We start from the raw sequence: 56,889 nt of genomic DNA, 5'->3' as shown, positions 1-56,889 counted from the left end.
ACGTGGTCCACGCGCAGGACCGCAGGGCGGGCCTGGTGTGCGCCGGGTTGGGCTGGGGGCCGTCCCGGGCCGCCCGGCCGGGCGCGGTGGTGCACACCTACCACGGTGTTCCCGACGACGTGGCCGAACCGTGGTTCCGGGGAGACGGGGGCAAGGGTCCCTCGCACTACACACGTGCGGTCCTGGCCGCCGACGCCCTGGTCGCCCGATCGGTGTCCCGGACCATCGTCCCCGCCGCGTCGATGGGCCGGTTCCTGCGCGAGCGGCTCCGGGTCCCCGCCGGCCGGATCGTCCACATCGACAACGGGCTGCCGTTGCCTGCGGTCTCCGTGCCGGACCGGCCGGTGCGCCGACTGCTGTTCGTCGGGTTGCTCGTCCGGCGGAAGGGGGTGCACGTCCTCCTCGAGGCGATGGCCCGCGCTGCCCTGCCGGCCGACGTGACACTGCAGGTCGCCGGCGACGGCCCCGAGCGGCCTCGACTCGAGGCAACCGCATCACGGCTCGGGCTGCACGACCGGGTCACCTTCCTGGGCTTCCGCCGGGATGTGCCCCGCCTGCTGGGGGAAGCGGATGCCTTCGTGTTGCCGTCGGCGATGGAGCAGCAGCCGCTGGTCCTCATCGAGGCACTGGGCGCCGGCAAACCGGTCATCGCGACGGACGTCGGAGGGATCGCGGACATGATCGCCGGTGCCGGGATCGTCGTGCCGCCGGGAGATGTCGCGGCGCTGACCCTCGCGTTGCAGGACCTCACGACCGGTGACCAGGCGGCCCGGTGGGGGGCGCGGGGCGCAGCGGTCGCGCGGGAGCGCTTCTCGGTGCAGTCCGCCCGTGATCGGCACCTGGCGCTCTATGAGTCCCTGCTCGGATCGGGACCGGAGGGGTGGGCGTGACCGTCCACGTGGTCCACGTCGCACAGCCGACCACCGAGGGCGTCGCCCGCTGTGTCGTCGGCCTGGTCCACCACCAGGTCTCCGCCGGGCTCGACGTCACCGTCGTCTGCCCCGACGACGGCTGGCTGGCCCGGGAGGCCCTGGCGGGTGGGGCGCGGCACGTGCCGTGGGCGGCGCAGCGCACCCCCGGACCGGTCGTGGCGCGGGAGACGCTGGCCCTGCGGCGGATCCTCCACCGCCTGGGTCCGTCGCTCGTCCACCTGCACAGCGCCAAGGCCGGCCTCGCCGGCCGCCTGGCCCTGCGGGGCGGCGTGCCCACCGTCTACCAGCCGCACGCCTGGTCGTTCCTCGCCGTCCAGGGCGTGCTGCGGCGGGCCACGCTGGCCTGGGAGGTGTGGGCGGTGCGGTGGACCGAACGCGTCGTGTGCGTGAGTGAGGCCGAGTGCCACGACGCGGCTGCGCTCGGTGTTCAGCTGGACGGGGTGGCTCGCGTCGTGCCCAACGGGGTCGACACCTCCCGTTTCGGACCTCGGGACCGCGCCGAGGCCCGCGCCCGGCTCGGACTGGGCGATGGGCCACTGGCGGTGTGCGTCGGGAGGCTCAGCGAGCAGAAGGGGCAGGACGTCCTGCTCGAGGCCTGGCCCGCGGTCCGGGAGTCGGTGCCCGGCGCGCGCCTGGCCCTGGTGGGGGAGGGGCCGTGGCTGGACCGGCTGTCCTCGTCGGCCGGCGAGGGTGTCGTCCTCGCGGGGCACAGCCCGGATCCCCGGGACTGGTACGCCGCTGCTGACGTGTTGGTCGTGCCGTCCCGCTGGGAGGGGATGGCCCTGGTCCCTCTGGAGGCGGGTGCGAGCGGCCGGAGCGTCGTGATGACCGACGTCGCGGGGGCCCGGGAGGTCCTGCTACCCGGCACCGGGGCCGTCGTGCCCACCGAGGACGTCGCTGCGCTGGCGGGGGCGGTCAGTGCCCGCCTGCAGGATCGAGCAGCGGCCGACCGCGAGGGAGCAGCCGCGCGGGGTCACGTGACGGACTCGTACGGGCTCTCGGCGAGCGGCGCCCGGATGCTCGAGGTCTACGCGGAGGTGCTCGACGAGCCCTCGGTGGGCTCCCGGGACGACGAGGCGGATCGGTAGTCGCGGCGATCCACGGAGGTGGCTCCGGAGCAGGAGACGGGGGAGCAGCGTGGGACCGACGCCTGCGGCGGCGACCGCCACCGGGGAGCCGGGGGTGAGCGGTGAGCACGTCGGAAGTCACCCGGACGGAGGATCCAGCACGGGCACGGACCGGTCGACACCTGCTCCTGTGAGCAGGTTCCCGAGGACGCGCAGGGTCTGGCGAGTGGGTGGTGCAGTGCTGTCGGCAGCGCTGGTCGTGGTGCCGAACGCCTCGACGCCGACGGTGTCGTCTCCCGACGTCACGGCATCGGCGGCCTGCCGTCCGTCGACGGGGTCCACGGCGACGGGGGACGCTCTCGCACGGCGTGGCTTCTGGTACGCGATCGGGGACCGGCCGACGGAGCGGGAGATCGACGCAGCGGCCTCCCGGTACGGCGTGGTCGTGCTCAACCCCTGGGAGACCTGGGCCCTGGAGCGGCTCAAGCAGCGTGACCCGTCAGTGGTCGTACTGGTCTACAAGGACCTCTCCAGCACCCGCAGCTACCACACCGGGCCGCTGCCCCCGTCCGGGGTCGGCTACGGCGAGGCCGATCCCTCCTGGTTCGCCGTCGACGACGTCGGGGAGCGGATCGAGTGGGACCCGTACCCGGGCCACTGGCAGATGGCGGTGTGGGACCCGGCGTACCAGGAGCGCTGGGTCGACGACGTCGTCCACGAGGTCGTCACCGCCGGCTGGGACGGCGTCCTCGCCGACAACGACGTGTCGACGCTCAGGTGGTACGACGCCGCGCTCCTCGCGGGGACGTCGTCGGCGGAGGAGACGGATGCGCAGCTCCGGCAGGGCCTCGACGAATTGGTGACGCGGGCGGGTCAGGCACTCCAGGCCCAGGGCAGGGCGCTGGTGCCGAACGTCTCCGACGCCCGGCTGCACGAAGGCCGGTGGGCGTCGCACGCCGTCCACGGCGGGGCGATGGAGGAGAACTTCGCACACTGGGGGACCGACCCCGCCGACGGGTTCCTCTGGGACTGGGGTCCGGCGGGCTGGGTGACGCAGACAGGTCAACTGGCGGGGCCTGGGCTGTCCCTCACCGTGACCCGTGCGGCCGAGGGGGACGCCAGGACCCTGCGGTACGGCTACGCCAGCGCCCTCGTCCGCGGCGACGACCGCGACTTCTGGACCCCCTCGACCACCGCAGCAGGGGACTACACCGAGCCGGAGTGGCTGGCGGAGATGTCCATCCCGGTCGGCCCAGCGACCTCTGAGGCCGTCCGGGAGCCGTCCGGTGTCTGGAGCCGCAGGTTCACCGCGGCGTGGGCAGCGGTCAACCCCACCCAGGTGACGGTCACCGTGGTCCCACCCAGGGGGACGGTGGACAGGGATGGGCGGTCCGTGCGCTCGGTGACCCTTCCTCCGACGTCCGGCGCGGTCTTCCGGGTCGAGTGCCGTTGAGGAGCCCTGATCGACGCCGCCCGCCTCAGCCGAAGAGCATGGTCCCCTCGGGAGGGGGCCGGCCGACCGGCGGTCCGGCCACCCCACGTCCTGACGCCGGCGTGTCTCCGGCGTCCGACGCGCCGCTCCGGAGTCCCGTGCGGCCCAGAGGTGACCGGATAACACTGGGACCCCCGGCCGCGGACGGGGCCGGAGGCGGTGCGGGACGGTGACCGGGCACGGACGCGACGGTGGGAGCCGACGATGACCTCGAGGGATCCCTGGACAGCCCTGGCCGCGGACCTGCCCTTCCTCCCGCTCGAGCAGCGCAACGCGGTGCTGGACGCCCTCTGCTACGACGTGGGCAGCCTGTCGGCCGAGGAGCTGGCGCAACTGTCGCCCCTGACCGACCGCGAGGGCGGCGTCGTCGTCGTGCCGCCCACCGGCAGGGGAGCGGTGCGGCACCACCGGACCGCGCTGGGCTTCCTGAACGCCGAGGGGGAGCGGATCCGGGCCCTCGCCGTGGCCGGTGTCGGCAGCTCCGTCGTCGGCACGGCGGCGCTGGCGCGCAACGTCGCGGACGCGATCGGCTCCGACGTCGCCGGCGTGGTGACCGGCTACGGGCTGACCGACCTGGTCACCGAGGCCCTCGGCGGCTGGTTCTTCTTCGGCGCGGCCGACCGGGCCCGGATGTGGCTCGAGGAGTGGATGGAGACCTCGCGGGTCGCGCTGACCGGGGCGGTCCCGGCGGCGCTGGCCGCGCGCGACATGGAGCCGCTGCGGCACCTGCAACCCGTGCCCGGTCCCGACGTCGCCACGGTCGGCGAGATCCTGCGGGCCGGGCCACCGGAGCTGGTCCTGCTGGTGGGGCACAGCAGGGGCAACCTGCTGCTGGACGTCGTCCTGGAGGAGCTCGTCGACGAGCTGGACGGCGACGAGCACGCGTGGTTCGACCGGCTGCACGTCGTCACGTTCGGCGCGGTCGTCGACCTGCCGGTGGAGTTCCGGCACGTGCAGCAGTACCTGGGCTCGCTGGACCTGCTCGGTCGGCTGAACTCGCGGCGGGGCACGTCGCGGACGACGGTCCCGCGCGCCGGGCACCACCTCAACCGCCGGCTGCCGTACCACCTGGACGCCGTTCGGGCGCTGCAGGACCACCTGGCCGGCGGTGCGGTGACCCGGCTGGGCCGGGAGGAGCAGGAACGGCCGGTCGCGGACGAGGCGCAGCCGCAGGCCTGGTGGTCGTGAGGACGTCGGTCCGAGTGTCCGTTCGCAATGAATCTGGCACTCCATACTGGTCCTAGTGCCAGATTTATTGAGAAGGAGGTGCCCGGAGACGTCTCAGTCGTTCTGACATTTCCGTAAAGAACGCGGTGGGCCGCTGGGCTCCCTCCGGGGGAGCACCGGTGAGGATGCGGTGCAGTCAGGCCGTCGTGAGACTCCCGCGGCCGGGGACAATCCTGGTCCATGCTGCAGGACGAAAATCATCAGACGCGCCTTGCCGTCCTCACCGCGATCTCACAGGTCTCGACCGACTTGCCTCGGCTCGTCGCGCTTCTCGCCGACGCTGACGACGACACCGATGCGCGCGAGAGACTCCAGGAGGCGTACAAGTTCACCCCAGTGCAGGCGCAGGCGGTGCTCGACGCCCAGCTCCAGGGGTTCAACCGCGCGCGTCGTGCCGCGCGGGAGGATCAGCTGAGAGTTCTCCGCGAGGCGTTGTCACAGCCCTGGGACCCGCCGCTCACCCTCGGAGTCGCCATCCAGTCACCGCGGCAGGCCTCCCTCGTCATCGAAGGCGACGAACACCGTGTCGAGGGTCGAGAGTTGGACGACACTGTCGTTCGCATCGTCGACTTGGTCCGCCACAAGCTGGCCCTTCCGCGTCGTCGCCGGGTCTCCGTCACCGTTAGCACCGGCCTCGTCGCAGCGCCGACGACCATCCTGATCGACCCGGTGTCTCACGCAAGTTACTTCTACGGCGACGAGGAGGCGCACTAGGGCCTGTCCTGCGGATCTTGTGCCCCACCGCCCACGTCCGCCGAAGGCGGCCTAGGGGTCACGGGGAGGAGCCTCTGGCGCAGGAGTCATGCCCTTTTTGCCCTGATGGCGACGGACAGCTCGAAGGGCCGCCTAGTTAGCTCACGGATGCGTTGTAGCGCCGTGCTCATCCACTCTTCCCGCTGCTCTGCCCTGCCCGCTACGTCAGCTGACACGACGGGACGCCTTCCTTGATGACCCCTGACAGTAGGTCAGGCCAGCCGCCCGCCCTCCGCGAAGAACTTGTAGACGGTGTTCATCTGCGTGACCCAGAATCGCTCCGCAGCCAAACGCGACGGGTTCTTCTCCAGGATGCCCATCTGCTGGGCGAGCTGGTAGAAGCCGCCCCCGGCATCGTTGGCGCCCAGATAAATCACGATCGATGACAGCATGGCGCCGACGCGCGGGTAGGTGTCTTCCACGATGAGGCCGAGCAGGTGGCCCATACCAGCCCGCTCAACCTGCTGCGAGAAGTCGAACGCCGGGTAGCCGGTCCGCTGGGATAGGACCGTGCTCATCTCGGTGTACGAGGTGTCGCGACGAAGCTTGCCGCGCTCCTGCAGGAACTCCTTGCCTGCAGACACCAGTCCTGGCCATTGGTCATTGGGGCGGCCGTATGCGGGCATGGGTCAACCTCCTGAGGGATAGGCCTGTCAGGGCCGACGGCCGAGCTGCCGATCGGCGACCGGCACCGGCTCCGGCGCCGGTTCCCCCTGGGCAGCGAGCCACCGCGCCAGGCGGTTGAAGTTGGCAGGGTGGTAGTCCGCCGAACGCGGGTTGCTGCTGAAGACCACCTGCAGGCCGGGCTTGTCACCGTCCTCGCCGCGGATGGCCGGGTCACTGGTGGCCATCCGGATGCGGTCCGGCGTGTCCTCATGCCACCACACGAAGAAGCCGTCGATAGGCGGAGCACTCATGGGGCGACGGTAAGCAGGCCGGGGTCGAGCGCTTCCCGACGCGCCCGAGGCACTGCCGGATTCAGTGGCAGACTGCCGCATGCTCCCCTTCACCCTCGGCCGCATCACCATCGGGGCTGCCGGAGCGGACGCCGGGGCCACATACCTGTGTCCCGAACGCGGCCATGGCAGAGATGCCGACCCTCGCCCGCCGCCTCCTCCGATGGACATGGACGACCCGTAGCTGTCCATAGGTGGGCCGCTCAGGGACACCGGCAGCAGTCGCGGCGCCACATGATCCACAGGACGGGCCCTAGCAATCGCTTCAGTGGTGACTCATGCAGCCGTGATCAGCCGTCTAGGCAAGCAGAGTGTCCCTGTAGCCACCTCAGGGGCGCCCGGTTGACATGCTCATCTTGCCGACGTTGTCCGGACTCGAGGGGAGCCGTCATGCCCTCAGTGTGGGAGCCACGTCCATAGAGCAACGTCAAGTACGCGTAGCCGCACCGAGTCGCATTGCACCCGATGCGCGGCCTGCACCTGGTGGGTGAGCTCATCGATCCGATCGACGATGTAGTGGTCCCTCATCAGGTGCGCGAAGACCTGCCAGTCCACCTGGGGGTTGCCCTTGCGGCGTTGCGGCGTGCCGAACAGTCCAAGGCCCTTGCAGACAATGTTGTCTCGCACGGGGAGCAGTCGCGGGCGCTTGCGGGCGCACAATTTGGCTGCGGTCACCCAGGGGTTTGAAGCTGGCACCCAGGGGTCGCGGCAGGCCTCATAGATCTCACTCCACAACGCCTCCATAGCCAGATAGGTCTTGCGGTCCGCGTCCGCCAGGTCGGTGGTCAGGTCCAGGCCGGCCAGAGCGGCATCGATGTCCGCGCGCCTGGCTTGATCAGTGAGAAGTCGACGCGTCGCCAACGGCTTTATCCGCACGCTCAACACGGTCACTGCGTGCAGGTCGGCCACGGTCACCGTCGCCGGCTCGATCGGTTCCAACTCCAGGAAGGTGGTTCCTGCCCCCCGCTTGCTGGGCTGGTAGTAGTTGGCCAGGCGCCTCACGGCGGGCCTCTCGGAGTCGTCGCTCAACGCTCTTCTGGCGACGCGGAGCGCCCGGTCGACCTCGTCGTCGGTCGGGCGGAGCCAGTCGTCTGGCACGTCCAGGGCGGCCGTTGCTGTCATGTGCGGGCACGGTAGCGCCGTCTCTCCGGCGGCTCCGCCAAGGCGCAGGAGCCGTGGCGCTGCGAGGACGGGCGGCCGCTGTCTCCTGGCTGCCGAGGATGGTCCCCGGGGCGGATCGCCAGCCGTGACGTCCCTTCTGTGCTCGCGCGGGATGGCGGAAAGCGCCTCGTCGTTGGGGCCTGCTGAACGCACCCGTGCACGTCGAGAACGATCAGCGGAGCCTCAGTCACCCCGGAAGTCCCATACTCCCCGAGGGTTACAGCGGGCGAGTCAGACGCTGGCTTGTCGCTGGCCTCACCTACGCTCCGCTCGACCATGAACGAGGAACCCCAGAGTCACCTCCCTGCCGAGCAGCGGGCTCGCGTGCTGATCGACGAGCAGCTCACGGCCGCCGGATGGGTCGTGCAGGACCGCAAGGACATGAATCTCTTCGCGGGCCGAGGCGTGGCGGTGCGCGAAGCGATCATGGCCAAGGGACATGGCAGAGCGGACTACCTGCTCTACATCGACAAAGCGGCTGTCGGAGTCATCGAGGCCAAGCCTCAGGGCACCACGCTGTCCGGCGTCGAATGGCAATCCGCCATGTACGCCGACGGCCTTCCCGCTGACGTACGCCTGAAGGCTCTTACGGTCGACGGCCGGCTGCCTTTCGTCTTTGAGGCCAGCGGTACCGAGACGCACTTCACCAACGGCTACGACCCGTCCCCTCGGGCGAGGCGCATTTTCGCGTTTCCCAGGCCGGACACCCTGGCCCGAACCCTGCGCGACGTCGAGGCAGACCCGGTGCGGCCGACGTGGCGAGGCAAGGTCCAGCACATGCCCGAGCTGGACGTGGCGCCACTCCGTCCCGCGCAGATCCAGGCCATCAACGGCATCGAGCGCAGCCTTGCTGAGCAGCGATACGACCGGTCCCTGGTGCAGATGGCGACCGGGGCCGGCAAGACCTACACCGCGGTGACGAGCTGCTACCGCCTGCTGAAGCATGCCGGCTTCCAGCGCGTGCTCTTCCTGGTGGACCGCAACAACCTCGCAGACCAGACCCTCGCCGAGTTCCAGAACTACCGCACGCCTGACGACGGCAGGCGCTTCACCGAGATCTACAACGTAGACAAGCTCACCAGCGCAGGGACGCTCGCCAGCAGCCACGTAGTCATCTCGACGATCCAGCGCGTCTACAGCGTCCTGAGTAACAAGCCGGTCAGCCAGGAAGACGACCCTGACCTCGACAGCTACGTGCCGGACGAACCCGTGCCCGTGGCCTACAACGGCGCCATGCCTCCCGAGGCATTCGACCTCGTGATCGTCGATGAGGCGCACCGGTCGATCTACGGGGTCTGGCAGAACGTGCTGCGCTACTTCGACGCACACATCGTCGGGTTGACCGCCACGCCCGGTAAGGCAACCTTCGGCTTCTTTCGCCAGAACCTCGTCAGCGAGTACACGTACCCGCAGTCGGTCGCCGACGGGGTCAACGTTGACTTCGACATCTACAAAATCCGGACCCAGATCACCCAGGACGGCTCACGCATCGACGCCGGAACTGTGGTGCCCACCGTGGACCGACGGACTCGCGTGCAGAAGCTTGTCGCCCTCGACGAGGACCTGGCGTACACGGGCAAACAGCTCGACCGCGCGGTCACCTCGACGAGCCAGATTCGCCTGGTCCTGGACACGTTCCGCGAGAAGCTCTTCACAGAGATCTTCCCGGGACGCTCGACGGTGCCCAAGACGCTGATCTTCTGCAAAGACGACGCTCATGCCGAGGAAGTCGTCACCACGGTGCGCGAAGTCTTCGGCAAGGGCAACGACTTCGCAGCGAAGATCACCTATGCCGCGACGGACCCCAAGGGCCATCTCCAGCGCTTCCGCACGTCCGCGTCGCTGCGCATCGCCGTGACGGTCGACATGATCGCCACCGGCACGGACGTGAAGCCGCTGGAGTGTGTGTTCTTCATGCGCGACGTGCGCTCCGCTCAGTACTTCGAGCAGATGAAGGGCCGCGGCGCTCGCACCATCCCGTCGGCCGACTTCCAGGCCGTCACGCCGGACGCTGACGCCAAGACTCGCTTCGTCCTCGTAGACGCCATCGGCGTCACGGAGCACGAGTTCGTGGACCCGCCGCTGAACCGGGAGAAGGGCCTCAGCCTCCAGCAGCTGCTGGGCAAGGTAGCGACCCTGACTATCACCGAGTCTGAGACCGCCACGCTGGCGTCGCGGCTGGCCGCCCTCGAAGTGCAGGTCACACCAGCGGAACGGGAAGAGCTGGACGCCGTGGCCGGCCAGTCCCTTCGCGGACTGATCCGTGGACTGGTGGACGCCGTGGACCCTGACATCCAGGCCAAGGCCATCGCCGGTGCGGCAGATCCTAAGGCTGCGATCCAGCAGATGGTGGACAAGGCCATCGAGCCGCTCGCGGCCAACCCGGATCTTCGTAACCGGATCCTCGAGCTGCGTAGGGCTCACGACCGGGTGATCGACGAAATCAGCGTCGACGTGCTTTTGGACGCCCATGGCGTCGTTGACACCTCCCGTGCGCAGTCCATCGTCGAGTCCTGGAAGCAGTACCTCGTAGATCACCGGGACGAGATCACGGCCATCCAGCTGATGGGCGAGGCCAAGGAGCGTCGCCTCTCCTTCAGCGACATCAAGGAACTGGCAGACCGGATCAGCCGGCCGCCTCAGAGCTGGACGCCCGAACTCATCTGGGCGGCTTACGAAGCAGTCGAAAAAACCCGGGTGCGGCGCAGCGACCGCCACACCCTGACGGATCTCGTATCGCTGCTCCGCTTCACGCTCGGGAACGACGCGGAGCTAATTCCTTACAGCGATCGCGTTCGCGAGCGCTACGCAGCTTGGCTGCTACAGCAGGAACAGGCTGGCACCCACTTTGCGGAAAACGAGCGGTGGTGGCTCGACCGGATGGCTGAGGTCGTGGCGACCTCTGCAGGCGTGAGCCCGGACGACTTGGAGTCGGCGCCCTTCACCGAGCGCGGAGGCGTCGATGGCGCAGTCCGCGATCTGGGGTCGGAAGCCGGCTTCCTCATTGAACAACTGAACTCGGAGTTGACCGCATGAACGGGCAAGTCCTCCCCACCGACTGGGCGTGGATGCCGATCTCCCAACTACTTAAGCCTCTCGCCAAGGGGAAGCTAATCCAGCAAGGATGGAGCCCCCAGTGTGAAAAGGCTCCCGCAAGCGACGGACGCTGGGGCGTTTTAAAGACGACCTCGATTCAACCGGGCTCCTTCGATGGCCAACACAACAAGCAGTTGCCTGAAGGCATGACACCGAGGCCCGAGCTTGAGGTCCAAGTTGGGGACTTGCTCATGACCTGCGCTGGACCTCGAGCTCGATGCGCCGTCCCCACATTGGTGCGAGCAACCCAGTCGCGGTTGATGCTGTCTGGAAAGATGTATCGGTTCCGACCGGACGAGACTGTATGCGATCCCCGCTACTTAGAGCTGCTACTATTGAGTCCCGCGGTGCAAAAGTCGCTCGACTCACTGAAGACGGGTATCAGTGAGAGTGGCCTTAACCTTACTCACGGCCGATTTTCAAGTATGCTCGTACCGATTCCTTCGATCACTGAGCAATGGCGCATCGTCGACATTCTTGAGGATCATCTATCACGGCTTGACGCGGCAAAGCGGGAGTTGGATGCCGCAGGACGCCGACTCACGACGTGGGATAGGGCCGCCATTGATGCAGTTTTCATCGGTGAGGCGGAACGCCTGAGGTGGCCCGTGGTTCCCTTGGAGCGGCTTCGCAGCAACGAGCCTAGGGCACTGACGGACGGCCCTTTTGGTTCGTCTTTAACGAGTGCCCACTACGCGGCGGACGGTGCCAAGGTGGTCCGGCTGCAAAACATAGGCGACGGGCATTTCAAGCCGAGCGATGCCTACATCAGCCTTGAGCATTACGAGGCTCTGTCGAAGCACGACGTGCGCGAGGGGGACGTTGTGATCGCGTCCCTTGGAGACAACCTCCCTAGAGCGGCCGTCGTACCCGACCTCGGCGGTCCTGCCATAGTCAAGGCGGATTGTATTCGCTTGCGGACAGAAGTGAGAGCAGACGCAGCATGGGTTGCGTTGGCCTGTCGCTCTACGCGCGCGAAACACTGGGCCCAAGAGCGATTGCATGGAGTGGGGCGCCAGCGCTTGGGGCTTGGGGGCATTCGACAGATACCTGTGCCAATGCCGGAGTCGATCGCCGAGCGCGCACAAGCCTCTTCACGGATAAACCAAGCATTGGCGACGGCAGAGGCCCTGCGACGTTCGCTTGCTCAAGCCGAGGTGCGCGAGGAGGCACTGCGGCGTGCGCTGCTCGACTCCGCATTCTCCGGGCGACTGACCGGGCGGTACAGCGACATGGACATTATCGAGGAGAGTGCTGGTGTCTGAAGCGCGTCGCCTAGTCGACAAGCTGTGGTCGTACTGCAACGTCCTACGCGACGATGGCGTGGGGACGATTGAGTACACGGAGCAGTTGACCTACCTGCTGTTCCTCAAGATGGCCCATGAGCGGGAGACGCGTCCACTCAAGCCCGAGCGGATTGTCCCAGCGCACTGCTCCTGGCAGCGCCTGCTTGACGCCGATGGGGACGCCCTAGAGGTCACCTACCGCCACATCCTCGAAGAGCTCAGCCACCAGCCGGGCGTTCTTGGAACCATTTTCCGCAAGGCGCAGAACCGGATCCAGGACCCGGCCAAGCTGAAGCGCCTCGTCGTCGACCTGATCGACAAAGAGAACTGGTCGGCCACTGGCACCGACATCAAGGGCGACGCTTACGAGGCGTTGCTGAGCAAGGGCGCCGAAGACATCAAGTCGGGAGCCGGCCAGTACTTCACGCCGCGAGCAGTCATTTCTGCAATGGTGGACTGCATTCAGCCGACAGCTGCTGATACCGTCACGGACCCTGCCGCTGGCACGGGCGGCTTCCTCCTGGCGGCACACGGGTATGCAGCGCGCCACGCTCAATCTCTGACGCCAACTGAGCGCGAACACCTGCGTGACCGCTTCGTCCACGGCGTCGAACTGGTTGACGGCACCGCACGTCTCGCGGCTATGAACTTGATCCTGCACGGCATCGGAACCCCGAACGGAGAGAGTCTGCTCGAGGTTCGTGACTCTCTCGCTGGAGAGCCGCCGAGCGAGCGCTGGTCCGTCGTACTGTCCAACCCGCCCTTCGGACGGAAGTCCGCCCTGTCCATGGTCGGCGCTGACGGACGCGAGCTTCGCGAGGACCGCGAGATCGAGCGCAAGGACTTCATCGCGACGACCGCGAACAAGCAACTGAACTTTCTGCAGCACATCTTCTCGATCCTCGACATCAACGGCCGAGCGGCCGTGGTGCTCCCGGACAACGTCCTCTTCGAGGCTGGTGCGGGCGAGAAGCTGAGGCGCCGGCTGATGCACGACTTCGATTTCCACACGATGCTTCGGCTCCCGACGGGGATCTTCTACGCGCAGGGCGTCAAGGCGAACGTCCTGTTCTTCGATAAGAAGCCCGCATCGGAGCGTCCCTGGACGGAGCGCCTCTGGGTCTATGACTTGAGGACCAACGAGCACTTCACGCTCAAGAAGAACCAGCTTCGTCGCGAGCACCTCGACGAGTTCGTGAGCTGCTACCGGCCTGGAGAGCCACGTTCCGAGCGCGTTGAGGCCGAGCGGTTCAAGTCCTTTACGTACGAGGAGCTCGTCGCCCGGGACAAGGCCAACCTAGACATCACCTGGCTGCGCGACGAGTCGCTGGAGGACTTTGACAACCTCCCAGCGCCCGAGATCATCGCCCGCGAGATCGTAGAGGACCTCACCGCTGCCTTGGCGGAGTTTGAGGCGGTTGCGGCGGCCCTGGAGGTCGAGGCACTGGAAGCGGCGACCATGACCGAGGGCTGAAGGGAGGACCAGCCCCAGTGATTAGGTCGGTCAGCCGGAGTGGGTCCCTAAGCGGAACCGCAGCAACTCGTATTGCCCTTTAAGCCTTCGTGCTGGTCGCCCGACCAGTTGGGCGTCCCGGAGCTCCCACGTGAGGCGAGAGACGAGTGCCCACACGCGTGTCACGGCGCGCCACGGCTCGGCATCCTCGCTTGCCGGTATCACTGCCTTGACCTCGCGGGAGACTCGTTCGTAGCGGGTGGCACTGTCCACAGAAGGCTCGGTCATAGAGGTGATGAAGGAGGGTCGGACGAGGAGTTGCGCGAGCGTCACCTGTTCGGGATAGATCAGCACGGCCATTGAACCGATGCCGGTCGCACTCTGGCGCGTCTGGATTTCGGACAGGCCGATGCCTGCGCTGACCGCATCCCGGGCCGTCATCATGACGGGAGAGTCGAACAGGATGTCCTGCCTGGCCAGGTGGGTGCGGAACCGGCGCTCCGCGCTCAGGGCGGGGACGAAGGACCGAAGATCGACTTGGGGGGCGCCAAGCCAGCGGTGGTGGCGCAGGCACACCATGCCGACGCGGGGGGCCAGACCATATGCCGGGTCCCCTCGGGTGCACTTGAGGCAGAGTTGCCGGTCCGACACCGACTGGTCAGCCACGGCGCGAGGTGTGGTGAAGGCGGACTCGTGGAGGTCGCCGAGTTGCCTCCATACCTGCAGCCTCTCGGGTGCCTGGCTGGATCTTGTGTGGAGCACCCCGAGGTCCCGTAGCGATGTCTCGACGGTGCTGACGTCCGTGTGGTTACGTCTGCAAGCCCTGGAGGCGTAGCTGCGCACCCCTTCACCGCCGTAGATGCGGGTGGGGACGGGGAGAGGTGTCAGCTTCATTGGGCCCGCTTCAGGGCCGCGGGTCTTGGCGAACGGGAGGCCATGGCGCCGTGCTCCGTGGAGGCCCGGTCCGTCATGATCGTATCGAGGAGCTTTCGGTCTACACGCTCGGATCCCTCCAGGATCGCCGCGATGGCCGCATCGCTCAGCAACGCTCGCAACGCCCCGATGGACCCACCCGTGCGGTCGTAGAGGTAGGTCGCCTCGCCCTCGAGCGCACCTTCGGCATGTCGCACAAGCGGCAGCAACTCTTCGACGCCTAGTACCAGTTCCGTCCAGGCATCTCGCTGTGCCTGCGTACCGAAGCCGAAGGGTCGCATCTCCTTGACGATCATCCGCGCCTTGGTCTGTTTGCCCATGTCGCCGGTGAACAGCGGGCTGTGGACTAGGTCGATCCCTGCATACAGGAACGTGGCGTCGAGGCGCTCGGAGAAGGTCTTCAGTGCTGAGGCCGCTTCCGCTCCTGCCGAGCGGTTGGTCATGAGGTTGTGCACCTCGTCCACTATGACCAGCGAGGTCCTCAGGTCCCGCAGCACCGCCACGACCTGCTCGGCGAGCTCCTGCGCGGTCGCACGACGAAGCGTTCGGAGGCCGAGCCAGTTGCCGAAGGCCAACATCATCATCTTCGGCGTGGTGCCGGGCGGGACGACCGTGTAGACGACCGGGGCAAAGGCGGCGTCCCCGGTCCTGCCCGCCTGGAGGCGGGCCTTCCTCTCGTGACGTTTGCCGATGAGCAATACTGCCGTGCTCTTGCCCAGCCCGGCCGGCCCGGTGACGGCCAACCCGCGACGTGCGGTGGCGCTGCGGGCAACACTGCGAGCGAAGGCGATCTCCGTCTGCCGTTGCAGAGTAACTATGTCCTCGGTTTCCAGCACGAGGTCGGAGCCGAGCCACCGGAAGCGATCTTCGTCGTATCGGGCCTTCGCCTCGTCCGACAGACCGGTCAGCTCTCTCGGAGTCATCCGGTCCGGCGCGGTGGGGGAGTAGGCCACGAACCCGCGCCACGAGTTCAGCGAGTCGGGGACGGCCATCGGTCTACTCCTGGTCGATCCTGCGAGCCTTGCGGCGTGGCCTGCCGCGCGGGGTGTCCGATCCTTCCAGCGGACCGGCGCCTGGCGCGAGGGTCGTGCGGCCCGGTTCGTCCTCGGGGAGGTCGGCAGGAGGTACCACGGGGTCGGTAGTGGCGTTGCGTCGCGCGGCGACGTGCTCGCGGACCCTGTCCGACGTCAGTGAGGTCTGGATGCGGTTGATCTCGGCCAAGACGTCGACGGCTGGGACGGAGCCGCGATGAGCTAGGGCTTGTTTCGCTGCCCTGAGCACGTCGAACGAAAAGGGGGCGAGGGTCTGGCGAGCGAGGGTCCACTCCGCCTCGATCCAGCGTCCCCTGCGGTGGTCACGCACGTAGATGCTCTGCAGCCGGTAGGGGTCGAAGCGCACTTCCCACCGCCCTAACGCCGGGGCGGGTAGGCCACTCTTTACGCCGCGGTACTCGTGTAGGTCCGGGGAGTCATAGTGCAAGCCCTCGAAGTTGATGCCGTACGGCTGGATGCTGCGGTACTGGAGCGGCAGGAGTGCGATGTAGTCGTCTCTGGACAAGGTCACGTTGACCTGCGGAGCCACACCCGCCAGGGCGGCGAACATCTCATTCGGCGTGAGGTCCCTACGAGGCAGGGCCGGATGGCGTAGACCACTGTGTGCCCGGTTCTGCCACGTGGCGACGATCCACAGGTCGAGCAGGTTCTGGACCTCGTTCAAGGTGTAACGGGCCTCGCCGGCCGGGTCCCGGCCACGCCTGACCACGTTAGGGCCCGTGTAGCCGGCCAGGTACTGGGTGAAGCCCGAGTTGATGCTCGCGAAGACACGCTCGATGTGTGGCTTGTCCGTGGGGGTGCGGGGAGCGGCCTTGGTCACGCTGATCTGCAGCCGTTCGCAGGCGTTCAGGAACGTGCTGCCCACGAACACCTTGCTTCGGTCGATCGTTATGGTCTCCGGCACGATCACGGGCTTCGCCGAGATTCTTGCCCGGATCTCGTCCTCCGCTTGCACCATTCCTTGGGGGAGGACGGAGCGCGAGAAGGCGAGCGATGCGTCCCAGCCCGGCTGCATGGGCAAGGGAGTCATGGCGCGGGCCAGAAGAACCGCCGCGTCCACGCTCTTCGTCGCCACTGGTCGCAGGATCGCCGCGAGGATGGTGCGGGTCGCGACGTCAAGAGCGAGCGTCAGGTCGGCACGACCCGTGGCGCCATCTGGGTAGATGACCATGAGGTCCAGGGGGGAGGAGTCGATCTCCACCAGTTCGCCGGGCCGGGAGGGTGCCTGTCGTCCGTAGGTGCGGTCGGGACGATTGGCCTGGGTCCGCCGCGTAGTTGCGTTGCCGAAGGGATGGCGGGCGCCTTCGAGATTGGCCACGACCCTATAGAGGGTGGCCTGAGAGGGAACGGGCAGGTCACGCCGTCGGGCCTCGAGGGCCACTTGGCTGATCAGGCGGGACCGTGTGCCCGTGGACAAGCGCTGCTGTTTGGCCAACGCCTCCTCAAGCAGAGCAACCACCCGGGGGTCGACGCGACCGGTCGGACTCGCCTCCTTGATGCGCCGTCCATCGACTAGGCCGGCTACGCCGCCCCGCCGGTATGCCGCGATGTGCCGCTTGAGAGTGCGCTCACTGATCGGTGTTCCGGCGGCCCCCAACTCGGCCACCTTGGCCTGAACGCGGTCTCTCAGGAGGCGCACGGAGCTGTACTCGGGCTTCGGTTCGGTAACAGGCTCCCCATTGCCCGGGGGAGTGCCCGTCAGGACCTCTACTACATGACGATGCAGGAACTCGACCCGCGCACGGCTGTCACTGTCAAGCGTCTCCAGGACTGCGACGTCGTCGAGGTTCGGTAACCGGTCCGGCGGGTCGGGAAGGTAGGAGTCGTCGCTCAGGAGGTCGGCCACTGCGACCTTGCGGATTCTGTAAGTGGAGAGGTTCTTGAGGGCCAATACCGGACCGTCTTGAGCAACGACCTGCCAGCTGGCCCCGTCGAACTGGATGAGGTCGAACAGACGCACCGACTTCATGTCCACACCTCGGTCTGCATGGACAGGGGACTGTCGATGTCGACTCGGAGGGAACCGGTGAACAGCAGGTGCAGGGCATTGGCCTGGACGATGGAGAAGGGGGCCCGGCTCGTTCTTGCGGCCCGGAGTATCCCGGCTTGGAGGGACGTAGCGGGCGAGAAGGCATCCAGGATGTGCGCGCGGGCGTCCTCAGACGGAGCGAAGCGGTCCTGCCGGTACCCACTGAGCCAGCGCAGGTTCTGTAGACGCTGAGAGGGGAGCCCGGTGAAGACCTCATGCTTCCAACCCACCAGTTCGCACACCTGACGGATGGCCTGGGCCTGCCCGCCCCCGTCCATGCACTCCGGTCGGCGCACGTCTACTAAGCGACCGTCGCCGTTGCTGAGTCGGCAGAAGAAGTCCGGCACGTGCGACCTGGCCTTCCTGGTCTCGTAAGGCCACAGCAGGGCCAGCGGCTGTGATGCGATGGCCACGATCTCACCATCGAAGTCCGCCGCCATCAGGTACTCGCGCTCCAGCAGGCTGTTGAAGGCGATCAGAGTGCGGGTCGTACTCGACCACCAAGCGCCCTCGTAGTTCCGTTTGCCGCGCCAAGAGTAGAAGTCGCGGATGGGGAGGGCCCGCTCTACGGCAAGGGCGGCCAGGGAGTCAGCAGTCTCCAGATTCAGGAGGCCCTCGCTCAGTCGGACCAACGCACGAGTGTCCGCCGTGAGGTTTCTCGGCAGGGACCGTAGCGCCCGCTCAGTCATGGCAGCCTCCGCGGCTACGCCGCTCTAGGACGGGCCATCTCTGGTGCGACGGTCCGCTCTAACCGTAGGGAGCCAGGTTGGTTGAGGGAAGTGCCAACTTCACTGAGAACGGACACCCGAGGCGAGCCCGGGGAGCGGTTCTCGCGCGGACGAGTTGACATAATGTGCATTATCGGCGGTGCGGGTACGCGCCCGCGGAGGTGGGCGGATGACCGCTCGGCGGGCTCGAACCGAGTTCACGGCGTCCGACGTCGTCCGCACCGTTCCGACACGTCCGCGCACGCACCGACCCGCGGCCCCGGCGTGCGATCCGTCGCCGGTGTCGACCGGCGACGACGCGGACGGGACGACCGCTCGGGTCCCGGTCGCCGGCCGGTGCCGTCGAGATGACCTCCGCCCCGTGGCGTCCGAGATGATCTCCGCCCCCGTGTGGCCCGTGATGATCTCCGCCTCCGCGCTCGGCGCCCCTAGCGGACCCGCCGCCCACGCTCCCGCACGCCCCTCCCCAGACCCGCCAGCTCATACCTCAATACGTCACAGTGACGCAATGAGGGCCGGGCCGGCGGGTGCCCCTGGCGCCGACCGGTACCGAGACGACGAGCCTCGGACTGCTTCGCTCTGAACAGTGAGCAACCCGGACGGCGACGACCCCGAGGGCTGCGCCGGGCAGCACGCCGGAGGGCGACCGCCACGCGACTCCCCGGCCGGCGGCCGCTCGGCCGGTCCGCGGTTCGCTCCCCCGTGCACCCGCTGACCCGTCCCCGATTCCGTCACTGTGACGGATTCGGGGACGGGTCAGCGGGTCAGGCGCCGACGTAGGTCGCGAGGTGCTCGCCGGTCAGCGTCGAGCGGGCGGCGACGAGGTCGGCCGGCGTGCCCTCGAAGACGATCCGGCCGCCGTCGTGACCGGCACCCGGGCCGAGGTCGACGATCCAGTCGGCGTGCGCCATGACCGCCTGGTGGTGCTCGATGACGATGACCGACTTGCCGGAGTCGACCAGCCGGTCGAGCAGGCCGAGCAACTGCTCGACGTCGGCGAGGTGCAGGCCGGTGGTGGGCTCGTCGAGGACGTAGACGTCGCCCTTCTCGGCCATCTGGGCGGCCAGCTTGAGCCGCTGCCGCTCGCCGCCGGACAGCGTGGTCAGCGGCTGGCCGAGGGTGAGGTAGCCCAGGCCGACGTCGGCGAGCCGGTCGAGGACCCTGTGGGCTGCCGGCGTCTTCGCCTGGCCTGCGCCGAAGAACTCCTCGGCCTCCGTCACAGACATCGCGAGCACCTCGGCGATGTTGCGGCCGCCCAGCGTGTACTCCAGCACCGACGCCTGGAACCGCCTTCCCTCGCAGTCCTCGCAGGTGGTCTCGACGGTGGCCATGACGCCCAGGTCCGTGTAGATGACGCCGGCGCCGTTGCAGGTGGGGCAGGCGCCCTCGGAGTTGGCGCTGAACAGCGCGGGCTTGACCCCGTTGGCCTTCGCGAACGCCTTGCGGATCGGGTCGAGCAGCCCGGTGTAGGTCGCCGGGTTGCTCCGTCGCGACCCGCGGATCGCACCCTGGTCGACCACCACCACGCCGTCGCGGTCGGCGACCGAGCCGTGCACCAGCGAGCTCTTCCCCGAGCCGGCCACGCCGGTGAGCACCACGAGCACGCCGAGCGGGATGTCGACGTCGACGTCCTGCAGGTTGTGGGTGGTGGCGCCGCGGACCTCCAGCGCCCCCGCCGGCGTGCGCACCGACGGCTTGAGCGAGGCGCGGTCGTCGAGGTGGCGTCCGGTCAGCGTGCCGCTGCCCCGCAGGCCCTCGACGGTGCCCTCGAACACCACCTCGCCACCGGCGGTGCCGGCGCCGGGGCCCAGGTCGACGACGTGGTCGGCGATCGCGATCGCCTCCGGCTTGTGCTCGACGACCAGCACGGTGTTGCCCTTGTCCCGCAGCTGCAGCAGCAGGCGGTTCATCCGCTGGATGTCGTGGGGGTGCAGCCCGATCGTCGGCTCGTCGAAGACGTAGGTGACGTCGGTGAGCGACGACCCGAGGTGGCGGATCATCTTGGTCCGCTGCGCCTCTCCCCCGGACAGGGTGCCGGCCGGCCGGTCGAGCGAGAGGTAGCCCAGCCCGATGCCGGCGAACGAGTCGAGCAGGTGCTGCAGCCCGGTGAGCAGCGGGGCCACCGACGGCTCGTCGAGGTCCCGGACCCAGTCGGCGAGGTCGCTGATCTGCATCGCGCAGACGTCGGCGATGCTCTTCCCCCGGATCTTCGACGACCGGGCCTCCGGGCCCAGCCGGGTGCCGTCGCAGTCGGGGCAGGTCGTGAAGGTGACCGCCCGCTCCACGAACGCGCGGATGTGCGGCTGCATCGCGTCGACGTCCTTGGACAGGAACGACTTCTGGATCGACGGGATCAGCCCCGAGTAGGTCAGGTTGATCCCCTCGACCTTGATCTTGGTCGGCTCCCGGTACAGCAGGTCGTGCAGTTCCTTCTTGGTGTACCTGCTGATCGGCTTGTCCGGGTCGAAGTAGCCGGACTGGCGGAAGATGCGGCCGTACCAGCCCTCCATGCTGTAGCCGGGGATCGTGAGCGCGCCCTCGTTGAGCGACTTGCCGTCGTCGTAGAGCGCGGACAGGTCGACGTCGGTGACCGCCCCCATGCCCTCGCAGCGCGGGCACATGCCGCCGAGCCGGGTGAAGGTCGCCTTCTCCGCCTTGGTCTTGTCGCCGCGCTCGACGGTGATCGCGCCGCTGGCCCGCACCGTGGGGATGTTGAACGAGTACGCGGTGGGCGGGCCGATGTGCGGCTGCGCGAGCCGGCTGAACAGGATGCGCAGCATCGCGTTGGCGTCGGTGGCGGTGCCGACCGTGGAGCGGGGGTTGGCACCCATCCGCTCCTGGTCCACGATGATCGCCGTCGTCAGGCCCTCCAGCAGGTCGACCTCCGGCCGCGACAGGGTCGGCATGAAGCCCTGCACGAAGGCGCTGTAGGTCTCGTTGATCATCCGCTGCGACTCCGCGGCGATCGTGTCGAAGACCAGTGAGCTCTTGCCCGAGCCGGAGACGCCGGTGAACACGGTCAGCCGGCGCTTGGGGATCTCGACGCTGACGTCCTTGAGGTTGTTCTCGCGCGCGCCGACCACCCGGATCAGGTCGTGGCTGTCGGCGACGTGCGGCGCGGGCGTCTGCGTGTCGGGGTCCGTGGCCGTGCTCATCGCGTCTCCATCTGTCGGGCGGGGCCGGGTGCGGGGTCTCGTCGGCGTGGTGTGGCTCGAGCCGACCCGCGTCGAGCGGCACACCGTCGTCGGCGCGGTCGGGGCAACGGTCCGTTGTCTACCGGATCCGCGGGGTCGGCGGGGAGCGCGACGCCCGTCCGGCTGACACCGGCCGGGGTCGCCTCCACCGGACGGATCAGCGCAGTTCCTGGATGCGGACGGTGTTGCCCGCGGGGTCGCGGAAGGCGCAGTCGCGCACCCCGTAGGGCTGGTCGGTCGGCTCCTGCACGACCTCGGCGCCGCTGGCCTGCAGCCGGTCGAACGTGCCGTCGAGGTCCTTGGTGGCCAGGACGATGGAGGCGTAGGTGCCCTTGGCCATCATCTCGGCGATCACCCGCCGCTCGTCGTCGGTGATGCCGGGGTCGGCGGCCGGCGGGTGCAGGACGACGGAGGTGTCGGGCTGGTCGGCCGGCCCGATGGTGAGCCAGCGCATGCCGCCGTAGCCGACGTCGCTGCGGACCTCGAAGCCGAGGGTGTCGCGGTAGAAGGCCAGGGAGGCGTCCGGGTCGTCGTGCGGGAGGAAGGTGTGGTGGATGGTGACGTCCATGGCGCTCACGCTAGGGACGACTCGCCGACCGGGGCTTCTCGATTCCTGACCGGTCTGGTCACCCGCTTGGCCACGCACGACGGGATCCCCGCCGTCGCCTTCGCCGCCTCGCGCCGGTAGGCGCCCGGCGGCATGCCGACCAGCTCGGTGAAGCGGGTGCTGAACGTGCCCAGCGAGGAGCAGCCGACCGCGAAGCAGGCCTCGGTGACACTGACGTCGCCGCGGCGCAGCAGCGCCATGGCGCGCTCGATGCGCCGCGTCATCAGGTAGCTGTACGGCGACTCGCCATACGCGAGCCGGAACTCCCGGCTGAGGTGGCCGGCGGACATGTGCACGCCGCGGGCGAGCGCCTCGACGTCCAGCGGCTGCGCGTACTCCCGGTCGATCCGGTCGCGGACGCGGCGCAGCCGCCTGAGGTCCTCCAGGTGCCGCGCCTCGGCGGATCGACTGCCCACCCGGGGGATCGTGCCACGGCGCGCCGACGTCGCCGGTCCCCCGAACGGGGCTGCGGAGCCGGCCGGACGCTCGACGGGCGCACCACCCGCGGCGTGCCTAGGGTCGGAGCATGCAACTCCGACGTCCGATCGCCGCACTGATGACCGCCCTCGCGCTGTTCGGAGGCGGCGCGACGATGACCGCCTGCCAGGCCGCCGGGCAGGACCAGCGGGACGGCACCACCGACGAGGACAGCGTCAACACCGAGACCAACGAGGAGTCCGACCAGTCCCAGGACAACGTGCCGGACAACTCCGACCAGGACGACGGCGTGGAGCAGGGCGAGGGCCAGGAGGAGGAGGACGGCTGAGCCGTCCCGATCCCGGTCAGCCGGCGGCGCGCTCGGAGACCCAGAGCCTGTCGAGCCGGCCGGTGGAGCGGACCAGGTCGGCCAGCGAGCGTTCCAGCTCGGCCTTGGTGTGCCGCTCGCTCAGCAGGGTCTGCACGTCCTCGATCGCGCAGCGCAGCTGGTACAGCCGGTCCTGCAGGCCGTCGAGCTCGGCCCGGGTGACCAGGACGACGTCACCGGAGAGCCCGGCCTTCGCCGTCGCCGACCGCTGCTCGTAGGCGCGCTGCCGGCAGGCCTGCCCGCAGTACTGGCGGGGCCGGCCCACCGACCCCTGCTGCGGGAGCACCCGACGGCACCATCCGCACCGGCGCTCGGGACCGCTCGCCTGGCGGGGGCCGGGCAGCGCGGGGTGGGTCGATGCCTCCTCGTCGGTCACCTGCGTCCTGTCGTGCTTGGCCACGCAGGGCACGGTAGACGTGACCACTGACAGGACCGAGGGACACGCCCGACACGCGCGGAGCGGGCCGGGAGGTCGGAGGCGGGCGGTGCAGGAAGCGATGGCGGGGTTCGACGCGTACACGGTGGAGGCGCTGCGCGCCGGGGGCAGCCTCAAGTGGACGCGCTACGGGACGGCGATCGGCGCGTTCGTGGCCGAGATGGACTTCGGCACCGCCCCGGAGGTGCAGCGGGTGCTGCACGAGGCCGTCGACCGCGCCGCGGTCGGCTACCTGACCGAGGAGGCCGCCGCGGCGATGGCCCGCGCCTGCGCCGACTGGTACGCGTCGCGGTACGGCTGGGCGGTGCCGCCGGAGTGGGTCCGCCCGCTGGGGGACGTCGTCGCCGGGCTGCAGGCCGCCATCGAGCACTTCACCCCGCCGCGCAGCCCGGTCGTGCTGCCCACCCCGGCCTACATGCCGTTCCTGCGCATCCCGGAGTTCTTCGGCCGGGAGCTGATCGAGGTGCCGATGGTCGAGCGCGGCGGCCGGGCCGGCTACGACCTCGACGGCATCGCCCGCGCGCTGGACGCCGGCGCCCGGCTGGTCGTGCACTGCAACCCGCACAACCCGCTGGGCCGGGTGTTCGACGACGACGAGCAACTCGCCCTCGCCGACGTCGTCGACCGGGCCGGCGCGCGGGTGTTCGCCGACGAGATCCACGCCCCGCTGGTCTACCCCGGCCGCGTGCACCGGCCCTACGCCGCCCTGTCCCCCACCACCGCGCGGCACACCGTCACGGCGACGTCGGCGTCCAAGGCGTGGAACCTGGCCGGCCTCAAGACCGCCCAGCTCATCCTGTCCAACGAGGCCGACGCCGCGCACTGGGCCCGGGTCGGCCTGCTCCTCGAGCACGGCGCGTCCACGCCGGGCGTGCTGGCCAACACCACCGCCTACACCGAGGGCGGGCCGTGGCTGGCCCGGGTGCTGGACTACCTCGACGGCAACCGCCGCCGCCTGGGGGAACTGCTCGCCGAGCACCTGCCGGGCGTGCGCTGGACACCGCCCGAGGGCACCTACCTCGCCTGGCTGGACTGCCGCGCCCTGCACCTGCCCACCTCGGCCGGGGCGTTCTTCCTCGACCGCGCGGGGGTGGCGCTGGTCGACGGCCCGGAGTGCGGCACCCCCGGCGCCGGCCACGTCCGGCTCAACACGGCCACGCCCCGCCCGGTGCTGGAGACCATCGTCGCGCGCCTCGCCGACGCCGTCGCCGGCCGCCCGGACGGGGCCGCGGGGGCGGCTGGGGCGGGGCGGTCGAGGCCCTGACCGGCGCGTCGGTGCCCGGCGTTAGCGTGTCGGCGTGGTCCCGGTCCGGTATGCGTTCCTCGACGGGCCGACCCCGATCGCCATGGCCCACCGCGGCGGCGCGATCGAGCACCTGGAGAACTCCATGCCGGCCTTCGAGGCCTGCGTGGCGCTGGGGTACCGGTACCTGGAGACCGACGTCCGCGTGACCGCCGACGGGGTGCCCGTCGTCTTCCACGACGCGATGCTCGACCGGGTCACCGACCGCTCCGGCCGCGTCGACCAGCTGCCGTGGTCGGAGGTCGCCGCCGCGCGGATCGGCGGGCGGCAGCCGATCCTGCGGCTGGAGGAGCTGCTGGGCGCGTGGCCCGACGTCCGCTTCAACCTCGACATCAAGGCCGCCGGCGTCCTGGCTCCCCTGGCCCGCACGGTGCGGCGCATGGGGGTCGCCGACCGGATCTGCCTGGGGTCGTTCTCCGACGCGCGGATCGCCGCCGCCCGCCGGCTGTTCGGACCCTCGGTCTGCACGTCGCTGGGGCCGCGCGGGGTCGCGGCGCTGCGCCTGTCGTCCTACTCCCCCCGGGCGGCCGGCCTGGTGCGCATCCCGGCCGGCTGCGCGCAGGTGCCGCTGCAGCTGGGCGGGCGGGCCCTGGTCGACGAGCGGTTCCTCGCCGCGGCGCACGCCCGCGGCCTGCAGGTGCACGTCTGGACGGTCAACACCGAGGAGGAGTCGACGGCGATGCTCGACCTCGGCGTGGACGGCGTCATGACCGACCGCCCGGCGATGCTGCGCGAGGTGCTGGAGAAGCGCGGTCAGTGGGTGGCCCGGTGAGCGTCGGCGCGCGGATCCGGGCCTGGCGGCCGCCCGCGCCGCCCCTGCCGGACGACGTCGCGGACCTCGTCGGCCCCGACGACCCGGAGTGGTTCGCCCGCGAGCTGGCCATCGCCGCCACCCCGCCGTGGTGGTTCTGGCGGTTCGTGCTGCGGTGGTTCGCGTGGCTGCCGAGCGTCTTCGGCCGGCTGCAGGTCACCGGGTCGATCCCCGAGGAGTGGCGCGACGGCCCCCTGCTGCTGGCGGTCAACCACATCGGGGACTTCGACACGTTCGTCGTCGCCGTGGCGCTGCACAAGGTCGGCGTCACCCCGCGGTTCATGGCCACCGGTGGGATCATGCGCGCGCCGGTCGTCGGCCCGCTGCTCGAGCGGTCCGGCGGCATCCGGGTGGACCGCGGCACCGACGTCGCCGCGCACGCGCTGACGGTCACCCGCGTGGCCCTGGCCCACGGCGGCCACGTCGTCGCCTACCCCGAGGGCCGGGTCGGCCTGGCACCCGACGGCTGGCCCGAGCGCGGCCGCACCGGGCTGGCCCGGATGGCGCTGGCCGCCGACGTGCCGGTGATCCCGGTCAGCCAGTGGGGCGCCCACGAGCCGCTCCAGTACGCCAACGACTGGGGCAAGCTGCGCACCCTGCTGCGCGCGTTCTGGCGGCAGCCGGCGCTGAGGGTGCACATCGGCCCGGCGGTCTTCTTCGAGGACCTGCAGCCGGGCCGGGTGGGGGACGCCCACCGGGCCCGCACCCGCATCGCCGCGGCGATCACCCGCGGCCTGGCCCCGCTGCGCGCCGGCGAGCCGGCCGACCGGCCGGCCTACGTGGACCCGACGCGGCCGACGACGGCGACCGCGGCCTTCCCGGGCGGCGTCGTCCCCGACGACATCCCGTGATCGGCTCGTGACGCAACTCCTCCGGCGGTGCTGGACCGGTCCCCCTCCGGCTGACACCCTGCGCCCGTGACGACGGCCGCCACCCCGACCGCCCCCTCCGCCGACCGCGCCCTGCGCCGCGAGCGGTTCGGCTGGTACTCCTACGACTGGGCGATGTCGGTGTTCAACACCAGCGTCACCACCGTCTTCCTCGGCCCCTACCTGACCGCGATCGCCGAGGACGCCGCCGGGCCCGACGAGCGGCTGTCGTTCCTCGGCCTGTCGATCGCCGCCGGCAGCTGGTTCTCCTACGTCCTGTCCGCCTCGGTGCTCCTGCAGGTGCTCGTGCTGCCGCTGGTCGGCGCCGTCGCCGACCGCACCGGCCGCAAGCGGGAGATGCTGGCCGGCTTCGCCTTCCTCGGGGCACTGGCGACCACCGGGCTGTACTTCGCCGGGGACGGCCGGTGGCTGCTGGGGGCGGCGCTGTTCGCCGTCGCCAACATCAGCTTCGGCGCGGCGACGGTCGTCTACTACTCCTGGCTGCCGGACCTGGCCGGCCCCGACGAGCGGGACGCCGTCTCCAGCCGCGGCTGGGCGTTCGGGTACGTGGGCGGGGCGCTGCTGCTGGCGGTGCACCTGGGCCTGGTGCTCAGCGCCGAGTCCCTCGGCCTGAGCACCGGCGAGGCGGTGCGGATCTGCCTGGCCACGGCGGGCCTGTGGTGGGGCGCCTTCACCGTGTTCACGGTGTCCCGCCTGCGCAACCGCCCGGTCCGCGACCCGGATGCGGTCCGCACCCGCAGCGGCTTCCGCCAGCTGGCCACCACGATGCGGGAGATGCGGGCGTTCCCGCTGACCCTGTGGTTCCTCGGCGCGTACCTGCTGTTCAACGACGGCGTCCAGACGGTGATCTCGCTGTCGGCCACCTACGCCACCGAGGAGCTGGGGCTTGACCAGTCGGTGCTCACCGGCGCCATCCTCATGGTGCAGGTGGTGGCCATCGCCGGGGCGCTGGGCCTGGGCCGGCTCGCCGCCCGGTACGGCGCCAAGCGGGTCGTGCTCGGCAGCCTGGTGGCCTGGATCGGCGTGCTGGTCGCCGCGTTCTCCCTCCAGGCCGGTGCGGTCGGCCAGTTCTACGCGCTGGCCGCCGTCATCGGCCTGGTCCAGGGCGGCACGCAGGCGCTGTCCCGGTCGCTGTTCAGCCAGCTGATCCCGCCGGGCAAGGAGGCCGAGTACTACGGCTTCTACGAGATCAGCGACCGCGGCACCAGCTGGCTCGGGCCGCTGGCCTTCGGGCTCACCTACCAGCTGACCGGCTCCTACCGGCTGGCGATCGTCAGCCTCGTCGTCTTCTTCGTGGCCGGCTTCGTGGCGCTGGCCGCGCTGCCGATCCGCCGCGCGGTCGTCGCGGCGGGCAACACCCCACCGGAGCGCTTGTGACCGAGCTGGCGAGGTCATCCGAGGACACACCACCTCAGGGAACGGTGCCGACGAGCGCCAGCGAGGAGGCAGCGTGACCTCCCCCCTGGACTCCGATGCCCGGACCGAGCGTCGGCTGGTCTCCGTCCCCGTGGCCGGCGACCGCCGCCGCCACCCGGCGCCGGCACACCTGCGGTTCTTCCACGGGCCGATGGACTGCGGGAAGTCGACCCTCGCGCTGCAGGTGGACCACAACCAGAGCCGCCAGGGACGGCGGGGGCTGCTGCTGACCCAGGGCGACCGCTCCGCCCGGCCGCAGATCAGCTCCCGGGTCGGGCTGTGCCGGGAGGCGGTCGAGGTGGACGCCGGTACCGACCTGCGGCTGCTGGTCCGCGACTCCTGGGCGGTCGGCGACCGGGTGGACTACCTGATCGTGGACGAGGCCCAGTTCCTCACCGCCGGGCAGGTCGACCAGCTCGCCGAGCTCGTCGACGAGTCGCACGTCGACGTCTACGCCTTCGGCCTGACCACCGACTTCCGCACCCGGCTGTTCCCCGGCACGCAGCGGCTGCTGGAGGTCGCCGACGACGTCCAGCGGGTGCAGGTGGAGGTGCTCTGCTGGTGCGGGCTGCCCGGCCTGCTCAACGCGCGGGTGGTGGACGGCGCGATGGTGCGCGAGGGCGCGACGGTCGTCGTCGCCGACACCGCCCCCACGCTGGCTCCCGACGAGACCGGGCCCGAGCCCGAGGTGCACTACCAGGTCCTCTGCCGGCGGCACCACGTCCTGGGGCAGCTCGGGCCGACCGCCGCGGGCCCCGGGCAGCTCGCTCTGCCCTGAGTTCCCCCGTTGGGGGGTGGGTGGTGGCCCCTATACCACCCCATGCGATGATTTCGAACCGGCTCTGCGGAATCTCTCCGCGAAATCTGTCGTTGGTCCTTTCGACTCCCTCGACGGGTGGGTACACACCGCCCGGCGACGACGAGACACGACCGACACCACCAGCACGAGAGGACGGTGTGCCATGGGCGAGCGTTCCCTGCGGGGCAGCCGACTGGGCAGCGTGAGCTACGAGACCGAGCGGAACACCGCGCCGATCGAGCGGCAGTACGTGGAGTACCGGTGCCCCTCGGGTCACCTGTTCACCGTGCCCCTCGCGGACGACGCCGAGGTCCCCGACACCTGGGAGTGCAAGTTCGACGGTTCCGCCGCCAAGCTCGTCGGCGGTGCCGAGCCGGCTCCCAAGAAGGTCAAGCCCCCGCGGACGCACTGGGACATGCTCCTGGAGCGCCGCTCGGTGGAGGACCTCGAGGAGGTCCTGGCCGAGCGCCTGGAGGTGCTGCGCGGCCGGCGGACCCGCGCCAGCTGAGCGACGCGGCAGGTGCGGAACGGCCCCGGTGGGACTCCCCACCGGGGTCGTTCCGCGTCCGGCGGGCGATGAGTCCGGCCCGTCCCGGCCGTCTGCCCTGCTGGAGCGGTCCGGGACGGCGGGAGGAGCACGCATGGCACGGGTGATCGCGGGGATGACGATCTCGCTCGACGGCTTCGTGGCCGACGCGGCGGGCAACGCCGACGCGCTGTACCCCGATCTGGCCGACCTGCAGGACGCGCCCTACGTGCGGGAGCTCCAGGCGCAGACCGGCGCGGTGCTCATGGGCCGGCGGACCTTCGACATGGCCGGCGACACCGACGGCTACGCCGACAGCTACGAGCTGCAGGTGCCGATCGTCGTCCTCACCCACGCTCTCCCGGCCGTCGCCCCCAGGAGCAACGAGCGGCTGTCCTTCGTCTTCGTCACCGAGGGGCCGGAGGCGGCCGTGGCCCGGGCCGTCGAGCTGGCCGGCGAGCGGGCGGTCACCGTCGTCGGGGGCGCCGACCTCAACCGGCAGCTGCTGCGGGCCGGGCTGGTCGACGAGCTGCACGTCGACGTCATGCCGGTGCTGCTCGGCACCGGCGTGCGGCTGTTCGAGGACGCCCCCGGCAGGCCCTGGAGAAGCTCGGGGTCGTCGAGGCCGGCGCCCGGACCAGCCTGCGGTTCCGGGTGCTGCCGGACGCGGCCTGACCGGCCCGGCCGCTCACGGGCGGCCGGGCTCGCGCTCCACGACCTCGCCCTCGATGACCAGCGGCCGGTCCGCGGGCGGCGGCCCGGCGTACGGCACGCCCTCGACGCGGCGGCTGCGGACGTGCACCGGGCCGCGCAGCTGCACCGGCAGCCGGGTGGCCAGCACCCGGGCGAGCAGCCCGCGCACGAGGAACCGGGTGGGCGGGAGCAGGCACAGCAGGCCGACCAGGTCGCCGAGGAAGCCGGGCAGCACCATGAGCAGCCCGCCGAGGGCGATCAGTCCCGCGTCGCCGAGCGCGCGGCCCGGCGGGCGGCGGTCCCGGGCCCGGTCGCGCAGCTCGGTCAGCGCCCGGGTGCCCTGCCGCGCCAGCAGCGCCCACCCCAGCGCGCTGGTGGCCAGCGTCGCCAGCAGGGTCCAGCCGACCCCGATCCAGCTCGCGACCAGCACGAAGACGACGACCTCGGCCAGGGCGAACAGCCCGGCTGCGATGCGCACGCGGCGACCCACGGCTCTCCTCGGCCCGCCCGGCTCGTGCGGCCCCGGCCCGCCTACCGGACCGCCGTCGACCGCCCGCCGTCGCGGACCCGTCCCGGCACGGGGCGGCGGACCCGGCCCGGCAGCCAGTCGGCCAGCCGGTCCTGCAGGCCCCACCAGGTGACCCGTACCAATGCCTCTCCAACGATCGAACCGCTCATCTTGCTCCGGCCGAACGCCCGTTCGGTGAAGGTGATCGGCACCTCGACCACCCGGGCGCCGGCGCGGACCGCCCGCCAGGCCCAGTCGACCTGGAAGCAGTAGCCCTGGCTGGCCACGTCGTCGAACGGCAGCCGGTCGATCAGCGCGGCCCGCACGGCGCGGAACCCGCCGGTGGCGTCGGCGAGCGGCAGCCGCAGCGCCCACCGGGTCCACAGGTTGCCCGCGCGGGACAGCAGCAGCCGGTGCGCCGGCCAGTCCTCCACCCGGCCGCCGGGCACGTAGCGCGAGCCGAGCGCCAGGTCGGCGCCGTCGAGCGCGGCCAGCAGGGCGGGCAGCTGCTCGGGGTGGTGCGAGCCGTCGGCGTCCATCTCGACCAGGACGTCGTAGCCGTGCGCCCGGCCCCATCGGAACCCGGCGACGTAGGCCGGCCCGAGCCCGGCTTTGTCCGTGCGGCGCAGCACGTGCACCCGGGGGTCGAGGGCGGCCAGCTTCTCGGCGAGCTCGCCGGTGCCGTCGGGCGAGCCGTCGTCCACCACGAGGGCGTGCGCGGCCGGGACGCTGCGGTGCAGCCGCTCGAGGACGGGCTCGAGGTTCTCCACCTCGTCGTAGGTAGGGACGACGACGAGCACCCGCGGTCCGGTCACGGGGTGCTCCGCCGGGCGCGGCGGCGGCGGACCGCGCCGGGGACGGCGACGGCCAGCAGCGCCCCGGCGCCGAGCGCGCTCAGGCCCCACTCCGGCCCGGCGCCGAGCCGCTCGGCCACGGTGGTGGAGTCGCGCTGGGCGACGTCCTCGACGAAGACCGCCGGCTCGAACAGCCCCGAGCGGGCGGCCAGCGAGCCGTCGGGGGCGACGATCGCCGAGATGCCGCTGGTGGCGGCGACGAGGACGGTGCGGCCGTACTCGACCGCGCGCAGCTGGCTGGCCGCCAGCTGCTGCTCGCTCTCGGCGGTGTAGCCGAAGGTGGCGTTGTTGGTCTGGACGACGACCATCCCGGCCCCGGCCCGGACCACGTCGCGCACCAGCCCGTCGTAGACGACCTCGAAGCAGATGAGGTCGCCCACCCGCGCGCCGCCGGCCTCCAGCAGCCCGACCTCGGTGCCGTGCACGAAGTCCCGCCGGATCAGGTCGACCTTGTCGCTGAACAGGCGGAAGAAGCCCCGGGCCGGCACGTACTCGCCGAACGGCACCGGGTGGCGCTTGACGTAGGTGTCGCCGGGCCCGGTCCGGGGGTCCCAGACGATGCCGGTGTTGCTGATGAACCGGCCCGGCCCGTCCACGACCGCGCCGACCAGGATCGGCGCGCCGATGGCGTCGGCGGCCCGGCTGATCGCGCGGGCGGCGTCCTGGTTGAGGTAGGGGTCGATGTCGGAGCTGTTCTCCGGCCAGACGACCAGGTCCGGTCGGGGCTGCTCCCCCGCCGCGACCGCCGCGGCCAGCTCGACGGTGCGGGTGACGTGGTTGTCGAGGACCGCCCGCCGGCGCGCGTTGAACTCCAGCCCGGGCTCGGGCACGTCGCCCTGGACGACGGCGACCGTGCGCGTCGGGCCGCCCTCGGTGAGCGAGGGGCCGGGCAGCGGCGCCCAGGCCAGCCAGCCGAGCAGCGGCACCGCGGCCGCGCCGGCGAGCGCGAGCGCCGCGGCCCGCAGCGCGGCGCCACGGCCGGCCCGCCGGGACGGCCTCCCGCCGGCCCCCGGCCCGGCCAGGCGCAGGACCCCGGCGCCCAGCAGCGTGCCGGTGAGCGCGACGGCGAAGCCGACCAGCGGCACGCCCCCGTAGGCGGCCAGGGAGAGGAACGGGCCCTCGGTCTGGCTCAGCCCCAGCCGGCCCCAGGGGAACCCGCCGAGCGGCAGCCGGCCGCGCACCGCCTCGTCGGCGACCCACAGCGCCGCCGCCCACAGCGGCCACAGCGGCAGCCGGGAGGTCGCCGCTGTGGCCGCGCCCAGCAGCGCCACGAACAGCGCCTGGGACACCGCGAGCGCCAGCCAGGGGAAGGAGCCGACGTAGATCCCGCTCCACGACAGCAGCGGCACGAAGAACGCCAGGCCGCAGACCAGGCCCAGCCAGGCCCCCGAGCGGGCGCGCTGCCCGGAGACGGCGAGGGCGAGGGCGGCCGGGCCGAGGACGGCCAGCGGCCACAGGCCGGAGCCCGGGAACGCGAGGAGGAGCAGTCCCCCGCCGGCGGCGGCCAGCAGCGTGCGCCAGGGCGGGCGGAGGCGGGACGCGGGCGCCGGCCGCGGGGCCTCCGAGGGGCGCTCCAGCGTGCCGGAGGCGACTGCTCCCACCGTCGCCTCCCGTGCTCGTGCGCTCGCCCGGCCCCGGGCAGGTCGCACCGGGGCCGCGACCGCCGGCGCCGTTGCCGCGGTCCGCGCCCCAGCATCCCATCCCGGCGCGGCCGCACGACCGCGCGTCGTCCGCGCCGGGGCTCCGGTCGGCGCCGGCGGCTCCCGCGCTCGGGTGGTCGCACCTTCGGGCCGGCCGGCCGGTCGCTGGCGGCGATCGGCGGGCCGTTGTCTGGTGGTGCGGACCCGGACGGGCCCCGCCGGGTGCCCGGACCGCGCTCCCCCGGGCAGCCGCCGGCGCTCACGACCCGGGGCTGCGGGCGGCGGCGCCGTCCGCGCGGCCGGAGGGCCCGCACGACTGGTCCGGGGAGGCACGTGCCGGTGCTCCCGGAGTGGAACTGCAGGCACTGTAAGAAGTGCGCCGGCGGGCGCGCCCGCCTCCGGAGGGCCTCGTGACGAACTGTGACCTGTTCGTTACGGCGTGGCGCCTGGACAGCCCGGCGCGATCAGGCCGGCCCGGGGACGACGAGGGTGGCGGTGGCCTCGACGACCGTCTGCGGCCGGTCCAGGACGGCGGCCGCCGAGGGGCCCCGTTCAGGCTGCGCGCGGGCCACCACCCGGGCGGTGCAGCGCAGCTCGCGGCTGCGGCGGCCGATCCGCACCACCTCGGCGCTCGCCTCCAGCACGTCGCCGGCCTGCACCGGGCCGAGGAAGCGCACCTCCGTGTACCCGGCGAGCAGCCCCTCGTCGCCGTCCATCACGATGGCGACCTCGGTGGCGACGTCGCCGAACAGCCCGAGCGTGTAGGCGCCGTCCACCAGGTTCCCGCCGTAGTGGGCGTGCGCGTACGGCACGTACCGGCGGTGGGTGACGGTCAGCCCGAGGCGGGGGTCGTCGGTCACGGGGCGGCTCCTGCGGGGACGAGGGCGGACACGAGGTAGCTGGCGACCTCGCCGGGCGTCGTCCCCCGGCCGAAGACCTTGTCGACGCCGAGGTCGCCGGCCATCGCCGGGTCGAAGCGCGGGCCGCCGACGACCAGCAGCGGGCGGTCCTCCCCCATCGCCTCGCGGAAGGCGGCGGCCAGCTCGCGGGTGTTGCGCAGGTGGGCGTCCTTCTGGGTGACCACCTGGGAGACCAGGACGGCGTCGGCGCGGGCCGCCCGCGCCCGCGTGACCAGCTCGGGCACGCTGACCTGCGCGCCGAGGTTGGCCACCTCCATCTCCCGGTGGTACTCCAGGCCCTTCTCCCCCGCGAAGCCCTTGAGGTTGAGGATCGCGTCGATGCCGACGGTGTGCGCGTCGGTACCGATGCAGGCGCCCAGCACGACCAGCTTGCGGCGCAGCCCGGCGCGGATGGCCGCGTCGACCTCCGCCGGGGTCAGGAGCGGGTAGGCCCGCTCCTCCACGGCCACCGCGTCCAGGTCGACGAGGTGGCGCACGCTGCCGTAGACGACGAAGAAGGTGAACCCCTCCCCCATCCCGTGGCTGTGCACGACCATCGCCGGGTCGATGCCCATCTTGTTCGCCAGCTGCAGCGCCGCGCCGTCCGCCCGCGGGCCCGGGGGCACCGGCAGGGTGAACGACAGCTGCACCATCCCGTCGCCGGTGGTGTCGCCGTACGGCCGGATCACGGTCCCGTCAGGCACGGGCTGGCTCCTTCGCCAGCAGCTCCAGCGCCGGGTTGTACGCCTCCGGGCCCAGCCGGACGACGCCGTCCAGCCCCTTGCCGCGGTCCGGCGGCCGCTTCGTGATGCCGAAGGTGCCGTCGGCGATCGCCTGCAGCAGCCCCTCGTCGGCGATCCGCTCCAGCAGCTGCACCGCCTCGGTGAGCACGGTGTGCGCGCGGCGGTCGATGAACCCGCCCCGGGGCGGGGCGAAGTCCTCGACCAGGCCGCCGGCGGCATCCAGGACGTAGCGCACGTTCCGCAGGGCGAGGTCGCGGTCGGACAGCCACGGGGTGACCACGGCCTCGGTCATCATCCCGACCAGCAGGATGCCCTGGCCGGTGAGCGCCCCGGCGAGGTTGAAGAAGCCGTCGAGCAGGTAGCCGCGGAACACGTCGCCGGTCATGTGCTTGGTCGGCGGCATCCACTTCAGCGGCGCGTCGGGGAACAGCGCCCGGGCGAGCAGGGCGTGCGCCAGCTCCAGCCGGAACGACTCCCGGCGGTCCGGGTCGATCTCGAAGGCGTGGCCCAGGCCGAGCTGCCAGTCCTCGAGGCCGGCCTCGTGCGCGAGGGTCTCGTTGAGCAGCTGGCTGACGGTGACGGTGTGCGCCTCGCCGACGGCGTCGGCGGTGGTGAGGTAGTTGTCCTCGCCGGTGTTGATGACGATCCCCGCGCGGGCGTGCACCATCCGGCTGAACCGCTGGTCGACGAAGGTGCGCTGCGGGTTGATGTCGCGGAAGAGGATCCCGTACATCGCGTCGTTGAGCATCATGTCCAGCCGCTCCAGCCCGGCCAGGACGGCGATCTCGGGCATGCACAGGCCGCTGGCGTAGTTGGTGAGCCGGACGTAGCGGCCGAGCTCCGCGCTCACGTCGTCCAGCGCGGCCCGCATGAGCCGGAAGTTCTCCTGGGTGGCGTAGGTGCCGGCGTAGCCGGTGCGGGTGGCGCCCTCGGGCACGTAGTCCAGCAGCGACTGCCCGGTGGAGCGGATGACGGCGATGACGTCGGCGCCGGCGCGGGCCGCGGCCTGGGCCTGCGGGATGTCCTCGTGGATGTCGCCGGTGGCCACGATCAGGTAGATCCACGGCCGCCGGGGCGGGTCGCCGAGGCGGGCGACGAGCTGCTCGCGGCGGGCGCGGTTGGCGTCGATCCGGGCGATGCCGGCGGCCACCGCGTCCCGCGCCGCGGCCCGGGCCCGCTCGGCGTCGGCGCCCGCGGGCAGGTCTAAGCGCGCCGTCCCCGCCCCCACCTGCTCGGCGAGACCCTGCAGGTCCGGCGCCCGCCCTGCGGCGATCGCGTGCCACACCGGCAGCGCGACGCCGGACTCCAGCCCCACCTGGTCGCGGACGGCGTCCACCACGCGGTTCACCCACGGCACCCGGTCGGTGACGGCGCCGTCGCCGGTGACCGGGTCGGTGCCGGTGAGCCCGGCCAGCCGCAGCACCGCCCGCTCCACGGAGACCGTGGTGTGCCGGCGCGCGAGGTCCACCACGGGCTGCGCCGCCCGGACGGCCAGCTCCCGCGCCCGGGCCACCAGCACCGGATCGAGCTCCAGGGTCGTCACCGCACCTCCCGGCCGTCGACGAGCAGGTTCCGGCAGGCCGGGCGGGCCCGCTCGGCGAGGACGGCGGAGAGGGTCTGCGCCGTCTCCCACAGCGCGAGGTCCGCGGGCGCGCCGACGGCCAGCGGGCCCGCGGGGTGCTCGGCGCGGACGGCGTGCCAGCCGCCGTGGGTGGCCGCGTCGAAGGCGTCGAACGGCCGCAGCCCGGACGACGGCGTGCGGTGGTCGACCGCCGCGTGCACCCCGCCCCACGGGTCCAGCGGGGTGACCGGCGCGTCGCTGCCCAGCGCCAGGGCGACCCCGGCGTCGGAGAGGTCGGCGAACGGGTTGCAGCCCCGCGCCCGCTCCGCGCCGAGCCGCTCGGCGTACATGCCGGCGGGACCGCCCCAGGCCGCGTCGAAGGCGGGCTGGACGCTGGCCACCATCCCCCAGTCCCGCATCCGCTCGACCGCCGACGGGCCGGCCATCTCCACGTGCTCCAGCCGGTGCCGGCAGGCGCGCACCGCGGCGCGGCCCAGCTCGGTGACGACGGCGCCGACCGCGGCGAGCACCTGCTCGACGGCGGCGTCCCCGATGCAGTGGAAGCCGGCCTGCACGCCGGCGAGGGTGCAGGCGCGCACGTGGTGGACCAGCGACGCCGTCTCGAAGCGCAGCGCCCCCGCGGCGCCGGGCCGGTCGGCGTACGGCGCGCTCAGCGCGGCGGTGTGCGAGCCGAAGGCGCCGTCGCAGAACAGGTCGCCCCCGGCGCCGGCCAGGCCCAGCTCGGCGACGACCGCCAGGCCGCCGCGCTCGGCGAGCTCGCCCCAGTAGCCGCGCACCCGGGGGCCCGGGGTCTCGGCGGCCAGCGCGAGCAGGTCGGCGAGGTCCTGCGCGCCGGACACCTCCGGCCCGGCCATCTCGTGGAGGCTGCCGATGCCCAGTGCCGCGGCGGCGGCGAGCGTGGCCCGCTGGGCGGCGCGGCGCCGGCCGGCGTCCACCGCGCCGTAGGCGGCCTGCCGCGCGGCGTGGTGGGCGTCCAGCCGCAGCCGGCCGTCGGGGGCGAACCCGGGCAGCCGCGCGATCCCCGGCACGCGGTCCAGCAGCGCCGTGGAGACCGTGGCCGAGTGCACGTCGACCCGCGCCAGGTAGGCCGGCCGGTCGCCGACGACGGCGTCGAGGTCGTGCCGGGTGAGCCCGCGGCCCTCCGGCCAGGCGGTCTCGTCCCACCCGGTGCCGAGCAGGATCCCGCCGGGGACGGCGGCCGCGTGCCCCCGGACCGACGCGACGGCTTCCTGCAGGCTCAGGCTCGAGTGGAGGTCGAGGCCGATGAGCGCCAGCCCGGTCGCCGTGGCGTGCACGTGGGCGTCGACGAAGGCCGGCGTGAGCAGCGCCCCCTCCCCCGCGAGCACCCGGTCGGCGGGCGCGGCGTCGGCGGCGTCGCCGAGCCAGGCGATCCGGCCTTCCTCCACGCGCACCGCCCGGCCGGGCCGGTCGCCGACGGTCACGTCGGTGACGAGCAGGCTCATGCGCTCACCCGCGGGTCGACGAGGGCGCGGACGCCGGGGGTGGAGCGGTACAGGGCGAGGGCCAGGGCCGCGTGCCCCGGCGTGTAGCCGTTCCCGATCAGCATGGTCACGTCGGCCGCCATCCCCTCTGCTCCGAGCGCCGCCCGCGCGAAGGACGTCGCCATCGAGAAGAAGACCACGGTCCCGCCGTCGGCCGTCGCGAGGACCGCGCCGTGCTCGGCGCCGGGCGCGTCGACGCACACGACGGTGACCCCGGCCGGGGTGCCGACCGCCGCGGCGACGGCGAGCGGGTCGGTGGCGTCGGCGACCACGACCCGGTCGGCCAGGCCGGCGGCGGTCAGCGCGGCGGCCTCCCGCTCGTCTCGGACCAGGCCGGTCAGCTCGGCGGCGCCCGCGGCCCGCGCGGCGGCCAGGCTCAGGCAGCCGGACTTGCCCGCCGCCCCGAGGACGACGACCGACCGCGCCGCCGTCCGCTGCACCACCCGCGCGGTGGCCGCCGGCGCTCCGCACACGTCGAGCAGCGCGAGGGAGACCGCGTCGGGGAGGTCGTCGGGCAGGACGGCGGCGATGGAGCGGGCGAACAGGATCGCCGTCCCGGCGGCCGGCACCTGCTCCGAGCGCCCGTCCCACCCGGCCAGGCCGTCGGTGATCCGCAGCGGGGTGAGGGTCAGCGAGACCAGCGTGGCGACGCGGTCCCCCACCCGCAGCCCGAGCGGGGAGCCCTCCCCCACCGCGTCGACGACCCCGAGCAGCATGCCGCCGGAGCCGGTGACCGGGTTCTGCACCTTCCCGCGGGTGGCGACGATCTCCAGCACGGCCGACCGGACCGCCGCGCCGTCGCCGCCGCAGGCCTCCGACAGCTGCCGGAACGACGCGGCGTCGAGGTTCAGTCGCTGTACCGCCACGCGGACCTCGTCGGGGCCGATGGCCGGGTCGGCGTCCAGGCGCCAGGCCGCCTGCGGCAGCACGCCCGGCGGTTCGAGCACGCGGTGCACCCCGAGGGCGCGTTCCGCTGTCGTCACCGATCCTCCTGTCTCACCCGGTCGAGGGAGGAAAACGCATCGTATCCGGGGCAGTCCACCGGACATCCTCCCGTAGAGTCCCCGGTGTCGCGAGGACCGCCACCCGGAAGAGGTGCCGCCGTGCTGGAACAGCCCTACGAGTACGCCGCCCGGCCCCTGGTCGAGCCCGACTGGCGGCGGCTGCCGGGGTTCGCCGGCGTGACCCAGGACGAGTGGCGCAGCGCCCAGTGGCAGCGGGCGCACTGCGTGAAGAACGTGCGGCAGCTGCACGGCGTGTACGGCGACCTGCTCGACGACGCCTTCTACGCCGACGTCGAGGCCGACCAGGCCGGGCGGGCCACCATGTCGCTGCTGCTGCCGCCGCAGATGCTCAACACGTTCGTCCCCGGCGCGGTGCCGGGCACCGCCGCGCTGCGCGCCGACCCGGTGCGCCGCTACATGCTCCCGGTCGCCTCCGACCGGCTGCCCGGGGCCGCCGCCAGCCACCCCTACGCCGCCCGCGACTCGCTGCACGAGCACGAGATGTGGGCGGTCGAGGGGCTCACCCACCGCTATCCGACCAAGGTGCTCGCCGAGCTGCTGCCGACCTGCCCGCAGTACTGCGGGCACTGCACCCGGATGGACCTGGTGGGCAACTCGACCCCCGCCGTCGCCAAGCTCCGGTTCGAGCTCAAGCCGGTCGACCGGCAGGCGGCGATGCTCGAGTACCTGCGCCGCACCCCCGGGGTCCGGGACGTCGTCGTCTCCGGCGGGGACGTCGCCAACCTGCCGTTCAGGACCCTCGAGGCGTTCGTCTCCGGCCTGCTCGAGATCGAGTCGGTGCGCGACATCCGGCTGGCGTCCAAGGCGCTCATGGGCCTGCCGCAGCACTGGCTGCAGGACGACGTCGTCGCGGGCATGACCCGGCTGGCCCGGCGGGCGCGGGAGCGGGGCGTGTCGCTGGCCGTGCACACCCACGTCAACGCCGCCCAGCAGGTGACGCCGCTGGTGGCCGAGGCGGCGCGGGCGATGCTGGCCGCGGGCGTGCGCGACGTCCGCAACCAGGGGGTGCTGCTGCGCGGGGTCAACGCCACCGCGCCGCAACTGCTCGACCTGTGCTTCGCGCTGCTCGACGGCGCCGGCATCACGCCCTACTACTTCTACATGTGCGACATGGTGCCCAGCGCCGAGCACTGGCGGGTGTCGCTGGCCGAGGCGCAGACGCTGCAGCACGACGTCATGGGCTACCTGCCCGGCTTCGCGACCCCGCGGATCGTCTGCGACGTCCCCTACGTCGGCAAGCGCTGGGTGCACCAGGTCGCCGAGTACGACCGCGAGCGCGGCATCAGCTACTGGACGAAGAACTACCGCACCGGCATCGAGCGCTCCGACGAGGACGCCCTCGACCGCCGCTACACCTACTACGACCCCATCGGCACGCTGCCGGAGAGCGGCCGGGCCTGGTGGCGGGCCCGCGCGGTCGACCCGGTCTCCGCCGACGTGGCCGCGGCCGCCTCCCGGGCGGCGTCGCTGGCGGACTGAGGAAGCACCCCCGCCGCTCGCTCGCTCCCGACGGACCCTGCAGGGGGCCGAGACCGGAGACGGGGTCGCGGCGAGCCGTCCGGACGCGCCGTCCCCGGGTGGCCGGGGGCCGTTCCCGGCGGTAGGCAGGTCGGATGGCGGCCCGCGGCGGGGACCTGTGCACCCCTCGGCTGCGGCTGCGCCCCTGGACCACCCGCCGCGACGACCTCGCCCGGCTCACCGACCTCTACGGCCGGGACGACGTCACCCGCTGGCTGGGCGGGACGCCGTCGCTCACCCCGGTCGAGCTGGTGGCCCGCTGGGCGGCGGTCTGCGCCGACGAGCGGTTCGGGGTGTGGGCGGTCGAGGTCGCCGCGTCCGGGACGGTCGCGGGCACCGTGCTGGTCAAGCCGCTGCCCGGCGGGGTCGGCGAGGTGGAGGTCGGCTGGCACCTGCACCCGGACTGCTGGGGCCACGGGTACGCCACCGAGGCCGCGCGGACGGTCATCGACCACGCCTTCGCCGCCGGCGTGCCGGAGGTCTACGCGGTCGTGCGGCCGGGCAACTCGCCGTCCGTGGCGGTCTGCCGGCGGCTGGGCATGGAGCCGCTGGGGCGGATGCGCCGCTGGTACGACGTCGAGCTGGACGTGTTCCGGCTGATGGCCCCGCCGGTCGTCCACTGAGGGAGGACCCCGGAGAGCACCCCCGCAAGGACCCGGTTCTCCTCACCGTTGGAGGACCCCGTCCACCCACCCTTGGCAGGCTCAGGGCGGTGCCCGGGACGAGGCCGCGGCGAGCCTCGGGACGGGGCCGCTCAGCGGGAGGCGCGCCGGCGGGCGAGGAGCGCCCGGATCCGGGCCAGGGGGTGCGGGCGGGGCACCCGCTGCCGGGTGCCGCGGACGTCGTGGTGGTCGATCGCCGCCGCCTCCTCCGGCGTCGGCGCGGTGCCGCCGAGGTGCGCCGGCAGCCACCAGCGGTCGTGCGGGCCGGCCGGCTGCTGGGGGTAGGTCCGCTGCGCCTGGTCGACCAGCTCCTCCATGGCCGTGCGGATGCGGCGGAGCAGCTGCTGGGTCCGCTCCGCCGGCCCTGGGACGATCGGTTCGCCGAGGAGCACGGTGATCGCGACGCCCCGACGGAGGTGCACGGGGCGGTGCTTGGTGGCGATCCGCTGCCCGCCCCAGACCGCCGCGGGCAGCACCGGTACGCCGGCGTCGATCGCCATCCGGGCGACGCCGGCCTTGAGGTCCTTGACCACGAAGCTGCTGCTGATCGTCGCCTCGGGGAAGATGCCGACGACCTTGCCGTCCCTGAGCGCCCGCACGGCGGACTCGAAGGCGGCCGCGCCGGCCCGGCGGTCGACCGGGATGTGGTGCATGGCCCGCATGAACGGCCCGGAGACCCGGGAGGAGAACACCGACTGCTTGGCCATGAAGCGCACCAGCCGGCGCCGCGGGAGCGCGGCCAGGCCGAGGAAGGTGAAGTCCAGGTAGCTGACGTGGTTGCTGCAGACGATCGCGCCGCCGCTGGTCGGGATGTGCTCCGAGCCGCGCACGTCGAACCGGAACCGCAGCAGCCGGAAGACGAGCAGGGCCAGCCGGATCACCCACCGGTAGGCGCGGTCCCGCCGGTCGTGCTCGGGGCCCGGCAGGTCGGGGCGGACGACGTCGCGCCAGCGGGCGGTGTCCATGGCGGGACGATACCGGCGGTCGCGGGGGTCCCTGCCCGACGCGGGCGGCGGCTACTGGCCGGCGATCTCGAGGAAGGCGACCGTGTTCCCCTCGGGATCGGTGACGACGGCCTTGCGCGCGACCCCGCTCTCGCGCGTGACGTCGCAGCTGCCGATGCCCCGCGCGCCCAGGTCGGCCACCGTCGCGTCGAGGTCGGGCACCGTGAGGGCGACCAGGCCCCTGCCGGCGCGGGCGGCGTCCTCGACGACGTAGACCCACCCGGCCTCGGCGACCTGCCACAGGACCTCGCGGTCGTGCGCGACGACGTCGGGGTCCCGGTCGAACAGCCGGCCGTACCACTCGGCCGCACGCGGGAGGTCGGCGACCGCGATCCCCGCGAAGAGCGTCTCCATCGCCACGGGCCGACCCTGGCAGAAGGAGCCGGCGGCCGCCCTCAGTCCTGGGTGACCTCGACGGCGGCGCGCACCACGGCGGGGAGGTCACCGGTCTCGCGGTGCACCCGGCGCTGCAGGTCCGCGCCCGTGCCGCGGGACAGGACGGCGGCGACTCCGGCCGCCACCCGGCCGACGTCCCCGGCCGCGGCGAGGGCGGGCCGCACGTGCTCGACCAGTGCGCGCAGGACGTCGGGAGCCGGCGCCGGGCGGCCGGTGACCGGGTGGACGAGGTCTCCGCCCAGGCCGGAGCGGCCGGCCCGCCAGGCGGCCACCCGGATGAGCTCGCTGCGCACCGCGGGCGCGGGCACCCCGGCCCGCCACGCGCGGGCGGCGGTCTCCACCAGGCCCCGCACCAGGCCGGCCAGCGTGACGGTGTCCTCGACCCGGAGGGGGACGTCGGCGATGCGCACCTCGACCGTCGGCCACCGCTCGGACAGCCGGGCGTCGAAGTACACCATCCCGGTGTCGACGATCGTCCCGGTCGCGACCAGGCCCGCGATGAGCCGGTGGTACGCGGCGGCGTCGGTGAACAGCTCGGTGGGGCCCGAGGAGGGCCACCGGTTCCACGCCTGGGAGCGGAAGCTGGCGTGCCCGCTGTCGCGGCCGAGCCAGAACGGGGAGTTGACACTCAGCGCGGTGAGCACCGGCAGCCAGCAGCGGATCCGGTTGAGGACGGCGACGCCCTCCTCGTCGTCCTCCACCGCGACGTGCACGTGGCAGCCGCAGGTCAGCTGCTCGACGGCGGTCAGGCCGAAGGTGTCGGTCATCTCCGCGTAGCGCCGCCCCGGCGTGGTGACGGGTTCGACGTCCACCGGCGAGCTGGCCAGCGCCGCCACGCGCGCACCGACCCCACGCGCGGCGGCGTCGGCCCGGCCGCGCCAGTACCGCAGGTCGGCGGAGACGTCGGCGAGCTCGGTGCACACCCGGGTGGCGTACTCGAGCTGCTGCGCCTTGAGCTCGGGCACGAGCCGCCCCCGCGGGTCGTCGTCGTCCCCGCCGTCGGATCCGGCATCATCGCGGGGCCGCTGGTCCTCGCGCTCCCGGTCGGCCCGGTCGTGCTCGGCCACGGTCTCGCCCTCGCCGCGACGGGCGGCGACCTCGAGCGCGGCGGGGGCCAGGGGCACGGGGCACCCGCCGGGGTCGACGACGAGCAGCTCTTCCTCCACGCCCACGGTGCGCACCCGGCCATGGTCACCAGTGGCCGCCCGCGGCGCGCGCCGAGTCGGCGGAGATCGCGCGTGCTCCACCGTTATGCCCAAGAACAACAAGAGTCTTCCAGGGCCCCTGCCGGGGCTCCTGCTCCCCCCGCACCCCGGGCGAGAGCTCGCGCGATCACTGCTCCGGCGCCGAAGGCGCCGGCACCTGTCGACGGCAGGTGACCACGAATCTGGGTCGCTTTTTTGTTGGGGATAACGGTAGAGTTCCGTCATGACGGGTGCCTGGCAGCCACCGCTGCCGCAGATGCCCGCACCGCCGCCGGTGCGGGCCTGGCGTCGGATGAGTCCGCCCGAGGGCTACGAGGTGCAGTGGCGCCGGCTGGCCGAGGCCGCACTGGAGCTGGGCCTGGGGCCCGACCAGCTGGCCGAGGAGGGGCTGGACCCGATCGCGGCGGCCCGGGGCTGGAAGCCGGCCACCGTGGCCCTGTACAGCAAGGTCGCTCGCTACGGCGGGATCGCGCTGCCGTCGGTGCCCACGCCCGAGCCCGAGCCGCCGGTGCTGGAGCTGCGGCCGCTCACCGAGATCCGCAGCGACGACCCGGAGCACCTGCGCGCGGTCGCCTGGTGCGCCCTGGCCCTGCACTGGCCCGCCCCCGTCGGCTCGTTCCGCGCCCTGCGCCGCGAGCAGGTGCACCCGACCGCGCGGCGCCTGCTGGTGCGCACCGAGGACGGCGAGTGGTCGGTGCCCGGCGCGCTGACCGCCTGGCACGCGTGGGAGGCCCGCCGCGCGCGCTTCCCCGCGCTCGCCGACAGCCCGTGGGTGCTGCCCGCGCTGCGCCGCGGCCCGGGGATCGCCTCCGCGGTGGGCGGGCAGCTGTCCACCCAGGCACTGCAGGTGACCTTCGCCAAGCACGCCGTCCGCACCGGGCAGGCGCTGCGGCTGACCGCGCCGCCGTCGCGGCGGGCCGCGGCCGAGGAGCTGGCCGCCGCGTACCTGACCCTCTCCTACGACTCCTACCGGCGGCTGGCGCTGGCCGCCGGCGCCGCCCCGGTGAGCCCCCGCGGCGCGGTCCGCGCGCTGCGCAGCGTCTCCCGGACCGCCCGGCTGGCCGGCTGACCGGCGCTCAGATCAGCGCGAGCTGCTCCGGCGCCGGTGCCGCGTGGGCCGGGCGCGGCGGCACGGTGCCGGGCAGGCTGCCGGCCGGGAAGTCGCTGTCCGCGTCCCCCGGGATCCCGCCCGCCCCCTCGTCCACCCCGCGCGCGGCTCCCCCGGCCTGCCGGTCCAGCCCGTACCGGGCCAGCAGCGGCGCCACCCGCCCGGCCAGCCAGCGGCGGTACTCCGGGTCCACCGCGGCGCCGCGCCGGTAGAGCTGCTGGTAGCGCGGCACCAGCTGCGGGTGCTCGCGCGCCAGCCAGGCGGAGAACCACTCGCGCGCGCCCGGGCGCAGGTGCAGCGGGACGACAGTGACCCCGCTGGCCCCGGCCTCGGCGATCGCCCGCAGCGCCGCGTCCAGGCCGGCCAGCCGGTCGGTCAGCCCCGGCAGCACCGGCGCGAGGAAGACCCCGCAGGACAGGCCCGCGTCGGCGATCGCCCGGACCAGCTCCAGCCGCGCCCGCGGACTGGGCACGCCCGGCTCCAGCGAGGCGTGCAGCTCGTCGTCCCAGACGGCCACCGACACGCCGAGGCCGATCGGGACGTCGCGGGCCGCGGCGGCCAGCTGCGACAGGTCGCGCCGCAGCAGCGTGCCCTTCGTCAGGATCGAGAACGGCGTGCCGGAGCCGGCCAGCGCCGCGATCACCCCGGGCATGAGCCGGTAGCGCCCCTCGGCCCGCTGGTACGGGTCGGTGTTGGTGCCCAGCGCCACGTGCTCCCGGCGCCACGAGGCGCGGGCCAGCTCCCGGCGCAGCACGTCGACCAGGTTGGCCTTCACCACCACCTGGCTGTCGAAGTCGTGCCCGGTGTCCAGCTCCAGCCACTGGTGGGTCCCGCGGGCGAAGCAGTTGTGGCTGACCACCCCGTTGGCCACGAAGTCCCCGGAGGCGGTGGTGATGTCGTACATCGGCAGCGCGGCGCCGAGGTCCTCGACCGCGGTGACGCGCAGCTCCGGGCCGCTCGTCACCGCCGTGCCCACCAGGCCGGCCGTCGGCGCGCGCCGCCCGCCGGCGCGCTGGGCGGCGGCGCCGACCAGGTCCAGGGCCCGCCCCGGGCCCTGGAGGTGGTCGTCGGTGGTCAGCACGGGCCGCCGGCCCCCGTCGGCGGTGACGTGCCGCCAGCCGCGGCCGGTGAGGAAGCGGTGGTCGCCGCTGGCGACCACCTCGGTGCCGTCGGCCAGCCGCACCCGGGAGGCCGGCTTGACCGTCGGCCAGTGCGCCAGGACCTCCGTGGCCACGTAGTGCCGGCCTCCGTTCCGCACCTCGGTCCCGACGACCCGGTCCCCCACCCGCAGGTCGGCGATCGGCGCCTGCCGGCCGTCGGCCAGCAGCACGAGCGTGTCGCCGGCCACGCAGTACACGCACGCGTGCGAGCACCCCCGGTAGGGGTTGATCGTCCAGCGGAACGGCATGGCCGACGGGCCGGGCACCTGGTTGAGGGCGCTCTTGCTGCGCACCTCGTGGAAGGTCACCCCGGGGAACTCCGGCACCTGCACGCTGCGCAGCAGGCCCCGCACCGTGGGCATCCCGGGCAGTGTGCCCGGCTCCCGGGCGTCGAGCCGCTGGCCGTCCCACCGCATGCCCCCATCCGAACACGCGTTCGAACCCGTGTCCAGTGGGCGCGCCGGGCCTACAGCGGGGGGCGGTCCTCGTAGGAGGTGGAGAGCACCACCGTCGTCCGCGTGGTCACGTTCGCCGCCAGCCGGATCTTCTGCAGCAGCACCTCCAGGGCGTCGGGCGAGGGCACCCGCACCTTGAGGATGTAGCTCTCCACCCCGGCCACCGAGTGGCAGGCCTCGATCTCGGTCAGGTGGGCCAGCCGGGCCGGCGCGTCGTCGGGCTGGGCAACGTCGATCGGCGTGATGGACACGAACGCGGTCAGCCCCAACCCGAGGGACTTGGCGTCGATCTTGGCGTGGTAGCCGGTGATCAGCCCGCGCTGCTCGAGCCGGCGCACCCGCTGGTGCACCGCCGAGACCGACAGCCCGACCCGTTCGGCCAGCTCGGTGTAGCTGGCCCGGCCGTCCCGCGCCAGGGCGGCCAGCAGCGCGCGGTCGACGTCGGCCGACGGGGTCGGCGGGCCGGCGGCGGTGCCGCCGCCGCCGTCAGCCGGCGAGGATGACGAGGTCACGCCGGCCCTCGTTGAGCGTCGCCACGCCGTCCGCGGTGCAGACGACGATGTCCTCGATGCGGGCGCCGCAGCGGCCCGCGAGGTAGATGCCCGGCTCCACCGAGAACGCCATCCCGGGGACCAGCGGCAGGTCGTTGCCGGCCACGATGTAGGGCGCCTCGTGGGTGTCCAGGCCGATGCCGTGGCCGGTCCGGTGGATGAAGTGCTCCCCCCAGCCGGCGGCGGCGATGACGTCCCGGGCGGCGGCGTCGACCCGCTCGGCGGTCACCCCCGGGCGGACGGCGGCGGTCGCGGCCGCCTGCGCCTGCTGCAGCACCCCGTACCACTCGGCGACCTCGGCGTCCGGCGCGCGGCCGACCGCGTAGGTGCGGGTGCAGTCCGACCGGTAGCCGGTGGCGGTCTCGCCGCCGATGTCGACCACGACCAGGTCTCCCTCGGCCACCACCCGGTCGGAGAGCTCGTGGTGCGGGCTGGCGCCGTTGGGGCCGGAGCCCACGATGGTGAAGTCCACGCCCACGTGCCCCTCGGCGAGGATCGCCGCGGCGATGTCGGCACCGACCTCCGCCTCGGTGCGCCCCACCCGGAGCCACTCCCCCATCCGCGCGTGCACCCGGTCGATGGCGGCGCCGGCGGCGGCCAGCTCGGCCACCTCGGCCGGCGTCTTCACCATCCGCAGCCGGTCCACCACCGGGGCGGCCAGCTCCAGGGCCGCGCCGGGCAGCGCCCGCGCGACGCCGAGGGCGTGCTCGGCCCAGGTGCGCGCGCCGACCGCGACGCGGGTCGGGGCCGCCCCCAGCCGGGCGGTGACCGTCCGGGCCAGCAGGGCGAACGGGTCGTCGGTCTCGTCCCAGGCCAGGACCTCCAGGCCCAGGCCGCCGGCCGGACCGGCGTCGACCATCGGCGCCTCCAGCCGCGGGACGACGAGGAACGGCTCCGCGCGGCGCGGCACCACCAGGGCGGTGAGCCGCTCCATCGCGTGGGCGTCGTAGCCGCACAGGTAGCGCAGGTCCGAGCCCGGCGTCAACACCAGCAGGTCGATCCCGAGCTCGGCGGCGACCTCGCGCGCGGTGTGCACGCGGTCCACGGTCACCAGCGGCCCGGACGGGTTCGAGGTGGGCACGGTCGCGAGACTATCCACGAGCACGGGGACCGTTCCTGACAGTTACCGTGCCGGGTCGTGACGACCATGCTGCTCGACGCGGCCAGCCTCTACTTCCGGGCCTTCTACGGGGTGCCGACCAGCGTGACCTCGCCGGACGGGCGCCCGGTCAACGCCGTCCGCGGGTTCCTCGACATGACCGCCCGGCTGGTCACCGCCCACGCTCCCGAGCGGCTGGTGGCCTGCTGGGACGACGACTGGCGGCCGGCCTTCCGGGTCCAGGCGCTGCCCTCGTACAAGGCCCACCGGCTGGCCGCCGACGGCGGCGAGGAGACGCCCGACGAGCTGGGCCCGCAGGTGCCGGTGCTGGTCGAGGTGCTGGCCGCGGCGGGGCTGGCGCGGGTCGGGGCGCCCGGCTACGAGGCCGACGACGTGATCGGCACGCTGGCCGCGCGGGCGCGGGGGCCGGTCGACGTGGTCACCGGCGACCGGGACCTGTTCCAGCTGGTGGACGACGCGCAGCAGGTGCGGGTCCTCTACACCGCGCGGGGCATCGGCGACATCGAGTGCGTCGACGAGGCGGCGGTGACCGCGAAGTACGGCATCCCGGGCCGGGCCTACGCCGACTTCGCCGTCCTGCGCGGCGATCCCAGCGACGGGCTGCCCGGCGTGGCCGGCGTCGGTGCCAAGACCGCCGCGGCGCTGATCTGCGAGTTCGGCGACCTCGCCGGCATCCGGGCGGCCGCGGCGCGCACCGTCGTCCCGAAGGCGCCGCTGACCGCCGCGGTCCTGAAGAAGCTGCACGCCGGCTCGGCCTACCTCGACGCCGCGCCGGTCGTGGTCGCCGTCGCCCGGGACATCGACCTGCCGCCGGTCCCGGACGCGCTGCCGCGGCGGCCGGCCGACCCCGCGGCGCTGGCCGCCCTGGCCGAGGCCCACGGGATCGGCTCCTCGCTCGAGCGGCTGGGCGCCGCGCTGGGCTGGCCGGCCGGCGTCCTCGACTGAGCACACCGGCCCGCAGGTCAGCGGCTCAGACCTCGGCCCACTCGTACTCGGCGTCCTCGGGGTCGGAGATGCGGATCTCCACGGTGACCTCCTCGCCGTCCGCCGTGACCCCGGTGCACCGGTAGGCGGCGTCGTTCTCCACCACCATCTCCTGTGGGCAGGTGAGCTCGACCGCCACGCCGTAGTTCTGCTCGAACTGGACCGCGACGTCGCGCTCGACGGCCGCCCGGTCCAGGACCCGGTCCCCCAGGAGCCGGGAGAGGACCACGGCGAGGACGAGCAGGACGGCGAGGGCGACCAGCCCGGCGACCAGGCCGGTCCGGGACTTCTTCGGCTGCTCCTGGGGCGGGCTCCACTGGCCGGGCGGGCCGTAGGGCTGCTGCCCGTACTGGCCGGGCTGGCCGTACTGCGGCTGGCCGTACTGCGGCGCGCCGTAGGCGGGCTGCCCGTACTGGGGCCCGCCGTAGGGCTGCCCCGGCTGCCCGTAGGAGGGGCGTTGCTGACCGCCGTAGCCGCCGGGCGCGGGTGCGCCGTACCCACCGGGCTGGCCGTACTCGCCGGGCTGCTGCCCGTACGGGCCGGGCTGGCCGTACTCGCCGGGCTGCTGCCCGTACGGGCCCGGCTGGCTGCCACCCGGCGGTGGGTTGGTCATCGTCGCTCCTGCTCCTGGTCGCCGCTCCGGGACGGCGCGTCCCGGAGCGGGGAGATTGTGCACCACGGCAGGCCGCCCGCCGGTGCTGCGGACCGCAGCGTCAGCCGCCGACCGCCACCGCGACGACCCCCCGGCGGACCCGGTCCACCGTCTTGCGGGAGGTGGCGGCCACCGGCTCGTCGGCGGTCTTGGCCAGCTGGTCGAGCAGGTCGATCAGCTGCCGCGCCCAGCGCACGAAGTCCCCGCCGGAGAGCTCGGTGCCGGCCTGTTCGGCGCCGGCGAGGACGCGGTCGAGGCTCTGCCCGTCGGCCCACCGGTACGCCGCCCAGGCGAACCCGAGGTCCAGGTCGCGGCCGGCGGGCACGCCGTGGTCGAGCTCGACGTCCTGCAGCCGCGACCGGATCCGGCGCATCTCCCCGATCGCCGCGGCCACCTTGCCGGCCGGGATGGCCGGCTGGCCGGGGGTGTCCCGCCGCGCCTCGAACACCAGCGTGGACACCGCGGCCGCGAGCTCGGCCGGGGTGAGGCCGCGCCAGACGCCGGCCCGCAGGCACTCGGCGACCAGCAGGTCGGCCTCCGACCAGATGCGGGCCAGCCGCCTGCCGTCGTCGGTGACCAGCGGGACGTCGTCCACCGCCGGGACGGCCTCGGTGTCGGCCGGGACCAGCGGCGCCACGTCGGGCACCAGGTAGCCCAGCTCCTCGAGGACGTCGCAGGTGCGGTCGAACTGCCGGGTCAGCGAGCCGGTGCGCTCGGCCATCTTCCGGTGGGTGGCATCGGCCTCCCGCACCGCGCGCAGCCAGCGCTCGGCGGCCCGCACCCGCTCCTCCCGGTCCGGCAGCGCGTGCACCGGGTGGTTGCGCAGCGCGCGGCGCAGGTCCTGCAGCACCGGGTCGTCGGCGGCCGCCGAGCGCTGCTTGACCCGCCGGGCGCCGAGGTCGTTCTCCACGCGGGCGTTGCGGAGGGTGGCCGCGAGGTCCCGGCGGGCGTGCGGGCTGCGGTGGTTGAAGTTCCGCGGCACGCGGACCCGGGCCAGCGCGGTGACCGGGGTCGGGAAGTCCACGGTGCCCAGCCGGCCGGCCCACTTGTCCTCGGTGAGCACCAGCGGGCGCGGCTCGGCGAGGTCGGTGACGCCGGGGTCGAGGACGACCGCCAGCCCCTGCCGCCTCCCCGACGGGACCCGGATGACGTCGCCGGGACGCAGCGCCGCCAGCGTCTCCGCCGCCTCCATCCGCCGCTTGGCCTGGGAGTCGCGGGAGAGCTCCCGCTCCCGGTCGGCGATCTCCTGCCGCAGCCGGGCGTAGTCCCCCACGTCGCCGGAGTCGGAGTGCATCTCGGCGGCCCACCGCTCGGCGTCCCTCTCGTGCCGGGCCGCCGACCGGGCCAGCCCCACCACCGAGCGGTCGGCCTGGAACTGGGCGAAGGAGGAGGCCAGCAGCTCGCGGGCGCGGGCCCGGCCGAACGAGCCGACCAGGTTGACGGCCATGTTGTAGCTCGGCCGGAACGAGGACCGCAGCGGGTAGGTGCGGGTGCTGGCCAGCCCCGCGACGACCGACGGGTCCATGCCCGGGGCCCACACGACCACCGCGTGCCCCTCGACGTCGATGCCGCGGCGGCCCGCGCGGCCGGTGAGCTGGGTGTACTCCCCCGGCGTGACGTCGACGTGCGCCTCGCCGTTCCACTTGACCAGCCGCTCGAGGACGACGGTGCGCGCCGGCATGTTGATGCCCAGCGCCAGGGTCTCGGTGGCGAACACGGCCTTCACCAGGCCGCGCACGAAGCACTCCTCGACGGTCTCCTTGAACGCCGGCACCAGCCCTGCGTGGTGGGCGGCGAGGCCGGCCAGCAGCCCCTCGCGCCACTCCCAGAAGCCCAGGACGTGCAGGTCCTCCTCCGGCAGGGAGCCGGTGCGCTCGTCGATGACCGCGGCGATCTCCGACCGCTCCCGCTCGTCGGTGAGCCGCAGCCCGGCGCGCAGGCACTGGTCGACGGCGGCGTCGCAGCCGTTGCGGCTGAACACGAACGTGATGGCCGGCAGCAGGCCGGCGCGGTCGAGCCGCTCGATCACGTCGGGGCGGGCCGGCGGCCGGTAGCGGGGCCTGTGCCAGTCCCGGTCCCGGCGCGAGCCCCCGTTGCCGCCGCCCCAGGTGTCCAGCCGCCGCTCGTGCTCGCGCACGTAGCGCACCAGCTCCGGGTCGACGACGCTCGCGCCGCGCTCCCGGGTGGACTGCCCCCGCGGGTCCTCCCCCTGCTCGGCGGCGTGCGCGGCCGGGCGCAGGCTGAACAGGTCGAACACCCGGTTGCCGACCAGCATGTGCTGCCACAGCGGGATCGGCCGGACCTCGCTGACCACGACCTTCGTGTGGCCGCGGACGGTGACCAGCCAGTCGGCGAACTCCTCGGCGTTGCTCACCGTCGCCGACAGCGACACCAGGGTCACCGACTGCGGGAGGTGGATGATCACCTCCTCCCAGACCGCGCCGCGGAAGCGGTCGGCCAGGTAGTGCACCTCGTCCATGACGACGTAGCCGAGGCCGTCGATCGCCGGGGACTCCGCGTAGAGCATGTTGCGCAGCACCTCGGTGGTCATCACGACCACGGGGGCGTCCCCGTTGATGGCGTTGTCGCCGGTGAGCAGGCCGACCGCCGCCTCGCCGTAGCGCTCGACGAGGTCGTTGTACTTCTGGTTGGACAGCGCCTTGATCGGCGTCGTGTAGAAGGCCTTGCGCCCCTCGGCCAGCGCCTTGTGGACGGCGAACTCGCCGACGACGGTCTTGCCCGCCCCGGTCGGCGCGCAGACCAGCACGCCGGCGCCCTCGTCGAGGGCCTCGCAGGCCTCCACCTGGAATGGGTCGAGGGAGAACCCGAGGTCAGCGGTGAAGTCGGCCAGCGTGGGGTGGGCGCTGCGCCGCCGGGCAGCCGCGTAGCGCTCAGCGGGGCTGGACATGGCTCCACAGTAAGGACCTCCCCGCTCCCCACCACACGAGGACCCCGTCCTCCTCGTCCCCCGCACGCTCGGGACGAGCCTCGGGACGGGGCCGGCGGCGGGCCCCTGCAGGCAGGCCGTCGGGCTCAGCGGCGGCCGGCGCCGACCACGCGCAGCGCCCCCGGCACGCAGGTGCTCGCCGCCGGCAGCGGGGCGACCGGCTCGCCGTCGGCGTAGGTGGTCGGCCCCTCCCCCGCCAGCTCGACCCGGGCGGCCCGGTGCACCGTGACGGCCGGGTGCGCCACGTGGGTGCCGGCGGTCAGCCGCGGCCGGGTCGCCACCAGCTCCCGGCGGCTGACCGGGCCCACGACGGTGACGTCGAACCGCCCGTCGGCGCAGTCGGCGGCCGGGCAGACCCGCATGCCGCCGCCGTACCAGGGCGTGTTGCCGACGGCGACCAGGGTGACCGGCAGCGTGCGCGCGGCGCCGTCGAGGACGACGGTCAGCTCCCGGGGGCGCAGCCGGGCCAGCTCGGCGAGGATGGCGACGTCGTAGCGCCGCGGGCCGCGCGGCCACCGCAGCCGGTTGGCCCGGTCGGTCACCGCGGAGTCGAACCCGCAGCACAGCACGGTGGCCCACCAGCGGGTCCCGGTGCGCCCGGCGTCGAGGGTGCGCACCCGCCCGCTCACCAGGTCCTCGCCGGCGGCCCACGCGGCGGCGACCGGGTCGGGCGGGGTGCCGAGGGCCAGGGCCAGGTCGTTGCCGGTCCCGGCCGGGACGACGGCCAGCGGCGTGGCGGTGCCCGCCACCGCCTGCAGGACCGCGTGCGCGGCGCCGTCCCCGCCGAGGGCCACCACCGCCGCCGCGCCCCCGGCGACCGCGGCGGCGGCCTGCTGCTCGGCCGCGGCGCGGGTGGTCGCCGGCAGCACCGCCGGGTGCAGCCCGGCCGCGCGCAGCGCGTCGAGCACGGCGGGAGCGGCCGCCCGGGCCCGGCCCCGGCCGGCGGCCGGGCTCACCAGGACGGCGACCTCCGCGCCGGCCCCTCTGCGGGGGCCCGCCGCGGACCCGCGAGGGGCGGGGGGCAGGAGGGTCCCCGCTCAGCGGCGGGAGCGCGCGCCCCGGCCGTCGACCGGCGTGGGGACGTCGTCCTCGCGGCCCAGGTCGTCGTAGGGCGTCGGCGAGGCGTCCAGCTGCGACGGCGTGGCGTCCAGCGGGGAGGCCTCGTCGTCGGCGAGGTCGTGGAAGTGCTCGACCGCCGCCCGCTTGGCCCGCCGCCGGTCGACGAAGCGGGCGATCTGGATGGCCAGCTCGAACAGCACGATCATCGGCCCGGCCATCAGGAGCATGGTGAACGGGTCCTGGGTCGGCGTGATGAACGCGGCGAAGACGACGGTCAGGAAGAAGATCCAGCGCCGGCTCTTGCGCAGCGCCTCGTAGCTGAGGACGCCGACCAGGTTGAGCGCGATCGCGACCAGCGGCACCTCGAAGCTCACCCCGAAGGCGACCAGCAGCGAGAGCACGAAGCCGATGTAGTCCTGGGCGGTCAGCGCGACCACGACGCCGTCGCCGGCCAGGCTCAGCAGCAGCTCCAGGCCGGCCGAGAGCGAGACGTAGGCCAGCACCGCGCCGAGGGCGAACAGCGCCGTCGACACGACCACGAAGGTGACGCCGTACCGCTTCTCGTGGCGCTTGAGGCCCGGCGTGATGAACGCCCACAGCTGGTAGAGCCAGACCGGCGCGGAGAGCACCGCGCCGGCCAGCAGGCTCACCTTCAGCCGGATGAACACCCCGCCGAACACGTCGGTGATCAGCAGGCCGCAGGTGTCCTCGGCGCCCTGCCCGAAGCGCAACTCGTCAGGCAGTCCGCAGTACGGGGCCCGGATGAACTCCCCCAGGCCGTGCCCGTACCACCAGAACGCGAACGCCGACGCCAGCAGCAGCGCCAGCAGCGACTTGGCGACCCGGTTGCGCAGCTCGGTGAGGTGCGCGATGAGCGACATGGTCGCCTCGGGGTCCCGCGGACGGCGGCGTCGCCGCACGCGGGGACGGTGCGGGCCGTGCTCGCTCATCGTGGTGCCGGAGGGTCAGCGGGAGGTGTCGCTCTGCTGCGCGGCGCGGGCCCGCAGCTCGGCGGCCCGGGCCTCCGCAGCCCGCGCCTCGGCCTCCAGCGCGGTGGCGTCGGGGCCGGCCGGGGGCAGCACCTCGCCGCGCACCGGAGTGGTCCTGGCGGCGTCCTTGGTGCGGACGTCGTCGTCCTTCATGCCCTTCATCTCGCCCTTGAAGATGCGCAGCGAGCGGCCCAGCGAGCGCGAGGCGTCCGGCAGCTTCTTGTAGCCGAAGAGCAGCAGGATGGCCAGGATGATCAGGCCGATCTCCAACGGGCCGAGTCCGGCCATGACGGTCCTCCAGGGGATTCGGTGGCGTCCTCGATGCTACGTGGCGATTCCGCTCGCGTGGTCCCCCGAAGCGGGGGGTCGCCCGGAGTCAGCGGTCGCGGTCGCCCACCTCGGCGGCGCGGGCGGCGGCGGCCTGCACGTCGGCGAGTACCGGCCGCACGTCCCGCTCGAACGCCGCGACCTCGCGCCGCAGCCGCGCGGCGGCGCCGAACAGCCCGTACCCCAGCGCCCCCAGGACGACGACGGCCAGCACGGCGACGGCGATCCACACGACGAGCAGCAGCACGGGCCCGACCCTAGTCCCCGGAGGGAACCGCGGGCTGACCCTCCGGTGCATAGCGGGCGAGCGCGGCGCGGGCGTCGGCGGCGACCTCGGCGGCCAGGCCGGCCGGCTCGTCGACGGTCGCCGCGCCCCCGAGGGTGGCCACCAGCCGCCGGGCCCAGGCGACGTCCGCGGTGCGGACGGAGACCGCCAGCCCGCCGGGCGGGTCGTCGACCTCCCGGACGTCCTCCACCGGGTAGTACTCGGCGACCCAGCGGGCGCTGCGGGCCAGCCGCAGCCGGACCACCGGGGAGCCGGGTTCGGGCTGGTAGATCCCGGCGTCGACGTCGCGCAGGTGCACGTCCGGCGGCGGCGCCGACGGCTCCTCGAGGACCGCGACGTCGTCGATCCGGTCCAGCCGGAACAGCCGGACGCCGGCGACCTCGCGCGACCAGGCCTCCAGGTACCAGCGGCCGTCGACGAGCAACAGCCGCAGCGGGTCGACGGTGCGCTCGGTCCGCTCGTCCCGCGTGGGCACGTAGTAGTGCAGGTGCAGCGCCCGCTTGCGCTCCAGGCCCTCCCGGACGACGGCCAGCGCCTGCTCGCGGGCGTCCACCGACAGCGCCACCGGGGTGACCCGCTCACCGGCGTGCCCCGGGGCCGCCATCACCTTGGCCAGCGCCCGGCTGACCGCCTCCTGCTCGGCCAGCCCCGGCAGCTCCAGCAGCGCCCGCAGCGCGACCACCAGGGCGACCGCCTCGTCGGTGGTCAGCCGCAGCGGGCGGACCATCCCCGCGGTGAACGTGACCCGCACCCGGTCGCCCTCGAAGGCCAGGTCGATGAGGTCGCCCGGGCCGTAACCGGGCAGCCCGCACATCCACAGCAGCTCCAGGTCGCGGCGCAGCTGCCGCTCCGGGACGCCGAAGTCGCGGGCCACCTCGGCCAGCGGCACGCCCTCGGGCCGGGCGGTGAGGTACGGGACGAGCGAGAGCAGCCGCGTCATCCGCTCCGTCGTCGTCGGCGCGCTCGTCATGCCACCGTCCTCACGCCATCGCCGCCAGCCGGGTCAGCCGCTCGACGACGGCCTGCCGCACCTCGGCGGGCGCCTCCACCACGACGTCGGCGCCGTAGGCGGCCAGCTCGTCGGCCAGCCGCATCGGCTCGGTGGTGCGCACCTGCAGCCGGTCCCAGTCGGCGTCCCCGCCGTCCGCCGCCGGGCCGAGCGGGGTGGCGTGCCGGCGCAGCCCGATCGCCGTCCCGGGCCGGGCCCGCACCAGCACCAGCTGCTCCTCCCCGCCGAACTGCCCGGCGACCATCGCGGCCAGGTCGACGTCCTCCGGCGGCTCGAAGGCGCCGGCCGGGCCGACGGCCTGCGGGGTGCCCACCACCCGGGAGAGCCGGAACACCCGCGGCGCCTGCCGGTCGAGGTCGAGCCCGCCGAGGTACCAGCGGCCGTGCCAGGCCACCACCCCCCACGGCTGCACGTGCCGGCGGGCCGGGGTGTCCTCGTCGGGACGGCGGTAGTCGAACTCGAGCTCGCGGCGGTCGCGGGCGGCGGTGTAGCACGGCTCGAAGGCCGGCTCGTCGGAGTCCAGCCGCGGCCGCAGCGGCAGCGCCCGGCCGGTGTCGACGTCCACCCCGGCGGCCTTGAGCTTCACCAGCGCGCTGTGCGCGGCGCCGGCCAGCTGCGCGGACTCCCACAGCCGCAGCGCCAGGCCGACCGCGGCGGCCTCCTCGCCGGTCAGGGTGATCTCGGGCAGCTCGTAGTCGGCGCGCGCGATGCGGTAGCCGTCCTCGGTGTCGAAGACGCTGGTGCGGCCGGTCTCCAGCGGCACGCCCATCTCGCGCAGCTCGGCCTTGTCCCGCTCGAACATCCGCTTGAACGCCTCGTCGGCGCGCGCGGTGCCGTCGTCGGGCTCGTAGCCGGGCACGGTGGCCCGGATCCGCGCCGCGGTCACGTACTGCCTGGTCCCGAGCAGGGCGATGACCAGGTTGACCAGCCGCTCCGCCCGCTTCGCCGCCACGCGCCCAGGCTAGTCACGCGGCACAAGCGGCGAGCCCTCTGGCTAGCCTGCCCGCGTGGGGGAAGCGACTTCGACGCAGCAGCGGATCCGGTGGCGACGCGGGACGG

General features: G+C 73.1%; 53 protein-coding genes and 1 pseudogene (2 of these 54 only partly in view). 21 read left to right on the top strand and 33 right to left on the bottom strand.

Annotated elements, in window-relative coordinates:
• From ACI782_RS06450 to ACI782_RS06430, 5 genes are all read left to right on the top strand, one after another.
• On the top strand, positions 1-890 hold the 3' portion of the coding sequence (locus tag ACI782_RS06450; protein ID WP_456907264.1) for a glycosyltransferase family 4 protein. Its footprint begins 253 nt before the window's first position; the window shows 890 of its 1,143 coding nt (coding positions 254-1,143); the start codon falls outside the window, past its left edge; its stop codon occupies positions 888-890.
• Positions 887-2,020, top strand: a complete 1,134-nt coding sequence (locus ACI782_RS06445) for a glycosyltransferase (RefSeq protein WP_456907262.1) — start codon at positions 887-889, stop codon at positions 2,018-2,020. Before ACI782_RS06450 ends, ACI782_RS06445 begins: the two co-directional genes overlap by 4 nt.
• A gap of 205 nt (positions 2,021-2,225) precedes the next feature.
• Positions 2,226-3,452 carry a putative glycoside hydrolase gene (locus ACI782_RS06440; RefSeq protein WP_456907260.1) on the top strand — a complete coding sequence of 409 codons (1,227 nt, stop codon included), beginning with the start codon at positions 2,226-2,228 and terminating at the stop codon, positions 3,450-3,452.
• 243 nt (positions 3,453-3,695) lie between these two features.
• Positions 3,696-4,679, top strand: a complete 984-nt coding sequence (locus tag ACI782_RS06435) for a hypothetical protein (protein ID WP_456907259.1) — start codon at positions 3,696-3,698, stop codon at positions 4,677-4,679.
• 219 nt (positions 4,680-4,898) lie between these two features.
• Positions 4,899-5,432 carry a hypothetical protein gene (locus tag ACI782_RS06430; protein ID WP_456907257.1) on the top strand — a complete coding sequence of 178 codons (534 nt, stop codon included), beginning with the start codon at positions 4,899-4,901 and terminating at the stop codon, positions 5,430-5,432.
• 251 nt (positions 5,433-5,683) lie between these two features.
• Here ACI782_RS06430 and ACI782_RS06425 read toward each other — a convergent pair whose 3' ends face one another.
• From ACI782_RS06425 to ACI782_RS06415, 3 genes are all read right to left on the bottom strand, one after another.
• Positions 5,684-6,097 carry a hypothetical protein gene (locus ACI782_RS06425; protein ID WP_456907255.1) on the bottom strand — a complete coding sequence of 138 codons (414 nt, stop codon included), beginning with the start codon at positions 6,095-6,097 and terminating at the stop codon, positions 5,684-5,686.
• Positions 6,098-6,124: 27 nt separating this feature from the next.
• On the bottom strand, positions 6,125-6,388 hold the full coding sequence (locus tag ACI782_RS06420) for a hypothetical protein (RefSeq protein ID WP_456907253.1): 264 nt from the start codon (positions 6,386-6,388) through the stop codon (positions 6,125-6,127).
• Positions 6,389-6,823: 435 nt separating this feature from the next.
• Positions 6,824-7,549 carry a DUF6308 family protein gene (locus ACI782_RS06415; protein ID WP_456907251.1) on the bottom strand — a complete coding sequence of 242 codons (726 nt, stop codon included), beginning with the start codon at positions 7,547-7,549 and terminating at the stop codon, positions 6,824-6,826.
• A gap of 315 nt (positions 7,550-7,864) precedes the next feature.
• Here ACI782_RS06415 and ACI782_RS06410 point away from each other — a divergent pair, with 315 nt between their 5' ends.
• From ACI782_RS06410 to ACI782_RS06400, 3 genes are all read left to right on the top strand, one after another.
• Positions 7,865-10,624 (top strand): type I restriction endonuclease subunit R, encoded by a 2,760-nt coding sequence (locus ACI782_RS06410; RefSeq protein ID WP_456907249.1) that lies wholly within the window; start codon positions 7,865-7,867, stop codon positions 10,622-10,624.
• A 407-nt stretch (positions 10,625-11,031) separates the two neighbouring features.
• Positions 11,032-11,949 (top strand): hypothetical protein, encoded by a 918-nt coding sequence (locus ACI782_RS06405; RefSeq protein ID WP_456907247.1) that lies wholly within the window; start codon positions 11,032-11,034, stop codon positions 11,947-11,949.
• Positions 11,942-13,444 carry an N-6 DNA methylase gene (locus tag ACI782_RS06400; RefSeq protein WP_456907245.1) on the top strand — a complete coding sequence of 501 codons (1,503 nt, stop codon included), beginning with the start codon at positions 11,942-11,944 and terminating at the stop codon, positions 13,442-13,444. Before ACI782_RS06405 ends, ACI782_RS06400 begins: the two co-directional genes overlap by 8 nt.
• A 30-nt stretch (positions 13,445-13,474) precedes the next feature.
• On the opposite strand, the gene ACI782_RS06395 is transcribed toward ACI782_RS06400, so the two are convergent.
• The 7 genes from ACI782_RS06395 to ACI782_RS06365 all read right to left on the bottom strand — a co-directional run bounded on the left by ACI782_RS06395 (position 13,475) and on the right by ACI782_RS06365 (position 22,382).
• Entirely contained in the window at positions 13,475-14,089 is a 615-nt protein-coding gene (locus ACI782_RS06395; protein WP_456907243.1) for a hypothetical protein, read from the bottom strand.
• 224 nt (positions 14,090-14,313) lie between these two features.
• Positions 14,314-15,348: a TniB family NTP-binding protein gene (locus ACI782_RS06390; RefSeq protein ID WP_456907241.1), complete on the bottom strand. Its 1,035-nt coding sequence runs from the start codon at positions 15,346-15,348 to the stop codon at positions 14,314-14,316.
• A 4-nt stretch (positions 15,349-15,352) separates the two neighbouring features.
• Positions 15,353-17,377: a Mu transposase C-terminal domain-containing protein gene (locus ACI782_RS06385; RefSeq protein WP_456907239.1), complete on the bottom strand. Its 2,025-nt coding sequence runs from the start codon at positions 17,375-17,377 to the stop codon at positions 15,353-15,355.
• Positions 17,374-18,126, bottom strand: coding sequence for a TnsA-like heteromeric transposase endonuclease subunit (locus ACI782_RS06380; RefSeq protein WP_456907237.1), 753 nt, complete (start codon positions 18,124-18,126; stop codon positions 17,374-17,376). The genes ACI782_RS06385 and ACI782_RS06380 overlap by 4 nt, the downstream gene beginning before the upstream one ends.
• Before the next feature lie 803 nt (positions 18,127-18,929).
• A complete protein-coding gene (locus ACI782_RS06375; protein ID WP_456907235.1) occupies positions 18,930-21,320 on the bottom strand; it encodes an ATP-binding cassette domain-containing protein in 2,391 nt (796 codons plus the stop codon).
• A 196-nt stretch (positions 21,321-21,516) separates the two neighbouring features.
• Positions 21,517-21,927 (bottom strand): VOC family protein, encoded by a 411-nt coding sequence (locus ACI782_RS06370; protein WP_456907233.1) that lies wholly within the window; start codon positions 21,925-21,927, stop codon positions 21,517-21,519.
• A gap of 5 nt (positions 21,928-21,932) precedes the next feature.
• Entirely contained in the window at positions 21,933-22,382 is a 450-nt protein-coding gene (locus ACI782_RS06365; RefSeq protein ID WP_456907231.1) for a helix-turn-helix transcriptional regulator, read from the bottom strand.
• Positions 22,383-22,492: 110 nt separating this feature from the next.
• On the opposite strand from ACI782_RS06365, the gene ACI782_RS06360 reads away from it, so the two are divergent.
• Positions 22,493-22,732, top strand: coding sequence for a hypothetical protein (locus ACI782_RS06360; RefSeq protein ID WP_456907229.1), 240 nt, complete (start codon positions 22,493-22,495; stop codon positions 22,730-22,732).
• Between the two features lie 16 nt (positions 22,733-22,748).
• Here the strand turns inward: ACI782_RS06360 and ACI782_RS06355 are convergent, their stop codons facing one another.
• Entirely contained in the window at positions 22,749-23,171 is a 423-nt protein-coding gene (locus tag ACI782_RS06355; RefSeq protein ID WP_456907227.1) for a hypothetical protein, read from the bottom strand.
• A gap of 85 nt (positions 23,172-23,256) precedes the next feature.
• On the opposite strand from ACI782_RS06355, the gene ACI782_RS06350 reads away from it, so the two are divergent.
• From ACI782_RS06350 to ACI782_RS06320, 7 genes and pseudogenes are all read left to right on the top strand, one after another.
• A complete protein-coding gene (locus ACI782_RS06350; protein WP_456907225.1) occupies positions 23,257-24,471 on the top strand; it encodes a MalY/PatB family protein in 1,215 nt (404 codons plus the stop codon).
• Positions 24,472-24,505: 34 nt separating this feature from the next.
• Positions 24,506-25,282, top strand: coding sequence for a glycerophosphodiester phosphodiesterase (locus tag ACI782_RS06345; protein ID WP_456907223.1), 777 nt, complete (start codon positions 24,506-24,508; stop codon positions 25,280-25,282).
• On the top strand, positions 25,279-26,172 hold the full coding sequence (locus ACI782_RS06340; RefSeq protein WP_456907221.1) for a lysophospholipid acyltransferase family protein: 894 nt from the start codon (positions 25,279-25,281) through the stop codon (positions 26,170-26,172). The genes ACI782_RS06345 and ACI782_RS06340 overlap by 4 nt, the downstream gene beginning before the upstream one ends.
• A gap of 66 nt (positions 26,173-26,238) precedes the next feature.
• Positions 26,239-27,588, top strand: a complete 1,350-nt coding sequence (locus ACI782_RS06335) for an MFS transporter (protein ID WP_456907219.1) — start codon at positions 26,239-26,241, stop codon at positions 27,586-27,588.
• 73 nt (positions 27,589-27,661) lie between these two features.
• Positions 27,662-28,405 carry a thymidine kinase gene (locus ACI782_RS06330; protein ID WP_456907217.1) on the top strand — a complete coding sequence of 248 codons (744 nt, stop codon included), beginning with the start codon at positions 27,662-27,664 and terminating at the stop codon, positions 28,403-28,405.
• Between the two features lie 184 nt (positions 28,406-28,589).
• Entirely contained in the window at positions 28,590-28,934 is a 345-nt protein-coding gene (locus ACI782_RS06325; RefSeq protein WP_456907215.1) for an RNA polymerase-binding protein RbpA, read from the top strand.
• Between the two features lie 133 nt (positions 28,935-29,067).
• Positions 29,068-29,484, top strand: a pseudogene (locus ACI782_RS06320) (dihydrofolate reductase family protein); the annotation flags it as partial.
• A gap of 156 nt (positions 29,485-29,640) precedes the next feature.
• On the opposite strand, the gene ACI782_RS06315 reads toward ACI782_RS06320, so the two are convergent.
• The 8 genes from ACI782_RS06315 to kdd all read right to left on the bottom strand — a co-directional run bounded on the left by ACI782_RS06315 (position 29,641) and on the right by kdd (position 38,356).
• Entirely contained in the window at positions 29,641-30,135 is a 495-nt protein-coding gene (locus ACI782_RS06315; protein ID WP_456907213.1) for an FxsA family protein, read from the bottom strand.
• 41 nt (positions 30,136-30,176) lie between these two features.
• The gene (locus ACI782_RS06310; protein ID WP_456907211.1) at positions 30,177-30,968 is read right to left on the bottom strand and encodes a polyprenol monophosphomannose synthase; all 792 of its coding nucleotides are present in this window, start codon (positions 30,966-30,968) and stop codon (positions 30,177-30,179) included.
• Entirely contained in the window at positions 30,965-32,608 is a 1,644-nt protein-coding gene (gene lnt / locus ACI782_RS06305) for an apolipoprotein N-acyltransferase (protein ID WP_456907209.1), read from the bottom strand. Before lnt ends, ACI782_RS06310 begins: the two co-directional genes overlap by 4 nt.
• 503 nt (positions 32,609-33,111) lie before the next feature.
• Complete coding sequence (kal, locus tag ACI782_RS06300) at positions 33,112-33,507, bottom strand: 3-aminobutyryl-CoA ammonia lyase (RefSeq protein ID WP_456907207.1); 396 nt, start codon at positions 33,505-33,507, stop codon at positions 33,112-33,114.
• A complete protein-coding gene (gene kamE / locus ACI782_RS06295; protein WP_456907205.1) occupies positions 33,504-34,250 on the bottom strand; it encodes a lysine 5,6-aminomutase subunit beta in 747 nt (248 codons plus the stop codon). The genes kal and kamE overlap by 4 nt, the downstream gene beginning before the upstream one ends.
• The gene (kamD, locus tag ACI782_RS06290) at positions 34,243-35,832 is read right to left on the bottom strand and encodes a lysine 5,6-aminomutase subunit alpha (protein ID WP_456907203.1); all 1,590 of its coding nucleotides are present in this window, start codon (positions 35,830-35,832) and stop codon (positions 34,243-34,245) included. Before kamD ends, kamE begins: the two co-directional genes overlap by 8 nt.
• Positions 35,829-37,334 (bottom strand): amidohydrolase, encoded by a 1,506-nt coding sequence (locus ACI782_RS06285; RefSeq protein ID WP_456907201.1) that lies wholly within the window; start codon positions 37,332-37,334, stop codon positions 35,829-35,831. Before ACI782_RS06285 ends, kamD begins: the two co-directional genes overlap by 4 nt.
• Positions 37,331-38,356, bottom strand: a complete 1,026-nt coding sequence (gene kdd, locus ACI782_RS06280) for an L-erythro-3,5-diaminohexanoate dehydrogenase (RefSeq protein ID WP_456907199.1) — start codon at positions 38,354-38,356, stop codon at positions 37,331-37,333. Before kdd ends, ACI782_RS06285 begins: the two co-directional genes overlap by 4 nt.
• Before the next feature lie 120 nt (positions 38,357-38,476).
• Here kdd and ACI782_RS06275 point away from each other — a divergent pair, with 120 nt between their 5' ends.
• Both ACI782_RS06275 and ACI782_RS06270 read left to right on the top strand, forming a co-directional pair.
• Positions 38,477-39,877 (top strand): KamA family radical SAM protein, encoded by a 1,401-nt coding sequence (locus ACI782_RS06275; RefSeq protein ID WP_456907197.1) that lies wholly within the window; start codon positions 38,477-38,479, stop codon positions 39,875-39,877.
• Between the two features lie 134 nt (positions 39,878-40,011).
• Positions 40,012-40,539: a GNAT family N-acetyltransferase gene (locus ACI782_RS06270; RefSeq protein ID WP_456907195.1), complete on the top strand. Its 528-nt coding sequence runs from the start codon at positions 40,012-40,014 to the stop codon at positions 40,537-40,539.
• A 131-nt stretch (positions 40,540-40,670) separates the two neighbouring features.
• Here the strand turns inward: ACI782_RS06270 and ACI782_RS06265 are convergent, their stop codons facing one another.
• The 3 genes from ACI782_RS06265 to ACI782_RS06255 are packed head-to-tail and all read right to left on the bottom strand — an operon-like array spanning position 40,671 to position 43,159.
• The gene (locus ACI782_RS06265) at positions 40,671-41,543 is read right to left on the bottom strand and encodes a lysophospholipid acyltransferase family protein (protein ID WP_456907194.1); all 873 of its coding nucleotides are present in this window, start codon (positions 41,541-41,543) and stop codon (positions 40,671-40,673) included.
• A gap of 51 nt (positions 41,544-41,594) precedes the next feature.
• Positions 41,595-41,936: a VOC family protein gene (locus tag ACI782_RS06260; RefSeq protein ID WP_456907352.1), complete on the bottom strand. Its 342-nt coding sequence runs from the start codon at positions 41,934-41,936 to the stop codon at positions 41,595-41,597.
• Positions 41,937-41,977: 41 nt separating this feature from the next.
• Positions 41,978-43,159 carry a carboxylate-amine ligase gene (locus ACI782_RS06255; protein WP_456907192.1) on the bottom strand — a complete coding sequence of 394 codons (1,182 nt, stop codon included), beginning with the start codon at positions 43,157-43,159 and terminating at the stop codon, positions 41,978-41,980.
• A gap of 247 nt (positions 43,160-43,406) precedes the next feature.
• On the opposite strand from ACI782_RS06255, the gene ACI782_RS06250 reads away from it, so the two are divergent.
• The gene (locus ACI782_RS06250) at positions 43,407-44,252 is read left to right on the top strand and encodes a hypothetical protein (RefSeq protein WP_456907190.1); all 846 of its coding nucleotides are present in this window, start codon (positions 43,407-43,409) and stop codon (positions 44,250-44,252) included.
• A gap of 7 nt (positions 44,253-44,259) precedes the next feature.
• On the opposite strand, the gene ACI782_RS06245 is transcribed toward ACI782_RS06250, so the two are convergent.
• The 3 genes from ACI782_RS06245 to ACI782_RS06235 all read right to left on the bottom strand — a co-directional run bounded on the left by ACI782_RS06245 (position 44,260) and on the right by ACI782_RS06235 (position 47,538).
• The gene (locus tag ACI782_RS06245) at positions 44,260-45,813 is read right to left on the bottom strand and encodes an Rv2578c family radical SAM protein (RefSeq protein WP_456907188.1); all 1,554 of its coding nucleotides are present in this window, start codon (positions 45,811-45,813) and stop codon (positions 44,260-44,262) included.
• 104 nt (positions 45,814-45,917) lie between these two features.
• On the bottom strand, positions 45,918-46,418 hold the full coding sequence (locus ACI782_RS06240) for an Lrp/AsnC family transcriptional regulator (protein ID WP_456907186.1): 501 nt from the start codon (positions 46,416-46,418) through the stop codon (positions 45,918-45,920).
• Positions 46,393-47,538 carry a M24 family metallopeptidase gene (locus ACI782_RS06235; protein WP_456907184.1) on the bottom strand — a complete coding sequence of 382 codons (1,146 nt, stop codon included), beginning with the start codon at positions 47,536-47,538 and terminating at the stop codon, positions 46,393-46,395. The genes ACI782_RS06240 and ACI782_RS06235 overlap by 26 nt, the downstream gene beginning before the upstream one ends.
• A gap of 66 nt (positions 47,539-47,604) precedes the next feature.
• Here ACI782_RS06235 and ACI782_RS06230 point away from each other — a divergent pair, with 66 nt between their 5' ends.
• Positions 47,605-48,522 (top strand): 5'-3' exonuclease, encoded by a 918-nt coding sequence (locus ACI782_RS06230; protein WP_456907350.1) that lies wholly within the window; start codon positions 47,605-47,607, stop codon positions 48,520-48,522.
• A 25-nt stretch (positions 48,523-48,547) separates the two neighbouring features.
• Here ACI782_RS06230 and ACI782_RS06225 read toward each other — a convergent pair whose 3' ends face one another.
• The 8 genes from ACI782_RS06225 to ACI782_RS06190 all read right to left on the bottom strand — a co-directional run bounded on the left by ACI782_RS06225 (position 48,548) and on the right by ACI782_RS06190 (position 56,782).
• Positions 48,548-49,174: a DUF4333 domain-containing protein gene (locus ACI782_RS06225; RefSeq protein WP_456907182.1), complete on the bottom strand. Its 627-nt coding sequence runs from the start codon at positions 49,172-49,174 to the stop codon at positions 48,548-48,550.
• A gap of 100 nt (positions 49,175-49,274) precedes the next feature.
• Positions 49,275-52,121: a DEAD/DEAH box helicase gene (locus ACI782_RS06220; protein WP_456907180.1), complete on the bottom strand. Its 2,847-nt coding sequence runs from the start codon at positions 52,119-52,121 to the stop codon at positions 49,275-49,277.
• A 125-nt stretch (positions 52,122-52,246) separates the two neighbouring features.
• Positions 52,247-53,116: a diacylglycerol kinase family protein gene (locus ACI782_RS06215; RefSeq protein ID WP_456907178.1), complete on the bottom strand. Its 870-nt coding sequence runs from the start codon at positions 53,114-53,116 to the stop codon at positions 52,247-52,249.
• 81 nt (positions 53,117-53,197) lie between these two features.
• Complete coding sequence (gene tatC / locus ACI782_RS06210) at positions 53,198-54,139, bottom strand: twin-arginine translocase subunit TatC (protein ID WP_456907176.1); 942 nt, start codon at positions 54,137-54,139, stop codon at positions 53,198-53,200.
• 45 nt (positions 54,140-54,184) lie between these two features.
• Complete coding sequence (gene tatA / locus ACI782_RS06205; protein ID WP_456907174.1) at positions 54,185-54,496, bottom strand: Sec-independent protein translocase subunit TatA; 312 nt, start codon at positions 54,494-54,496, stop codon at positions 54,185-54,187.
• A gap of 88 nt (positions 54,497-54,584) precedes the next feature.
• Positions 54,585-54,782 carry a hypothetical protein gene (locus ACI782_RS06200; RefSeq protein ID WP_456907172.1) on the bottom strand — a complete coding sequence of 66 codons (198 nt, stop codon included), beginning with the start codon at positions 54,780-54,782 and terminating at the stop codon, positions 54,585-54,587.
• 10 nt (positions 54,783-54,792) lie between these two features.
• Complete coding sequence (locus ACI782_RS06195) at positions 54,793-55,791, bottom strand: helix-turn-helix transcriptional regulator (protein ID WP_456907170.1); 999 nt, start codon at positions 55,789-55,791, stop codon at positions 54,793-54,795.
• 10 nt (positions 55,792-55,801) lie between these two features.
• Positions 55,802-56,782, bottom strand: coding sequence for a helix-turn-helix transcriptional regulator (locus ACI782_RS06190; protein WP_456907168.1), 981 nt, complete (start codon positions 56,780-56,782; stop codon positions 55,802-55,804).
• Between the two features lie 55 nt (positions 56,783-56,837).
• Between ACI782_RS06190 and ACI782_RS06185 the strand changes: the two genes are divergently transcribed.
• A protein-coding gene (locus ACI782_RS06185) for a DUF3866 family protein (RefSeq protein ID WP_456907166.1) crosses the window boundary here: on the top strand, positions 56,838-56,889 show its 5' portion. 1,046 nt of this gene lie beyond the right edge of the window; 52 of the gene's 1,098 nt are visible here — the first part of the coding sequence; it begins with the start codon at positions 56,838-56,840; the stop codon falls past the right edge of the window.

The sequence above is a fragment of the Geodermatophilus sp. SYSU D00703 genome, from assembly GCF_054050155.1.
The sequence above is the reverse complement of the archived record's forward strand: the minus strand, read 5'-3'. Positions and strand labels throughout refer to the sequence as shown.

Bases quoted from the DNA above. Each gene is read 5' to 3' on its own strand.
- ACI782_RS06380 (WP_456907237.1), bottom strand. From the start codon at position 18,126: ATGACTGAGCGGGCGCTACGGTCCCTGCCGAGAAACCTCACGGCGGAC.
- tatA (WP_456907174.1), bottom strand. From the start codon at position 54,496: ATGGCCGGACTCGGCCCGTTGGAGATCGGCCTGATCATCCTGGCCATC.
- ACI782_RS06265 (WP_456907194.1), bottom strand. From the start codon at position 41,543: ATGGACACCGCCCGCTGGCGCGACGTCGTCCGCCCCGACCTGCCGGGC.
- ACI782_RS06260 (WP_456907352.1), bottom strand. From the start codon at position 41,936: ATGGAGACGCTCTTCGCGGGGATCGCGGTCGCCGACCTCCCGCGTGCG.
- ACI782_RS06195 (WP_456907170.1), bottom strand. From the start codon at position 55,791: ATGACGAGCGCGCCGACGACGACGGAGCGGATGACGCGGCTGCTCTCG.
- ACI782_RS06230 (WP_456907350.1), top strand. From the start codon at position 47,605: ATGCTGCTCGACGCGGCCAGCCTCTACTTCCGGGCCTTCTACGGGGTG.
- ACI782_RS06420 (WP_456907253.1), bottom strand. From the start codon at position 6,388: ATGAGTGCTCCGCCTATCGACGGCTTCTTCGTGTGGTGGCATGAGGAC.
- ACI782_RS06270 (WP_456907195.1), top strand. From the start codon at position 40,012: ATGGCGGCCCGCGGCGGGGACCTGTGCACCCCTCGGCTGCGGCTGCGC.
- ACI782_RS06285 (WP_456907201.1), bottom strand. From the start codon at position 37,334: ATGAGCCTGCTCGTCACCGACGTGACCGTCGGCGACCGGCCCGGCCGG.
- ACI782_RS06415 (WP_456907251.1), bottom strand. From the start codon at position 7,549: ATGACAGCAACGGCCGCCCTGGACGTGCCAGACGACTGGCTCCGCCCG.
- ACI782_RS06220 (WP_456907180.1), bottom strand. From the start codon at position 52,121: ATGTCCAGCCCCGCTGAGCGCTACGCGGCTGCCCGGCGGCGCAGCGCC.
- ACI782_RS06425 (WP_456907255.1), bottom strand. From the start codon at position 6,097: ATGCCCGCATACGGCCGCCCCAATGACCAATGGCCAGGACTGGTGTCT.
- ACI782_RS06390 (WP_456907241.1), bottom strand. From the start codon at position 15,348: ATGGCCGTCCCCGACTCGCTGAACTCGTGGCGCGGGTTCGTGGCCTAC.
- ACI782_RS06375 (WP_456907235.1), bottom strand. From the start codon at position 21,320: ATGAGCACGGCCACGGACCCCGACACGCAGACGCCCGCGCCGCACGTC.
- ACI782_RS06360 (WP_456907229.1), top strand. From the start codon at position 22,493: ATGCAACTCCGACGTCCGATCGCCGCACTGATGACCGCCCTCGCGCTG.
- ACI782_RS06245 (WP_456907188.1), bottom strand. From the start codon at position 45,813: ATGCCCACGGTGCGGGGCCTGCTGCGCAGCGTGCAGGTGCCGGAGTTC.
- ACI782_RS06325 (WP_456907215.1), top strand. From the start codon at position 28,590: ATGGGCGAGCGTTCCCTGCGGGGCAGCCGACTGGGCAGCGTGAGCTAC.
- ACI782_RS06225 (WP_456907182.1), bottom strand. From the start codon at position 49,174: ATGACCAACCCACCGCCGGGTGGCAGCCAGCCGGGCCCGTACGGGCAG.
- ACI782_RS06250 (WP_456907190.1), top strand. From the start codon at position 43,407: ATGACGGGTGCCTGGCAGCCACCGCTGCCGCAGATGCCCGCACCGCCG.
- ACI782_RS06385 (WP_456907239.1), bottom strand. From the start codon at position 17,377: ATGAAGTCGGTGCGTCTGTTCGACCTCATCCAGTTCGACGGGGCCAGC.
- ACI782_RS06430 (WP_456907257.1), top strand. From the start codon at position 4,899: ATGCTGCAGGACGAAAATCATCAGACGCGCCTTGCCGTCCTCACCGCG.
- ACI782_RS06370 (WP_456907233.1), bottom strand. From the start codon at position 21,927: ATGGACGTCACCATCCACCACACCTTCCTCCCGCACGACGACCCGGAC.
- ACI782_RS06435 (WP_456907259.1), top strand. From the start codon at position 3,696: ATGACCTCGAGGGATCCCTGGACAGCCCTGGCCGCGGACCTGCCCTTC.
- ACI782_RS06410 (WP_456907249.1), top strand. From the start codon at position 7,865: ATGAACGAGGAACCCCAGAGTCACCTCCCTGCCGAGCAGCGGGCTCGC.